Below are 51,551 nucleotides of genomic sequence, written 5' to 3'. Positions count from 1 at the left end.
CGCCGCGCGGCGCGCCCTCCAGCAGGCGGGGCACCAGCGAGAGGGGCAGGTTGTCGATCGCCTCGTAGCCGAGGTCTTCGAGCACCCGCACGGCAGAGCTGCGGCCCGCGCCCGCCGGGCCCGTGACCAGCACCAGCCGTTGCACGGCGGTGGTCAGGGGCAGCGCCTCGACGGCGGGCGGGGTATGCGGTGTGTCAGTCATCTGTCGGGTCATTGGCAGCGTCATGGGCACCGCCCGTCATCATCAGCAGCACCGCTGCCGGAAACTGAGCCTCTGGCGACCGGTGAAGCAAGGGGAGACTGCACCCGAAGAGGAGAATTTCGCGCGGTGGCGGCAGCCTGTCACGCTCTTCGCGGCCAGCGTCGATCACCAAGGCGATTTCAGCCTCCGCCACGGCGGGAACGGTGAGCAGGCCGACGCCCCGGCACTCGATCCGGCCTTCGAATCCCGGGCGGGGCCGGGCCAGAAGCCTGCCGCCCTCGCCCGAGAGCATCAGCCGGTCGTCCCCCACCAACCGGGCGCCGCGCGAAATCAGCTCGACAGCCAAAGATGATTTTCCAGCCCCGGAGGGCCCGAGAATGAGGACGCCGCGCGCGCCGAAGGCGATTGCGGTGGCATGGAAGAAGTCGTCGTGGGTCTTGTCCTGCCCGGCCATCGTCTGGCTCATCCTGCGCTGGCCTCCGCGCGGCCGGTGCGCGGCACGTCGTCAGACCGGCAGGCCGACCACGAAACGGGCGCCGAGTGGCTCGGAGGTGATGTCATCTTCGGTGGGCCGGATGTTTTCGGCCCAGATCACGCCGCCATGGGCCTCGATGATCTGCTTGGAGATCGCGAGGCCGAGGCCGGAGTGGTCTCCGAACTGGCCCTCGGGCCGCTCGGAGTAGAAACGGTTGAAGACCTTGGTCAGCGCCTGCTCGGGGATGCCCGGGCCGGTATCCTCGACCACCACCAGCACGCGGTTTTCGCGACGGCGCACCCAGACGCGCACCGCATCGCCCTCTTCGCAGAACGAAAGCGCGTTGGTGATGAGGTTGACGAACACCTGAGCCAGCCGCGCTTCGAGCCCGGTGATGCGGATCGGCTGGCGGGGCACGTCGGTGATGAACTCCACGCCCTTCCGCTGCGCCTCACCGCCGAGATACTCGGTCAGGTTGCCCAGCATCTTCAGCAAGTCGAAGCTCTCTTCCTCTTCCTTCACCAGCTCGCTGTCGAGCCGGGAGGCGTTGGAAATGTCGGAGACGAGGCGATCGAGGCGGCGCACGTCATGCTCGATCACGTCGAGCAGCTTCTGGCGCTGGTCGTCGCGCTTGGCCACCCGCATCGAGCTGACGGCAGAGCGCAGGCTGGCGAGCGGGTTCTTGATTTCGTGGCTCACGTCGGCGGCAAACTGTTCGTTCGCGTCGATCCTGTCATAGAGCGCGGCCACCATGCCCCTGAGCGCGCCCGAAAGGCGGCCGATCTCGTCGGGGCGGCCGGTGAGATCGGGGATGCGGACCCTGCTGGGGCTCATCTTCTGCTCGCCCTTCTCGCGCCCGATCTCGGCGGCAGAGGCAAGGTCGGCAATCGGGTTGGCAATGGTGGAGGCCAGCAGCAGCGACAGGCCGATGGAAACGAGGATGGCGATGACGAACATCTGCAGCACCTGCTCGCGCTCGGAGCGCACCAGCGTGTCGATCTCGCCCTGGGCCGAGGTGATGGCCACCACGCCAACCACCTGGTTTCCCGCGATCACCGGCGTCGCCACTGAGAAGATCGTGCCGCCGGCAGCGTTGGACCCGGTGCGCACCGTGGTGCGCCCGGTTGCGGCATCGGCCACCATGGCGCGGGCCAGCCCCTCTGGGTCGACATCGGGGATGTCGGTGCGCTGCGAGGAGAAGATGGAAGACATCCCCTCCCAGATCGCGTTGAGGAAGTCAGTGATAACGGTGCGCCGCTCTTTTTGGGCCTGGGTCACGGCGCTGATGGCATCGCTGCCGACGGTGGAGCCCAGGATCGTTTCCTGCGCGCCGAACACGAAGACCTCGACCCCCGAAGAGAGGTCGAGCCCGTCGACCACGGCCTGCACGTCGACACCACTGGCGTCGAGCGCCACCGGCGCGCCATCGAGCTGCACCTCGAACACATCGGCGATGAGCTGGGCCTCGGCCTGAAGCCCGGCCTCCCGTTGCAGCGCGAGGCTGTCACGGAACGGGTTGAGATAGAACACGCCCGCCACCAGAAGCAGCAGGCCGAGCAGGTTGAAGGTAATGATCTTGCGGGCAAGCGGCGAGCGGTTGAGCGTCAGGAAGCCCCGACGCGCACGCTTTTGCTGCATGGCGTAGTCGGCGCTCTGGGGGCTTTCCCAGTCTTCGCCGAGGACGACATCCGCTTCATATGTCCGGCCTGTGTCCCGCACCGGGGCCACCTCCTGCCCGCTGCGCCTCACTCCTCGTTGTAGCGATACCCGATGCCATAGAGGGTTTCGATCGCGGAGAACTCATCGTCCACCGAGCGCATCTTCTTGCGCAGGCGCTTGATGTGGCTGTCGATGGTGCGGTCGTCGACATAGACCTGATCGTCGTAGGCAACGTCCATCAGCTGGTCGCGGCTCTTCACGAAGCCGGGGCGCTGGGCGAGCGCCTGGAGCAGCAGAAACTCGGTGACGGTAAGCGACACGTCGAGGCCTTTCCAGGTCACGGCGTGGCGCAGCGGATCCATCACCAGCTCGCCGCGCACCATCACCTGGGCGGTTTCCGCCTCGGTCGGGCCGTCACCGGCGATCACCTCCTGGCGGCGCAGCAGGGCGCGGATGCGCTCCACCAGCAGACGCTGGGAGAAGGGCTTCTTCACGTAGTCGTCGGCGCCCATGCGCAGACCGAGCACCTCGTCGATCTCGTCATCCTTGGAGGTGAGGAAGATCACCGGCATGGTGGTCTTGGTCCGGAGCCGCTGAAGCAGATCCATCCCGTCCATCCGGGGCATCTTGATGTCCAGCACGGCCATGTCGGGGAGTTTCTTGTTGAACGCGTCCAGCGCGGTCTGACCATCGTTATAGGTTTCGACCTCGAAGCCTTCGGCCTCCAGAGTCATCGAAACAGAAGTGAGGATATTCCGGTCGTCATCGACGAGGGCAATTCTCGACATGCCTGCATTCCTTATTGTTTGTGCTCGTTGCCTTGTTTTGCCTCAACATCCCGAATCGCACCTTTGGAATCAACTACTAAGTGCGAATCACCGGCGCTACTGCCCCACAATGAACCGCAAAAGTGAGAACGAATGGCTAATTTGCATCACCTCACCGCCGCATTTTGCGCCCCTCGGCGGATGTTTGCGTTAAACTGCCGCTGGTTGCGCTAACGCCGCGCCTGCGCCGGTTCCTTTGAAAAAATGTCATGCTATAGGGGCGGAACTTCCCCATGCTCGGGGAGGCGTTCCGGGCCGGGATGGCACGGGACAGGCTACCAGATCAGAGCTTGCCTCAGGAGCACAAGAAAACGATGACCATCGGACGCGTCAACCCCGCCAAACGCCTGGAAGATCAAGGGATTAACGGCCTGGGGAACGTCTATTACAACCTCATCGAGCCGGCCATCATCGAAGAAGCCATCAAGCGTGGCGAGGGTGAGCTGGGCAAGGGCGGCGCGTTTCTGTGCTCCACCGGCAAGTTCACCGGGCGTTCGCCCAAGGACAAACACGTGGTGCGCTCGGCGGCGACCGAAAACACCATCTGGTGGGACAACAACGCGCCGATGTCGGAAGCCGGCTTCGATGCGCTCTACGCCGACATGCTGGAGCACATGAAGGGCCGCGACTACTTCGTGCAGGATCTCTTCGGCGGTGCCGACCCGGCCCAGCGGCTGGATGTGCGCATGGTCACCGAGCTGGCCTGGCACTCGCTCTTCATTCGCCACATGCTGCGCCGCCCGTCGCGCGACGAGCTCGACAGCTTCGAGCCCGAATTCACCGTCATCAACTGCCCCAGCTTCCAGGCCGACCCGGCCAAACATGACTGCCGCAGCGAGACCGTCATCGCGCTGAACCTCGACAAGAAGCTGATCCTGATCGGCGGCACCGAATACGCGGGCGAAAACAAGAAATCCGTATTCACCCTGCTCAACTACCTGCTGCCCGAGCGCGGCATCATGCCGATGCACTGCTCGGCCAACCACGCCGCGGGCAACCCGGTGGATGCGGCCGTGTTCTTCGGCCTTTCCGGCACCGGCAAGACCACCCTTTCGGCCGACCCGAACCGCGTACTGATTGGCGATGACGAGCACGGCTGGTCGGATCGCGGCACCTTCAACTTCGAGGGCGGCTGCTACGCCAAGACGATCAACCTCAGCGCCAAGGCCGAGCCCGAGATCTACGCCACGACCGAGATGTTCGGCACCGTGATCGAAAACATGGTCTACGATCCCGAAACAAAGGATCTGGACTTCGAGGATGACAGCCTCACGGCCAACATGCGCTGCGCTTACCCGCTGCATTACATCTCGAACGCCTCCGAAACGGCGCTGGGCGGGCACCCCAAGAACATCATCATGCTCACCTGCGACGCCTTTGGCGTGCTGCCCCCGATCGCCCGGCTTACGCCCGCGCAGGCGATGTATCACTTCCTTTCGGGCTTCACCTCCAAAGTGGCGGGCACCGAGCGCGGCGTGACCGAGCCCGAGCCCACCTTTTCCACCTGCTTCGGCGCGCCCTTCATGCCGCGCCGCCCCGAGGTTTACGGCAACCTGCTGCGCGAGAAGATCGACACCCACGGCGCCACCTGCTGGCTGGTCAACACCGGCTGGACCGGCGGCGCCTATGGCACCGGCTCGCGGATGCCGATCAAGGCCACCCGCGCCCTGCTCACCGCCGCACTCGACGGCTCGCTGCACGAGGCCACCTTCCGCAAGGACGAGAACTTCGGCTTCCAGGTGCCGGTCACGGTGCACGGCGTCGATGCCGCCCTGCTCGACCCGCGCTCGACCTGGGCCGACAAGGACGCCTATGACGCGCAGGCAAAGAAGCTGGTGGACATGTTCGCCGAGAACTTCGCCCAGTATGACGCCTACATCGACGACGACGTGAAGGCCGTCGCCATCGGGTGAGCTTCGAGCGCACGATATCAGGGGCGGTAGGGGCCGGGCTGGCCCTTGCCGCCCTTTTGCTGTCTGCCGCTGCGGGGGGAGCAGAGCCGCGCGTGCAGGCGGACTCAGCCGTGATCGAACGGCTGGAATTCGGGCTGACCTGCCCTCTGCCCATCGTCTCCTCCGAAGACGCGCCGGGCACCGAGAACGGGCGCGTGGACATCTTTGAAGGCGAGGTGCGGTTCGTTGACAGCCACCAGCAGGTGCCTGCCGTTCTGGGCGTGGGCTTTGGTGTGAAGGCCTGGGCGCGCCCGGATGCCGCGCCCACACGCATCACCATCCGCAGCCTGCATCCGGCCTTCCCCGGCACCGGCACCACCAGCCAGAGCTTTACCTCGCATCTCGGGCCGAACGCCCCGATGACCCATGTCTTCACCTTCGACCTGCCGCATGAGGCCACGCCGGGGCTGTGGCAGCTTCAGGCGCTGGCGGGTGGCAGGATGATCTACTCGGTCTCTTTCAAGGTGGTCCCGCCCGAGGCCTACAGCGGCCCGCCGCTGGACTGTGAGCACCTGGACCTGCTGGGCGAGGCCCCGCGCCCCGCCGGGACGCCCGCCGCCTGAGCCGGGCGGGTGACGAAACCCGTTACACGTGATCCGGGCCCTTGGGTTCTGCCGCTCAAGGCCCCATATTCCCCACAGATATGAAACACATGCGCCTCACCTTCCTGCTCGCACTCTCCATCGCCGCGCCTGCCGCCGAGGCGCAGGAGACCTCTGCCGAGCTCTACATCAACACCGCGCTGGTGGCCGAGGTCAGCTATGGCCTCAATTGCGCCGTCGAGATCACAGGCTCCATGGAGGCCCCGGACACCGACCGGGGGCAGGTGGATGTGTTCGACACGCCCCCCGAACTGTCGCCGCTGGGCCAGGTTGTGCCTGCGCTGTTGGGGCTGGGCTTCGGCGTGCGCGCCCGCGCGGCGGACGGGGTGACGATAACCGGCGCGACCTTCACCGTGCATCACCCGCCCTTCCCGGGCCGGGGCACCACCACCCAGAGCTGGCGGGCCAGCTATAGCGACAGTGCCTTTTCGACCCATCTCTACCGCTTCGACTTTCCCTATGAGGCGGTCACAGGCACATGGGTGATGCATGCGACCTACGAGGGCGAAACGCTCTATCGCATCCCCTTCACAGTGGTCCCGCCAGAGGCCTATCCCGGCGCCGCCACGCTCTGCGACCCGGAGAGCCTGCTGAGCTTCGCCCCCCTGCCCGAGGCCGAGGGTGCGCCCGGGTGAAGGCTTTTTACCTTTTCGCTCTCCTGCTTCCTGCCGCCCCTGCGAGCAGCCAGGTTTTCAAGGATGCGGCTGTTGCGGAGGTGGAGCCCTTCGTGGTCTGCGAGGCGCCGCGCGGTGAGCCCGTCGCCGCGCCCGGTACGGAAGAGGGCAGCATCGAAACCGGGGGCGACATCCCCCGGAACACATGGACGACGACCGAAGTGCCGCTGGTGCGAGAGGTGACCTTTGGCGTGCGCGCTCGCTCGGCTAGCGAAACCTTCGACCCTGTCACCATCACCTGGAGCCACCCGCCCTTCGAGAACGGCACCAGCAACCAGAGCTTTGAGAACCGGCTTTACCCGGATGGCGACGTTTACTCCGCCTATCGCATCGAGCGCGACTCGGAGATGGTGGCCGGGGAATGGGTGCTGACGGCAAGCCACGCAGGACGCGAGCTTTACCGCGTGAGCTTCATTCTCGGAGCGGCGGAGGCCGATCCGGAAATCGCGCGCCAATGCGCCGGGGTGCCGCGCAGCGAGTAGGCCCGATGGCTAGCCCATCAGCCCGCGGCGGATGAGGTTGAGACCGGCGATCAAGAGCACCGCCAGCGTGGCTTTGCGGAATGTGGCTTGGTCAATCCGGTCATGCAGCTTGAAGCCCAGCCACATGCCCACCAGCGCCGGCAACAGCAGGAAGGCAGAAAACCAGACCGTCTCACCGTTCATCACCCCGCTCTTGAGGTGCCCGGCCAGCAGCATGACCGACCCGAGCCCGTAGATGACGCCCTGTACCACGATCTGCCGCGCCTTGGGCGTGTCGATGGCCACGAGGTAGAGCACCGTCGTCGGCCCCCAAGTGCCCGCAAGGCCCCCGAGCAGCCCCGAGAGAAAGCCCGCCACAACCGAGGCCACCGGCCTGCGATCTTCGGGAATCGACAGCTTCAGCCCGGCGAGCTGGATGGCGCAGAGCAGCGTGACGGGCACGCCCAGCACCAGATACATCACATTGTCGGGGATCACGGTGACGAGTTGGGCGGAGAGCAGGATCATCACGCAGACGATGAGGGTATAAACCCAGTAATCCCGCACCGCCGCCTTCGCCTCTTCCCAGCCGCAGCGGGCGACCTGCAAGGCATTGGAGACGACGATGGGCAGGATGATGCCCGCGACCACCAGCTTGGGGTCCAGCAGGATACCCATGCCCGAGATCATGATGAGCGGCATGGCAAAGCCCACCGCGCCCTTCACCACGCCCGCCAGAAGCGTAACGCCGAGGGCGAAGACGATGAGGCCGGGGGTGAGGAGATCGGGCAGAAAGGTCATGTTGCCTCATAACGCGCCGCTCGCGCTGCTGCACCTTCAATCGACCGCGACATTTTTATGCACCAAAGTAGCGTTCAGCGAAATTAAGTTGCGCTGCACCTGCGAAAGGATTATCCCGACCCGAGCACGACAGAGAGGACCGAATCCATGCCCCATGACGGACAGGACATGACCGCCCAAACCATCCTTCTCCCCGATCTCCTCAGCCTGACCGGGGCCGCCGTGGCCCCTGCCGAGGCGGTGCTGGCAAAGGCCACCGCACATCTGAAAGAGACGCTCTCCGAAGGCGGGCGCGTGTCGGGCGCGGCGGTGGAGGCAAACCAGACGGCGGCCCATGGTCTGGCGTGGCTGGCGACCTACGTGCAAGCGCTGAAGCAGATGCAGGCCTGGGCCAAGAAGCTGGATGGCGAGGGCAAGTTCGGCGAGGTGGAGCAACTCATCCACCAGATCGCTTTCGGCGAGTATCTCTGGCAGATCTACGGCGGCATCCCGATGAGCCAGGGTGAGATCATTCGCCTGCAAGACATCGGCCTTGGCCAGGACGAGCAGCGCGCTCTGATGGCGCCCGAGGTCATGACCCTCTGCAACAGCGGAAACAGCCAGGCCGCCCGTCTGCGGCTGGTGGAGCTGATGCAGGAGCGCGCCGCCGAGATCACGGTGGGGGCCTCGGGCCTCGACGACGAGTTGGAGATGATCCGCGAGCAGTTCCGCCGCTTCGCGATGGACAGGGTGGAGCCACACGCCCACGAGTGGCACCTGAAGGACGAGCTGATCCCGATGGAGATCATCGAGGAACTGGCCGAGATGGGCGTCTTCGGCCTGACCATTCCGGAGGAATACGGCGGCTTCGGCCTTTCGAAGGCCTCGATGGTGGTGGTGTCCGAAGAACTTTCGCGCGGCTACATCGGCGTGGGCAGCCTTGGCACCCGCTCCGAGATCGCCGCCGAGCTGATCCTTTGCGGCGGCACCGAAGAGCAGAAGGAAAGCTGGCTGCCGCGCATCTCCAGCGCCGAGATCCTGCCGACGGCCGTTTTCACCGAGCCCAACACAGGCTCCGACCTCGGGAGCTTGCGCACCCGCGCGGTGAAGGAGGGCGACAGCTACAAGGTGACCGGCAACAAGACCTGGATCACCCACGCCGCCCGCGCCCATGTGATGACGTTGCTGGCCCGCACCGACCCCGCGACCAGCGATTACAAGGGCTTGTCGATGTTTCTGGCCGAGAAGACGCCGGGCACCGACGAGACCCCCTTCCCCACTCCCGGCATGACCGGCGGCGAGATCGAGGTGCTGGGCTATCGCGGCATGAAGGAATACGAGCTGGGTTTCGACGGCTTCAAGGTGAAAGCCGAGAACCTGCTCGGCGGTGAAGAGGGCAAGGGCTTCAAACAGCTGATGGAGACCTTCGAGAGCGCCCGCATCCAGACGGCGGCGCGCGCCATTGGCGTGGCGCAATCGGCTCTCGATATCTCGATGCAATACGCGCAGGACCGCAAGCAGTTTGGCAAATCACTCATCGCCTTTCCCCGCGTCGCCTCCAAGCTGGCGATGATGGCGGTGGAAATCATGATCGCCCGCCAGCTCACCTATTTCTCCGCATGGGAAAAGGACAACGGTGTGCGCTGCGATGTCGAGGCGGGCATGGCCAAGTTGCTCGGCGCGCGCGTGGCCTGGGCCGCGGCGGACAACGGGTTGCAGATTCACGGCGGCAACGGCTTTGCGATGGAATACAAGATCAGCCGGGTGCTTTGCGATGCGCGGATCCTGAACATCTTCGAAGGGGCCGCCGAAATTCAGGCGCAGGTGATCGCACGGCGGCTGCTGGGCTGACGGGCGGCTTGATCGGCGACGGCTGGCCTCTCTGACGGGGCCTCAGCGGCCGACCCAGACCAGCTTGCAGGCAAAGCCCGGACGCCCCGGCGCGTGGCCTCGAGTCTGCGCGGCGCGACATTCTGCCATCGCCTTGGCCTCGGCGCCCTTGCGGGCCGCAAAGCCCCAGGCGCTGCCCCAGTAGCCTCGGGCATCGACGGCAAAGGCGCGCTGGCCCGCGCGGCTGCGCTGCAAGTCAATCAGCGCTTCGGCCTGAGGGCCGGATACCGGCGGTGCGGCACGGGAGAGCGGCGTGGCGGGCAGGATCTCGGCAACGATCCGGCAATTCTCGGCCCAGGCCGCGCAATGGGCCAGCGCATCGGCCCTGGTTACCCCACGGTCGGCATAGCCCGACACCGCGCCGAACGCCCCGCCAGCCCCCACCGCGAAGGCCCCGTGCCAGGCCGGGCCGGCGAGAAACTCGCCATAGGCCTTGTGCATGGCCCAGGCCTGCGGATGCGCCGTCGCCAACTCTTCCGGCGTTGGGCCGTGCACCACGGCGAGCGGAACGGCCAGGTCGTCGCGCACAAGGCCGGATACCGCCGTGACGGAGAGGGCCGCAATCGCCGCGACGGCGGCAAACAGGGTGGAGCGCTTCAGCATGTGCAAAGTCTCGCCTGACGGTGTGGCAGCAACGTGGCCCCTTGGCGGCAGCCGCCGGACACCGTAGCTGTGAGGCATGAAACCGATTGCCCTTGCCGCCCTCCTCGCTGTTCCGCCTCTGGCCACGGCCTGCGCGGATGAAACCCTCACCGGCTACGCCTCGGGCGTGTATCGGCTGGAAGAGATTGACGGCACCCGCTTCGAGTGGGGCGCCACACTGGACCTGACGGAGGAGGGGCGCATCGCCGGGCAGGCTCCGTGCAACCGCTACTCGGCGGCTCAGGAAGCGCCCTACCCCTGGTTCCAGCCCGGCCCGATCGCCGCCACCCGGATGGCCTGCCTGCACATGAACGGCGAAGCGGCGTTCTTCGAGGCGCTGGGAGAGATGACGCTGGCCGAAGCCTCGGGGCCGGTGCTGATCCTGTCGAACGAGGCGGGCCGGGAAATGGTGTTCCGGCTGGAGGAGTGACGGCTCAACCCTTCGCCAGCACCCGCAGCAGACGTCCGCGTGCGCCGGGCAGCGGCTTGTCGCCCAGCGAGGCCCGCAGCTGGTGCTCAAGAAAATACCCCGTGGTTTCAAACCCCTGCATCAGTTCTCCGGGGCTTTCTGGCGGCTCGCCCATGAGGCAGGGCGGCAGCGGCAGCAGCTTGGGCGCCCACTCCCCTGCCCCTTCGGCGCTCACCGCGCGGCCCGTCTTGGGCGAAACGTAGACCAGCCCTTCGGTGGCCCCGGTGGCGGCGCAACAGGTGAGATCGAGGCCGAAGCCCATTTCGTCGAGCAGCGCCAGCTCCCAGCGCAGGTAGGCGAGCGGCCAGTGCGGCGAGGCCTCTTCGATGAGGTCGAGCACGGTGAGGCTGCGGGTATAGAGCCCCGGATAAGCGGCCCGCTCGGGCAGAACGAAAGACAGCAGCGCCGTCACCGCACCCAGCCCCGCCAGTGCCCGGCGGTCGCCCAGAACACCGGCAGCCCGCGCCCGGATCGGTTCGACGGTGAAGGCCCCGAGATGGTCCTCCAGCCGGGCGCGCCATGTCAGATCGAGCTGGGCGCCGGGTTGCAGGATGGGAGACATCCGGCGGCCGGTGCCACCCCGAACCACGCCCGCGTGACGACCGTGACCGGCTGTGAAGACCTCTATGATCGCGGCGTTCTCACCATGAGGCCGGACGGTCAGCAACACGCCTTCCTCCCGCCACTCCATCAGTCGAGCCCTTCCTCGTCGAGCAGGTGCCGCCCCGCGCGGTCTTCCACCTCGATCAGCCAGAGGTCGGGATCGAAGCGGCGCTGGTCGCGCAGGGCGGCATCGACCTCGGCCTCGGGGCCTTCGGCCAGCACATCCCAGGGGCGGGAGCCGTCCATCGCCATGATGCGCTGGAAGGCGCGTGCGGTGCCGTCGAGCGGGCTTTGCTTGATGAGGATGTTCCCCGCCGTTTCATCGCCCCTGGCCACCACGAAAGCGGGGATGTCGGCCAGCCGCAGGCGGGTGAGGTAGGCCTGCACCCAGAAGCCGCTTGTGAGCCGCGTCAAGCGTTGCCGTCCTTGAAATCAAGGCCCATCTCGTCATACCGCTCGCTCTCCTCCAGCCAGTTGGGCCGGACCTTCACCTGCAGGAAGAGGTGGACCTTGTGGCCGAGGAACTCCTCCAGCTCCTCGCGGGCGGCCTTGCCCACGGCCTTGATCGTCTCGCCCCGGTTGCCCAGCACAATGCCCTTGTGGCCATCGCGCATGACATAGACGATCTGGTCGATCTTCGCCGAACCGTCCTTGCGGTTTTCCCAGGCTTCCGTCTCGACGGTGAGCTGGTAGGGCAGCTCCTGATGCAACCGCAGGGTCAGCTTTTCGCGGGTCATCTCGGCGGCGATCATGCGCAGGGGCAGGTCGGCGATCTGGTCTTCGGGGTAGAGCCACGGGCCCTCGGGCAGCTCGGCGGCGAGCCATTTGCGCAGGTCGTCCACGCCATGGCCCTTTTCGGCGGAGATCATGAAAACCTCTGCAAATTCATAGGCTTCTGTCAGCTTCGCGGTCAGCGCCAGCAGCACTTCCGATTTCACCCGGTCGATCTTGTTGATCGCGAGCGCCACCGTCTGGCCCTCGGGGCTGCGCTCCTTCAGCGCATCGAGGATGGCCTGCACACCCTCGGTCAGCCCCCGGTGCGCCTCGACCAGCAGCACCACGATATCGGCATCCGCCGCTCCGCCCCAGGCCGCGGCCACCATCGCCCGGTCCAGCCGGCGGCGCGGGCGAAAGAGGCCCGGCGTGTCGACGAAGGTAAGCTGGCTTTCGCCTTCGATGGCGACGCCCCTGATACGGGCGCGGGTGGTTTGCACCTTGTGGGTGACGATGCTCACCTTGGCGCCGACCATGCGGTTGGTCAACGTCGACTTGCCCGCGTTGGGCTCTCCGATCAGGGCGACGAAACCGGCGCGTGTGGTCATGGGGCGTGGCCTTTCATTGGGGCGAGTCTAGCCTGCGGGCGAAGGCGCTTCCATAGGGTCAGGCGAGGGTCAGCACAAGCGGGCAATGGTCGGAGACCTCGGGCTCGTGCACCACGTCGAAGTGCGACACGCTCAGGCCCGCGCTCACCATCATGTAATCCGCGTGGCGCTCGGGCTTGGTGTAGAGGCTGTTGCGGGTGCCGGGATGGTCGCCCTCGGTGACCAGCTCGCGGGAGGCGAGGCGGGACAGGGTGCGCAGAGTTTCGCTGCCGGGCAACACATTGAAATCGCCGCAGATAACCACCTCATCGCCGGGTTGACGGATGGTCTCGACAAGTGCGGCGAGGCGGGCGGCCTGGGCGGCGCGGGCGGGGGTATCGGCCTTGCCCTGCTCGGGGTCGCGCAGCCCGTGCATGTGGGCAATAACGACCGCCCCCTCGGGCCGCCACAGGCGAATTGCGTGGCCGGTGCGGGAGCGTGGATGGGCGCCGAAGCCTTGCGCACCGAACTCACCGTGGACGAAGCCCTGCGCCTGATGGGTCACGGGCAGGCCCCTGCGGGTGAGCGTTGCGAGGCCCCATTGGGACCACACCTGCGCCTCTCCGTGCCAGAGCCGGCCGCGGGCGGCGGGGCAGAAGGTGATGTCATGGGTGGGGAGGGCTGTGGCAAGGTCAGCCAGCATGTCGGCCCGTTGGGGCAGGTTGCGGCCATCGTCGCGGTAATCGAGCCACGGCGCAGGGCTGCCCGGAACGTGGACAACCTCTTGAATACAAAGGATATCCGGATCGTTTTGCGCAAGCCAGCCGGAGAGCTCGGCGTGCATCCGCCCGCCCCAGGCGTTGAGGCAGGTCAGGCGCATCAGGCTTCGAGCCGGGTCAGAAGCGCGCGGGCGGCCTCATGCTCGGCCAGCTTCTTTCGGCGGGCCTTGCCCGTGGCCTCTTCGCCATTGGCCAGCACGGCGGCCATGTGGAAGATGAACTCGTGGCCATCGCCTTCCTGCTTGCGCAGCTCGTAGCTGGGCGGCGGCAACCCACGCGCCTGCGCCCATTCCTGAAGCGCGGTCTTGGCGTCTTTCGCATCGGCCTCCACGGCCTTCACCCGACCCAGCCAGTGCCTGCGCACCACCGTACGGGCGGCGTCAAAGCCCGCATCGCGGTAGACGGCGGCAATGACCGCCTCCATCGCATCGCCCAACAGCGCCTCCTTGCGGCGCCCGCCCGATTGCATCTCGGAGCGGCCAAGCTTGAGTACATCGCCCAGCGCGATCTCGCGGGCGACCTCGGCGCAGGTCTCCTTGTTGACCAGCACGTGAAACCGGGGCGAAAGCTGGCCTTCGGGCGCGTGGGGGTCTGCCTCCATCAGCGCCTCTGCGATCACGAGGCCGAGCACGCGGTCGCCCAGAAACTCGAGGCGCTGGTTGTTCTCCTGCCCCGTGGTGGTGAAGGAGGGGTGGGTGAGCGCCCGGATCAGCAGCGCCGGATCGGTGAACCCGTGGCCGAGCCGGGCGGCGAAGGCCTGAACATCTGCCGAGAGCTTCATTCGATCACTTTCCCGTATCTATCCGACCGCCAGTTACGAAAATCATAAAGCCACGACCCGGCGGCTGAAAAGATCACCCTGTCGGCATGGCCGCGGACGCTTTCGAGCGGGACAAAACCGAGGCCGCCTTGCGGCTGGGGCACGCGGCTGTCGAGGCTGTTGTCGCGATTGTCGCCCATCACGAACATATGGCCGGGCGGCACGGTAACCTCGGACGTGGTATCCATCGGTCCGCCATCGGAGAGGTTGAGCACGTGGTGGCTGCGCCCGGAGGGGAAGGTCTCTCGCAGCAGGGACTTGAGGCAGATCGCCCCCTCCCCCACCGGTTCATTGGCGCAGCGCGGGCGGTTGCGGCGCGGCCCCTGCCCTTCCATGACCTCCTCGAAATCACCCACAGGCTCCTGCGCCAGCGGCGCGCCGTTGAGCACCGGCACGCCGCCCTGCACGGCGATGGTGTCGCCCTCCAGCGCGATGACCCGTTTGACGAAATCGGCCCCTGTGACGGGGTGGTCGAACACCACCACATCGCCGCGCTCGACGGGGCGCGGCAGGCGCTCGTTCACGAAGAAATAGTCGCCCACCAACAGGGTGGGCTTCATCGAGCCTGCGGGGATGTAGAACGGTGCCCAGATCAGGCGGAGTACGAGGGCGGCGGCGGGCAGGCCGAAGACGAGGGCCGCGCCGAAGCCGATGAAAAGCCAGTAGAAAACCCGGCGCACCGGATTACTCGACCTTGTGGAAGAAGCGGTCGCCCCGCCATGTCCAGAAGTAGAAGAGCGAGCGGCCTGCGGAGGAGAACATCACCCGATCCACGCGACCGATGAGGTTTTCGAAGGGGACGAAGCCCACCCCGCCAAGCTGCTGCGAGACCCGGCTGTCCTGGCTGTTGTCGCGGTTGTCGCCCATGAAGAAGTACTGGCCCTCGGGCACCACGTAGACGCTGGTTTCATCCTGGTGGCGGTTGGGCAGGTAGCGGACATCGAGGGTGTCGTAGCTCTTGCCGTTCAGATCGGTTTCGATGAGGCGCTGTTTCTCACAGGTGCCGCCCTGGCCGACCGGGGCGTTGGAGCAGGCGGGCTCGGTGCCCTGGCTGCCCTGCGGCTCCTTGATCTCGGTGAAGAGGCCACCGTCTTCCTGTTTGTAGGGCACGTCATTCACGATGAGCTGGCCATTGGTCACCTGAACGCGGTCCCCCGGCAAACCGATGAGGCGCTTGACAAAATCGGCGCCGCTCACCGGGTGGCGGAACACCACGACATCGCCGCGCTCCGGCTCGCCGGCCCAGATCCGGCCCGAGATGGGGCAGGCCGAGAAGGGGCAGGAATGGCGGGAGTAGCCGTAGGCCATCTTGTTGACGAAGAGGAAATCGCCGATCAGCAGCGTGTCTTTCATCGAGCCTGTCGGGATCCAGAAAGGCTGGAAGAACAGGGTGCGGAAGACACCGGCGATGATGAGCGCCCAGAAGACGGTTTTGATCGTCTCCATGATGCCGTCGCCGGCTTTGGTTTTCTCGGCCATTCGGCTCCCTCGCCTGTCGCTGCGCCCGCGACGCTACATGGCCGGGGGGCGCGGTGGTGTCAAGCAGGGCTCACAGTGACGTTCCGGCTGGTTAACGCCGCCGGGGGACGGGGGAAGATGGGGCACACAAGTGATGCAGAACCGATGCACATCCCATGCACATGTCATCCGACATGATTGCGGGCGCGCCATTTCCTGCCCCTAGGTGCGTTGCGGCAGGGCTTCGATCACCACGAAGGCCTGCGCCCAGGGGTGATCGTCGGTAAGCGTGACGTGGATCACCGCCTCATGCCCCGCCGGCGTCATCGAGGCTAACCGCTCGGCGGCCCAGCCCGTGACCTCCATCACCGGCTGGCCAGTATGCAGGTTGCGCACCGACATATCCTTCCAGGCGATGCCCATCCGCAGCCCGGTGCCAAGCGCCTTGGAGCAGGCCTCTTTCGCCGCCCAGCGCTTTGCGTAGGTGCCGGGCGTGTCTGCCCGCCGCTCGGCCTTGCGCTGTTCGATCTCGGTGAAGACGCGATTGCGAAAACGGTCGCCGAAGCGCTCCAGCGTCGCGGCGATACGTTCGATGTTCGCCAGGTCGGTGCCGATGCCCAGAATCATCGGCGGATCATTCGTTGCCGAGCTGTTGGGTGACGGTGATCTCGCCCGTGGACTGGTTGAGGGTGATCGACAGCACTGTGGAGTTGACGAAGTTTTTCTCGGGCAGCCAGATCATCGCCGGGAGAGTGAAGGTGAGGCCCTTGGCCGGGTCATAGCCCGCTTCGAGGATTTCGAACTGCATCCCCGCCCAGCCTGACTGGTTCTCCCGGGACAGCACCTTGCACTGGCGCCCGCCCACCTCGTCATAGGGGGGCGAGAGGATCATCAGGTGATAGGGGGCGGCGGCGGGTTCGATGGTGTCGAGCAGAACGAGGCGCACGTCGCCGTTGGCGAAGGTACGGGTGCTGGCCTCCCAGGGCTCGGGGATGTTGCGGGCCTGGGTGCGCCAGTCGCCGCAGTCAGACACCTCCTGCGCGGCGGCGGGAAGCGTGAAGGCCAGCAGAGCGAGCGCAGCGCGCATCATTTGCCCGCCTCCAGCGCCTTCAACTGGCTCTTCACGCCCATGGCGTAGAAGACGCGGTTGACCAGGAGGACCAGCACGAGCAGCACGACGAAGACGCCTCCGATGATGCCCAGTGCCTGCGGGTTGTTGAGCTCGGGCGAGAAGAGCAAGGCACCGATCAGGACAACAAGGTTGATTGCGGCCACCACGGCCGTCATCCGCAGCGCGGTGCCCCATGCTTCGCTTCCGACCAGAGGCGCACGCGTGGCCCGGGCAACGCATTGCCCCTCAACCAGGGCCGCCAGGATCGGCGGCAAGACGGTGGAGAGGCCGGTGGGCAAGCTGAAGCCGGCGAAGGCCGCGAGAAGCCATGTGACGAGGGAGAGGGTCAGCGCAACCGCGATGTAGACGCCCGCGTATCGGAAAAGGTTGGCCCGCATGTCAGCTGTCTCCGCCCGTTGACCTGTTTGCGCAGAGACTAGCGAGTGGGGCGCGGCAGGGGAAGGTCGGCCAGCTCGCGGGCGGACATGGTGCGCACTGCGGGGTGGGTGAAGGGGTCTTCCGGGTCGGGTTTGGGTTGCGTGGGGAAGAGGCGACGGAGGAAGTGGATCATCGTATGTCCTTTCAGTTAGACTGAATATAATCCGCCCTTGTGCGCTGAAATATTGTTCCGGATCTGGATGTGAATATAGGATATCTATATGGTGGCCCTGAATCACATTCCCCTCAATGCCCTGCGCGCCGCCGAGGCTGTGGCCCGGCTGGGCTCGCTCTCGAAGGCGGGCGCCGCGCTTGAGGTTTCGCCCGGCGCGGTGAGCCAGCAGGTGGCGCGGGCCGAAGCGGCGCTGGGGCGAGCCCTGTTCGAGCGGCGGCCCGGCGGGATGGTGCCGCTCGAGGGCACCGAGGAGGTTTTCGCCGGGCTCGCGGAGGGTTTCGCGGCCTTGACCCGCGCCGCAGAGGCGGCGCGGCGGGACAAGGCCCACGTGCTCACGGTGTCGGTCGCGCCGATCTTCGCGGCGCGCTTCCTGATCTGGCGGCTGGCCGATTTCACCCGCGCCCATCCCGACATTCAGGTGCGCATCGACAGCGCGGTGGGGCTGATCGACTTTGGAACCTCCGACATCGACCTCGCGGTTCGGATCGGCCCTGGCGGCTACAAGGGCGTGGCTTGCGAGAAGCTTTTCGACCAGCGGATCGTGCCTGTCTGTTCCGCCGAGATGGCCGCGGGAATCGCAGGGCCGGAAGACTTCGCCGGGCGTCCGATCATCCGCGACAGCAGCGCGATGTTCGGCTGGGAGGCCTGGCTCGGGCCAGAGGGTGCCGAGCTGAAGCTGGGTGGCGGGCCGGAGTTTTCGGAAGCGTCGCTGTGCTTCGATGCGGCGATGGCCGGGCAAGGGCTGTTTCTCGCCTTCGAGGTGCTGGCGCGTGATCCGCTGGCGCGCGGCCAGGTGGTGGCCCCCCTGCCCCGCTGGCGGACCACAGAGCACAGCTATTGGCTGCTGCACGCTGAAGGGCGAAGCCTCTCCAACCCGGCGCGGCTGTTTCGGCGGTGGCTGAAGGGTGCGATTGCGGCGGAGGGGTTGGGCGGGTCCGCCCCCTGAAAATCCTTCCTGAAGAAATTTGGGCCGAGAAAGATCTTCGGGAAAATTCTATTAGCTGCGGGCCTCGTCCATCAGGCGGCGCATTTCTTGGATGGCGGGGGTGAGGCCGCGGAAGATTGCTTCGCCGATGATGAAGTGGCCGATGTTCAGCTCGCGCACTTCGGGGAAGGCGGCGATGGGCTGCACCGTGTCATAGGTCAGGCCGTGGCCCGCGTGGACTTCGAGCCCGAGGGAATGGGCGAAGGTGGACATCTCGCACAGGCGCTCGAGCTCCGCGTCGCGCTCGTCGAACCGGCCCTCGGCGTGGGCGTCGCAATAGGCGCCGGTGTGCAGCTCGACGACGGCCGCGCCGATCCGGTGGGCCGCCTCGATCTGGCGGGCGTCGGCGGCGATGAAGATCGACACGCGGCAGCCCGCCTCGGCCAGCGGGGCGATGAAATGGGCCAGCTTGTTCTCTTCCCGCGCGACCTCAAGCCCGCCCTCGGTGGTGCGCTCTTCGCGCTTTTCGGGGACGATGCAGACGGCGTGGGGCTTGTGGCGCAGGGCGATGGCCTGCATCTCGGTGGTGGCGGCCATCTCGAAGTTGAGCGGCACGGTGAGCGCCTCCATCAGCGCCTCGATGTCGCCGTCCGAGATATGGCGACGGTCTTCGCGCAGGTGGGCGGTGATGCCGTCGGCCCCCGCCTCCTCGGCCAGTTTGGCGGCGCGGAGCGGGTCGGGATAGGCCGAGCCGCGGGCGTTGCGGACGGTGGCGACGTGGTCGATGTTGACGCCGAGGCGGAGTGTATCTGTCATTCTGAGGGCCCTTTCCGGGGCGGACCTTATGGCGGCTTGGGGCCGGTTGGAAGGGGGAGGATGTGCGCCTCCGTCTGATCGCGTGGGGCGGGATTGTTTCATGATTGTCGAAATGTCTTGCAGGCGGGCAATCCCTTCGATATTTCTAGAACTATGAAAATGAATCAGCCGGACGATCTTTCCCTCGCCACCGCCGCCTCGACCTTCGCGGCGCTTGGCTCTGAACAACGCCTCGCGGTGCTGCGCGTTCTGGTGCGGGCCGGGCCCGGCGGACTGCGGATCGGGGAGTTGGGCGCGCGCACCGGCGTGACCGGCTCCACCCTCACCCACCACATGAAGATCCTGGCGGCGGCAGGCCTCGTCCGGCAGGAAAAGCAGGGCCGCAGCATCATCTGCGCCGCCGTGGCCTATGCCGAGATCCGCGCCCTCACCGATTTCCTCCTTGCCGAATGCTGCGCCGACGCGCCCGATGGAGAGCAAGACCATGGCTGACCTCACTCAGACCCCTCGCCCCTCCGCCCGTGATCTCTGGGACCGGGCGCCCAAGGCCTGGATCGCCTCGGCGCTGATCCTCGCCGCCCTCGCCCTCTTCGATCCCGCGCAGCTCTGGCCCACCGCCAGCTTTGCCCTGCAAGCCCTGCTACAGACCGCGCCCTACATCGCCTTTGCCGTGCTCGCCGTGGCCTGGCTCAAGGCCACGGGCGCCGAGGCGCTGCTGGCCAAGGCCTTCACCGGGCAGCAGACACACATGATCGTCATGGCGGCGCTGCTTGGCGGACTTTCGCCCTTCTGCTCCTGCCAGGTGATCCCGTTCATTGCCGCGCTGCTCGCGCTCGGGGTGCCGCTGGCCCCTGTGATGGCCTTCTGGCTCGCCTCGCCGCTGATGGACCCGGCGATGTTCTCGATCACCGCCGGCACGCTGGGCTTTGAGTTCGCCATTGCCAAGACCGCCGCCGCCGTCGGCCTCGGCCTCATGGGCGGGCTTGTGACCATGGCGCTGGCCCGCTCGCCGGTCTTTGCCGACCCGCTCCGCCCGAAGAAGACCTGCGGCTCCTGCTGCTCGGCCAAATCGCCCTTCGAGGACAAGCCTGTCTGGCGCTTCTGGGGCGAGTCCGCGCGCCGCGAAACCTTCCGTGAGAACGCCGTTGAAAACGGGCTTTTCCTCATCAAATGGCTGCTGCTGGCCTACCTGCTGGAAAGCCTCATGCTCAGCTATGTCCCTGCCGAGGCGATTGCCTCCGTCGTGGGCGGCGAAGGGGTGGCCCCGGTGCTCATCGCCGCGCTGGTGGGGGCACCTGCCTACCTCAACGGCTATGCCGCGGTGCCGCTGGTCGATGCGCTGATCGCGCAGGGCATGACCCAGGGCGCGGCCATGGCCTTCGTCATCGCGGGCGGCGTCTCCTGCATCCCGGCGGCGGTGGCCGTCTGGGCGCTGGTCAAGCCCCGGGTCTTTGCCGCCTATCTCGGCTTCGCCTTTGTCGGGGCCGTTCTCGCAGGCTTCGCCTGGGAGGCCTTTGCCTGACGCCGACGCGCCCGTGGGGCCCGACGCACCGCATCGTCACCCCCGGTTGCCCCCGCCCCGCGATTTGCGTATCTGGGGAGAACGCGCTGACAGAGGGGTGAGGCATGTATCGGGTCTGGAATTTCGTCACCAACTACTCGCTGCTGCTGATCGCCGGCGCGATCATCGCACTGATCTGGGCCAATATTGACGCCGACAGCTACCACCACTTCGTGGAATTCGTGATCTGGGATCACGCGCCCATCGGCAATCTGCATGATGGCCATCGCACCCTGACACTGCACTACCTCGTCAACGACGTGCTCATGGCCTTCTTCTTCGCGATCGCGGCCAAGGAAGTCTGGGAAGCCGTGATTCTGGAAAACGGCAGCCTGCGCGGCAAGAAAGCTGCCACGCCGCTGATCGCCACCGTGGGCGGCATGGTCGGGCCGATCTCGGTTTACCTCGGTATCGCCTATTTCCTTGGTTCAGAGACCTATAGCGCCGTTGCCAACGGCTGGGCCATCCCGACCGCCACCGACATCGCCTTCTCCTATCTGGTGGGCCGCATGGTCTTTGGTGCGGGCCACCCGGCGGTGCGCTTCCTGCTGCTGCTGGCGATTGCCGACGATGCGGCGGGCCTCATCATTCTGGCCATTTTCTACCCCTCCGGCGAGCTTGCGCCCGAGTGGCTGCTGCTTTCGGTGGGCGCGGCACTGGCCGTCTTCATCCTGTGCAACTGGCTGCCCCGCAAGCGCGACGCGGGCAACCAGGACCGGCCCCATTCCACCTGGATGGCCTCCACCCTCGGCGTCTGGCCCTACCTGCTGGCGGGCTGCGTGAGCTGGTATGGCTTCCAGGAAGCGGGCATCCACCCGGCGCTGGGCTTGTTGCCCATCGTGCCGACACTGCCCCACGCCGACCGTGCTTTCGGCATCTTCTCGGAGGCCGAACAGTATCTCAGCGACCTGCTCAACAAGGCCGAGCACATGCTGAAGCACCCGGTCGAGGTGATCCTGTTCTTCTTCGGCCTGCTGAACGCGGGTGTGGAGTTCAACGCCATCGGCGACGCGACATGGCTGGTGCTGGCGGGGCTGATCATCGGCAAGCCGGTCGGGATCTTCCTGATGGGCTGGATCGCCGCCTATCCGCTGAAGCTGGGCCTGCCCGCCGGCATGCGCTCAATCGACCTTGTGGTGATCGGCTTCGTTGCCGCCATCGGCTTTACCGTCTCGCTCTTCGTGGCCTCGGTGGCCTTCGAACCCGGAATGGTGCAGGACGCGGCCAAGATGGGGGCTCTCTTCAGCTTTGGCGCTGCGGTGCTCTCGATCATGGCGGGCAAGATGACCCGGGTAGAGAAGCAGGACGGCTGACACGGGGCAGCGGCCTGGGCGCGGCGCTACAAAGCCTGCTGCCCGCGCCGACCACCGAAACCGGGATGCAGCAGCGCCTTCGCCCCGCGTGACAGGCCTGCTGGTGACGGCAGCGGCACAATTTGCCTGGGACACCAAGGTTTGGCGCGGAAACGGCCACAATCAGGCCCAAGTTGCCCCTGAAACCGTTGTAAACCTGGGGTAAAGGGCGACATATTGCTGCCCAACTGCCAAACTATACCAATGTATTAACCAAACACCGTCTAAGGTGTAGAAACGAGCAGTGGCAAAGGCGACGGATGCTGGAATTTTCCAACGTCAGCAAGTCCTTCTGGACCGGGAAGCAGCGCAAGGTGATCCTTGATCGCGTGACTTTCAGCGTGGAGCTTGGCAACTCGCTTGGCATCCTTGCGCCCAACGGCACCGGCAAGACGACCCTCATCAACATGATGGCCGGGCTGGAAAAGCCCGACGAGGGCGAAATTCGCCGCGGTTGCCGCATCTCCTTTCCGCTCGGCTTCATGGGCGGCGTGGTCAACAAGCACACGGGAACCGAGAACGCCCGTTACATCGCCCGGCTCTACGGGCTGGACCCGGATTACGTGGAGGCCTTCTGCCGCTGGCTCTGCGGGATCGAGGAATACTTCGACATGCCGGTGGGCACCTACAGCCAGGGCATGCGGTCGCGGTTCTGTTTTTCGCTGATGCTGGCACTCGATTTCGATATCTACCTGATCGACGAGGGCATGCCCTCGACAACGGATGTGGAGTTCAACCGCAAGGCGGGGTCCATCCTGCGGGAGCGGCTGAAGGATACCACCGTCATCATCGTGTCCCACCAGCCGGGGACGCTGGAAAAGTTCTGCCGCTCGGCGGCGGTGCTGCGGGACGGGCAGTTCCACATGTTTGAAACGCTGGAAGAGGCGAAGAGGCTCTATGACTACCAAGCCCAAGGCTAGAAAGTTCCGCATCCGGCGGGACGGGCCTCTGACGCCCGGCCAGGCCATGGCGGCCACCGAGGGGGCGACGGCCCGCAAGGTGGCCCCGCCGCCGGTGGAACAGCAGCCCGCGCCCGAAGCAAAGGCGGAGGACGTGACGCTGCGCGAGCCCAGCACGGCGAAGGACGAAAACGTGGCCATGATGGAGGCCGCCTCGCCCGATATGCACGATGACGGCTTTGGCCCCGACATGATGCCCACGGCGGCAGCCGCGGCGCGGGGCAAGGGTGCCGTGCAGAGCGGTGATGTTGCCTCGGCCGAGAGTGCGCGCAGCGAGCAGACAATTGCCGACATCCGCAAGGAAGGCCTGACCGGCCGCCAGCTGCGGATGGCGCGGCGGGTGGCCCAGAAGCACGGGCTCACCCCGACCTCCGATTTCGACGCGGTCAAGCAGCTGCGGGATCGGGGGATCGACCCGTTCCAGCGCTCTGCGATGCTGGAACTGGTGCAGAACAACGCCAAGGCGCAGGGCAAGGGCGGGGGCGCCTCGCCCAACCTGCCGCAGGTTGCCCGCCAGGCGGGGCCCGGCACCAGCGTGGCTGTGCCGCAGGAAGCGCCCGTGCCCGGACCGGCGCTGAACTCCGCCGAGCAGCGCGCCACCGAGATCGGCCGCATCCAGCAGGACATCGCCCGCCGGCGCCGCCGCAAGTCGCTGCTGCTGTTCACCCGGCTGGCCTTCTTCGTGCTTCTGCCCGCCTTCATCGCGGGCTGGTACTACTACGTGCTGGCGACGCCGCTCTATGCCACCAAGTCCGAATTCCTGATCCAGCAGGCGGAGCCCACCGCAGCCGCCGGCCTTGGCGGACTGTTCCAGGGCACCAGCCTTGCAACCCAGCAAGACAGCACAACGGTGCAGAGCTACCTGTCGAGCCGGGCCGCGATGAAGCGGCTGGATGCGGAACATGGCTTCAAGGCGCATTTCGAACAGGACTTCATCGACCCGATCCAGCGGCTCGAGGTGGGCGCCACCGACGAGGCGGCCTACCGGCTGTATCAGCGCAACGTGAAGATCGGCTATGACCCGTCGGAAGGCATCCTGAAGATGGAGGTCATCGCCGCGACTCCCGAGAAGAGCCAGGAGTTCTCGGAAGCGCTTCTGAGCTACGCCGAAGAGCAGGTGGACCAGCTGACCCAACGCCTGCGGGAAGACCAGATGAAGGGCGCACGAGGCAGTTTCGAGGAAGCCGAAGCCAAGGTGCTTGCCGCGCAGAAGCGCGTTCTGGAGCTGCAGGAAAAGCTCGGCGTGCTCGATCCGGTGAGCGAATCCGGCTCGCTGATGAGCCAGATCACCCAGTTCGAGGTGGAACTGCGCCAGAAGGAACTGGACCTTCAGCAGCAGCTTTCCAACGCCCGCCCGAACCAGGCCCGGGTGCGGGCGTTGGAGGGCGAGATATCGCGGCTGAAGGCCCTGGTAGCCGAGCTGCGCAACTCGATGACCCAGTCAACCGATAACGGCGCCTCCCTGGCCAGGATCTCGGGCGAGTTGCGCATCGCAGAGGCCGATCTGGCGACCCGGCAGTTGCTGCTCCAGCAGGCCGCGGCCCAGCTTGAGACCGCGCGGATCGAGGCCAACCGGCAGGTGCGCTACCTCTCGCTCGGCGTGGCGCCCATCGCCCCCGACGAGGCCACCTATCCGCGCGCCTTCGAGAACACCGCGCTGGCGCTGCTGATCTTTGCCGGCATCTACCTGATGATCTCGCTCACCGCCTCGGTGCTGCGCGAACAGGTCGCCGCCTGACGCAACCCGGGCCGGGCGGTGCCCCGGGCGCCGCCCTGCTTCTCATTGCTCTGCGAAAATCCCACGGGGGTCCGGGGGTGTGAAACCCCCGGCCGCTGGCCACCCGCGCCTACTTGAAGGGTTTCATCCCGGCCCGCGCCAGCTCGTCGGCGCGCTCGTTCTCGGGGTGCCCGGCATGGCCCTTGACCCATTGCCACGTTACCCGGTGCCGCCGGTTCGCCTCGTCGAGCCGTTGCCACAGCTCCACGTTCTTCACCGGCTTCTTCGAGGCGGTCTTCCAGCCATTGCGCTTCCAGCCGTGGATCCAGCCGGTGACGCCGTTCTTCACATAGGCCGAGTCGGTCACGACGGTGATCTCTGTATCGCGGTTCAGCGATTCCAGCGCCGAAATCGCCGCAATCAGCTCCATCCGGTTGTTGGTGGTCTGCGCCTCGCCGCCGGAAAGCTCACGTTCCTTCACCACCGCATCGCCCTCCTTGGCTTGCAGCAGCACGCCCCAGCCGCCGGGGCCGGGATTTCCGGAGCAGGCTCCGTCGGTATAGGCAAAGAGGTCTGGCATGGCCGCTGTCTGCCGCTTCAGGCGCGCAGAGACAAGGCCCGAATGAGCCGAACCGACCGGCGCAGCGCGGTGGCGGCGGTGCCCAGAGCAACTAGGCACAGGGTGGCGAGGAGCGCCCATTGGGTGCCGGTGGCCAGCGCCTCCACCGCACCCGCCACGCAGCCCGCCGTCACCGCCGCCATCCGGTGCGGCTTGGCCATTGGCCCGCAAAAGTCGGCCGCCAGCCCCTCGGCCCGGCCCAACTCGCGCACATAGGCCGTGCCCACGGCCAGCGCACCCGCAAGACACCCCAGCCAGAACAGCCCGCAGGCCAGCCCCAGACCGGCGAGGATGAGCACATCGGCCACCCGGTCGGGCGCCTCGTTCCAGAACGGCCCGGTCGGCCCGCCCTTGCCGCCCTCCAGCGCCACCATGCCATCAAGCAGGTTGGCGATGAGGCGGAGTTGGCAGAACAGCGCGGCTGCGACGAGAAGCAGCGCTTCGAGGAGCGGCCCGGCGGGGCGGGTGAGCCAGAAGCAGGCGAAGGCGAGTGCGGCGAAGCCCATGGAGCTCGCGGAAATCTGGTTGGGCGTCACCGAGGAGGCCGCGAGGCGCCGCGCTGCCGCCTGTGCCCAGCCCGAGCCCCGGGCGGCAATGGGGCGGCGCTCAGCCACGGGACCAGAGCCTGTATGTGTAGGCGCAGGCATAGAGCGTCGCCACGGTGGTTGGCACGGCCAGAGTTGCCAGCACCTCCGGCGTGCCCGCAAGCGAATGGATGGTGAAGAGCAGCAGGAAGGACATCGCGCCGCAGACCAGCGGCGGCCCGACCAGCCCGGCCGCCCCCGGCAGGCGCGGCACCAGTGCCTCCTGCACCTGCTTCAGCCCGTAGGTGATGGCGGCCGTCATCGCGCCCTGCACCAGCGCCGCCCAGAGCGGCGTGGGCATCGGGTGGCCGGAATTGGCGTAAAACGCCCAGCCGCCCATCAGCGCGGCCCCCGCCGCCGTGTGGGCCAGCGACGAGTCGAGCACGCCCATCAGACCACCGACCAGAAGTAGCGCACCAGATGAAAGAAGATCGGCGCGGCAAAGACGACCGAATCCATCCGGTCGATGAAGCCGCCGTGGCCGGCAATCAGGTGGCCCCAGTCCTTCACCCCCCGGTCGCGCTTGATAGCCGACAGCACCAGCCCGCCGAAGAAGCCCATGAGCGTGACGGCCAGCGCCATGCCGAGCGCCTGCCACGGCGAAAACGGGGTGATCCAGTAGAGCGCGGTGCCGAGCAGCGAGGCCGAGACCACGCCCCCCACCAGCCCTTCCCATGTCTTGGAGGGCGAGACGGTGGGCGCCACCTTGGTGCGCCCGACCAGCTTGCCCCAGGTGTATTGCAGCACATCCGAGATCTGCACCACGATCACCAGCCAGGCGATCAGCAGCACCTCGCGCCCTTCGTAGCCCTCAATCCTGAGCGTCAGCAGGGCGGGCACGTGGCTGACGCAATAGACGCAGATCATCAGCGCCCATTGGGTCTCTGCGATGCGGATGAACACGTCGCGCGTGTCGCCATGCAGCACCGCGACGACCGGCAGCAGAAGGAAGGCATAGACCGGCACGAAGATTGAATAGAAGCCATACCACTCGTCCCTTACCAGCCAGAACTGCACCGGCAGCACCACGAAGAAGGCTCCGAACAGCGCCCAGTGATCGGCGGCCCGCTTGGTGGTGAGGGTGAGCACCTCGCGCAGCGCGGCAAAGGCGATGAGGGCGAAGAGCACGATCACCCCGGTCTTGCCCGCGAGGAAGGCGAGGCCGAGAAGTGCCGCCATGCCCCACCAGGCGTCGATCCGCGCGTTGAGGTTTTCGATGCCGGGGTTGGAGCGGTCGGGCGCCACGTAGGCCCGCAACACCCGGCCGATGAAGGTGGCCAGCACCAGCACGCAGAGGGTGCCGAAGAGCAGCTTCAGGAGGTCGGCACTCGCGGCACTCATGCGCTGCCCTCCGGGGCTTCGCCCGATGTTGCCTGCGGCCCGGTGGCGGGCTTCAGCGCCAGCAGCGCCGAGCTGGCCCGCTCGAGGAACGCTTCCCGGCTCTCGTCCGGGCGCACCCGCATCGGGGTGCCGAAGCTGACCGTGCAGAGCAGCGGCACCGGCACCAGTTTGCCCTTGGGGAGCACCCGGTTGAGGTTTTCGATCCAGACCGGCACCATCTCGACCTCGTCGCGCTGCGACGAGATGTTGTAGATCCCCGATTTCAGCGGCAGCAGCGGCACGTCCGGATCCATGTTGCGCTTGCCCTCGGGGAAGATGATGAGGCTGTCGCCCGCATCCACCGCCTCCAGGATCTTCTCCATCGGGTTCACATCGCGCCCCTCTTCGCCGCGATAGATCAGCACGGTGTTGAACACGTCGCGCCCGATGAAGCTGCGCCAGCCGTTGGTGAGCCAGTAGTCGGCGGCGGCCACCGCACGGGTGCGGCGGCGCAGGCGCGAGGGCAGGGCCGTCCAGATCAGCACGAAATCCCCGTTGGAGGTGTGATTGGCGAAGTAGACGCGCTGCACCGGCACCGGCTCGCAGCCCTCCCAGATGCCCCGCACGGCGGTGACCAGCCAGGCGAAGAACACGATGGCGTGGCCCATGGTCTTGGCGGCGAAGGCGCGGGCGGCGGTGGTGAGCTTGTCCATGCCGCGGAGGTTAACCCTTTGTTGCCCCGCCGGGAATGGCCTGCGCGAGGATGCAGATGAAGTCATCCACCTGCCCCGAAAGCCCCTTGCCGCGCGAGACCCGCCGCGCCCGCGGAACAAAGCCTGCCGCAGCCAGCAGCCCGTCCAGCTCGGCCTCGCCGTAGTAGCAATAGAACCGCCCGATGCTGTCTGGCCCTTCGCCCTCGCCCAGCTTCATGCCGAGGTGCAGCCAGCCATCCGGCTTAAGTGCCGTGTGCAGGCGAGCCAGGTGGCCGGGGAATTCGGCACGCGGGGCGTGGAGCAGGGAAAAATTGGCCCAGATGCCATCGTAGACGGCGCGGCCATCAACGTCTTCGAAGCGGGCCTGCCGCGCGGTGACGCCCGGAATTGCCTCGGCCCGCGCGACCATCTCCGAAGAGCCGTCCAATGCTTCGACCTCGAAGCCCTGTTCGGCCATGACCGCGGCGGAGGCACCGGGGCCGCAGCCCAGATCGAGCACACGGGCACCGGGCGGCAGGTGCGACAGGAAGGCCTCCAGATCCTTGCGCTCCTTCACCGCCGCGCTCATCGCCACGTAGTCCTCCACCCGCGCGTCGTAGACAGCGAGCGTGTCTTCGGGGTTCATGCCCGCTCGAAGGCCAGCTTGAGGCCCAGCGCCGCGAAGGAGGCCGCAAAGGCGCGGCGCAGCCAGGCCATTGCCCGCTCGGAGGCGAGCACCCGGGCGCGCATGGTGCCCGCCAGCACCGCGTAGAGCGCGAAGACGGCGAAGGTCATCACCACGAAGGCGAGGCCAAGCTGCACCAGTTGCGCGGTGGCATTGGCGCCGGGGGTGATGAACTGCGGGAGGAAGGCCACGAAGAAGATCGGGATCTTGGGATTGAGGATGTTGAGCGTGATGCCGCGCCGCACGATGCGCAGCGCCGCGCCGGGCGTTTCGGCCTTCACGTCGAGCGTGCCCTTGCCGTTCAGCGTGCCCCAGGCCATCCACAGCAGGTAGGCCACGCCGGCCCATTTGATCGCCTGGAAGAGCAGCGCGGAGGTGTGCAGCACGGCGGCCAGCCCGGCCATGGCGGCGGCAAGGTGCACCACGGTGGCCAGCGTGCAGCCGATCACCGCGAAGGCCCCCGCACGCCAGCCGCCGCCCAGCGTCATCGACATGGTGTAGACCACCCCGATGCCCGGTGCGAGGCAGACGAGGAAGGCGGTGACGAGGAAGGCAAGGGTCATGAAGGCTACTTTCGTTTCAACAGCTTGTCGGCATCGCGGTTCACGCGACGAAAATCACGGATCGGCACGGCGGCGCGGATCGCGTCGTAGATTGGCTTCATCCGGGCGGCATCGGCAGGGCTGACGAAGGGCGGCAGCTTCAGCCCGTCGTTGCCCACGCCCCAAACCCAACCGGCCCGCGCCTCGCCATAGCGTTTGGGGGCGGGCAACGCACGCGGGGGCCGCGCCGCAAAATCGCTGCGCTCAACCGCGGCGTCAATGGCATACACCTTCTCATGGTCGGCCTTGGCATAGCGCGTCACGCAATCGTCCTCATCCGGGCCCCGGCAAGCCATGAGCATCACGCTCGAATCCGAGTAGACCTCGAAGTAGAAACCCTTGAAGCCGGGTTCGGTCGGTCTGGTATTTTCATGCAGGTATCTGGCGACCAAGGCGGGGGCCTCGGCGAGGGCCGCGACGGGTGCGAGAAGGAGGAGGCAAAGGAACAAACGAAAACAGGCCATGGCCAACCCTGCCCCAGCCCGCGCGATGTGAAAAGAAAAATCCCTACTTCCCGGCTTTCTTGTCCGCTTCGGCGTTCACTGCCTTGCGGGCCGCCTCGGGCACTTCCGCGTCAAGCGCCGCGAGCAGGGCGTCCACTCGCGCAGCATCCGCCCGGACAGGCAGGGCGATGGCCGCATAGGTCGCGCCCCCCAGCACCACCTCGCCCCATTTCAGCCCGCCACCGATGGGCGGCTCCGGGTCTTTCTCGGCGGGCGTCTGCGCCAGCCCCGAGGCCCGCGCTGCTGCCGCGATCCGTTCTGCCGCGCCGGGCTTCGTTGCGGCGTCAAGGCTCACGCAGCCCTCTTCGCCATAGCCCCGGCAGGCCGTCAGCCGCACCTGCCCCTCACGGCTGAACGCAGCCCGAAATTCCTCGCGGTAAGGCGGGGGCAGGCTGCCGTTGTCATAGCCGTATGTGGCAAAAACCTCGCCTTGCGGCCCGTCCGGCTCGGCCTGAACACAGGCGGCGGTGGCGAGAAGCAGGGCGGTCGGAAGCAGGCAGCGTGTCATGCAGGCACCCTGCTTGAGCAAAGGTGTGTTGTCACCTGACAAATCGCATGGCGGCGGGCGTTCAGGCGGGTTCGCGCAGCACGCGGGGCACTTTGAACTCCACCCTTTCCTGCGCCGTTTCCACCATCTCCACGCTCACGTCATAGCGGCTGCGAAAGGCGTCGATCACCTCTTCGATCAGCACCTCGGGGGCGGAGGCCCCGGCGGTGACGCCAACGCTGGAAATGCCCTCGAGCGCGCGCCAGTCGATCTCGCCCGCGCGCTGCACAAGCTGGGCATAGGAGCAGCCCGCACGGCGCGCCACCTCGACCAGGCGGCGCGAGTTGGACGAGTTCGGCGCGCCCACCACCAGCAGCGCATCGGCGCGCGGCGCGATGGCCTTCACCGCCTCTTGCCGGTTGGTGGTGGCATAGCAGATGTCTTCCTTGTGCGGCCCGACGATGGCGGGAAAGCGAGCCTTGAGCGCGGCGACGATCTCGGCGGTGTCATCCACCGAAAGCGTGGTCTGGGTAACGAAGGCCAGCTTCTCGGGGTCGCGCACTTCAAGGCCGGCCACATCCTCGGGCACTTCCACCAGCAGCACCTCGCCCTCGGGCAGCTGGCCCATGGTGCCCACGGTCTCGGGATGGCCGGCATGGCCGATCATCACCATTTGCAAGCCGTTTGCCGCGTGGCGCTCGGCCTCGATATGCACCTTGCTGACGAGCGGGCAGGTGGCATCGACATAGACCATTTCGCGCTTGGCGGCCTCGGCGGGCACCGCCTTGGGCACCCCGTGGGCCGAAAAGATCACCGGCCGGTCGTCCGGGCATTCCTCCAGCTCCTCCACGAACACCGCGCCCTTTTCGCGCAGCCCGTCCACCACGTATTTGTTGTGGACGATCTCGTGGCGCACGTAGACGGGGGCGCCCCATTTCTCAAGCGCCATTTCGACGATCTTGATCGCCCGGTCGACACCGGCGCAAAAACCGCGCGGGGCGGCGAGAAGGAGGGTGAGGGGCGGCTTTTCCATGGGGAGAGAGGTAGTGCCTCGCGGCGGCCTCGTAAAGCGCGGGGCGTTGACGCAGGCGTGAGATGCGGGGGCTTGCCTTCCCCCTACTGGAAGGTGCGAGGTTCGCCGCCGATGCGATGAGGAGACGAGCGGATGAAGAAGGCGATCATGGGGATGAGCGGGCTGGCGCTGGTGGCCGGGCTGGGCTGGCTGGCACTGCCGGGGCAGGCCGAGACATCGGCCGGGATGCTGCCATATTCGGATGCGGAGGCCGTGGCCCTTGGCGAAACGCTCTATGCCGAGAATTGCGCCGCCTGCCATGGTGCCGCGCTTGAGGGGCAGGTGGCAAACTGGCGCGAGAGGGATGCAGACGGCATGATGCCTGCCCCGCCGCATGACGAGAGCGGCCACACCTGGCACCACCCCGATGCAATGCTCTTTGCCATCACCAAATACGGCACCGAGGCGGTCGTGGGGCAGGGCTACCAGAGCAACATGATGGGCTTCGAGGGTGTGCTGAGCGACGAGGAAATCCTCGCGACGCTCGCCTATATCAAAAGCACATGGCCCGCCGAGATCATCGAGGCCCACAACGGGATGAACGCGCAGTTCGAGGCGACCCGTAACTGAAGAGGCCCGCCGTAACGGCAGGCCTCTCAAGGCAGGGTGGGCAATCTGCGCCCACCGCTGCGATCCGCGATCAGTCGCGCGTCAATTCTTCGGCACCCGCAGGCTCGGGGCGCGGCTCACGCGGGGGGCGGCCGATGACCTCTTTCAGCTCATCCAGCTCAATGAAGTTGTCGGCCTGGCGGCGCAGCTCGTCGGCGATCATCGGGGGCTGGCTGCGGATGGTGCTGACCACCGACACGCGCACGCCCTGCCGTTGCAGAGACTCGACCAGCGGGCGGAAATCACCGTCGCCGGAGAAGAGCACGATGTGGTCGACGTGCGGGGCCAGCTCCATAGCATCGACCGTCAGTTCGATGTCCATGTTGCCCTTCACCTTCCGGCGGCCCTGGCTGTCGACGTATTCCTTGGCCGGCTTGGTCACCATCGAGAAGCCGTTGTAGTGCAGCCAGTCCACCAGCGGGCGGATCGGCGAATACTCATCGTTCTCCAGCAGCGCGGTGTAGTAGAACGCCCGCAGCAGCTTGCCGCGGCGCATGAATTCCTGACGGAGCAGCTTGTAGTCGATATCGAAGCCAAGAGCCTTGGCCGCAGCGTACAAATTTGACCCGTCAATAAACAGAGCGAGGCGCTCATCACGGTAGAACATCAAATACCCTTTCTATATATGGCCCCGGAGCTCCCCCGATATGTGGTGGTGGCGGGAGGGAAAGAGTGGACTTGCCCCGAGAGCGTGGGGGAAAATAGTGTGAAAAAAGTCGGTCGCAACCCTCCAAATGTCATATGACGGTCACAAAAGCACTTATTGCCGCGGGGTCAAACGCAGCGTCACCGTTTGGTTCCCCAAATGTAACGGTGGTTTCTGCATTTTCCGCCCTTGAAGGCGAATCATTTTCCATAGTGGCAAAAAGTCGCCTCTTTGAGACCCCCGCCTTTCCGCCCGGCAACGGCCCTGACTTCGTGAACGCGGCGGCGCTGGTGGAAACCACACTGACGCCAGAGGCGGTGCTGGAACGGCTGCACGAGGTGGAGGCGGCCCACGGGCGGGTGCGGGAGCGACGCTGGGGGCCGCGCACGCTGGACCTGGACCTGATCGCCTGGGGCGATGCGGTGTGCCCCGACAGGCCCACGTGGCGGCGCTGGGCCGGGCTCTCGGCGCAGAGCGCCGCGCAGGAGACGCCGCGCGAGCTGATCCTGCCCCATCCGCGCCTTGCCGAACGGGCCTTCGTACTGGTGCCGCTGGCCGAGGTGGCGCCGGACTGGGCGCACCCGGTCACGGGCCTCACGGTGGCGGAAATGGCGGCGGCCCTGCCCGAGGCTGCCCGCGCAGAGGTCAGACCCCTGTCATAGTGCCGCAATCCCCTGCAAAACCGGCCCCCGCCCCCTTGCCATCCGCCCCGGCCCCCGCTACATAGCGGCCTTCACTGCCCAACCCTCCCTGCAGGAGACCTCCATGGCCCGCGTCACCGTTGAAGATTGCGTCGATAAAGTCCCCAACCGCTTCGAGCTTGTCATGCTTGCTGCGCACCGGGCCCGCGAGATTGCCTCGGGCGGCGACATCACCGTGGACCGCGACAACGACAAGAACCCCGTCGTGAGCCTGCGCGAGATCGCCGAGGAGACCCAGCAGGCCGAGGATCTGCGCGAGCGGATGATCGAGAGCTACCAGACCCAGATCGAGGTGGACGAGCCCGAGGATGACGCGATGGCGCTGCTGATGGGTGCCGAGCAGGACAAGCCCGCCGACGACGACATGTCGGAAGAGAAGCTCCTTCGCGCCCTGATGGAAGCGCAGGAACAGAAGTAACCCCGAACCAAGGGCGACAGGCATGGACGCTGACGGTCTCGTCGCCCTCGTTTCCTCCTACAACCCGAACTGCAACGCCGAGCGGATCGCCGGGGCCTTTGCCTTTGGCGAGAAGATGCACGAGGGCCAGAAGCGGCAATCGGGCGAGCCCTACTTCACCCATCCCGTCGCCGTGGCCGAGCTGCTGGCCCGGCAGATGCTGGATGATGACACGATCATCACTGCGCTGCTGCATGACACCATCGAAGACACGATGGCCAGCTACTCCGACGTGTCGCGCCTGTTCGGGGCCGAGGTGGCCGAGCTGGTGGATGGCGTCACCAAGCTGACGAACCTTCAGCTCAACTCCTCCGAGACAAAGCAGGCCGAGAACTTCCGCAAGCTTATCATGGCCGTCAGCCGTGATCCGCGGGTGCTGCTCGTCAAGCTGGCCGACCGGCTGCACAACATGCGCACCATCAAGTTTCAGCGCCCGGAGAAGCAGGCCCAGAAGGCGCGCGAGACGATGGATATCTTTGCCCCGCTCGCCGGCCGAATGGGCATGCAGTGGATGCGCGAGGAGCTGGAAGACCTGGCCTTCAAGGTGCTGAACCCGGAGGCCCGCAACTCGATCATCCGCCGTTTCATCATGCTTCAGCGCGAAAGCGGCGATGTGATCGACAGCATCACCCGCGACATTCAGAAGGTGCTGAAGAAGTCGGCCATCAAGGGCGAGGTGCTGGGCCGCGCCAAGAAGCCCTTCTCGGTCTGGCGCAAGATGCAGGAAAAGCAGAAAAGCTTTTCGCGGCTGGCCGACATCTATGGCTTTCGGGTGATTGTTGGCACTGAAGAGGATTGCTATCGCGTACTGGGAGCCATCCATGCGCGCTGGACTGCGGTGCCGGGCCGCTTCAAGGATTACATCTCCGCGCCCAAGAACAACGGCTACCGCTCGATCCACACCACCGTGGCGGGCCGGGATGGCAAGCAGGTGGAGGTGCAGATCCGCACCCGCGAGATGCACGATGTTGCCGAGGCCGGGGTGGCCGCGCATTGGAGCTACCGCGACGGGGTGCGCGCCGAAAACCGCTTTGCCGTGGACCCGGCGCAATGGATCCGCTCGCTGACCGACAGGCTCGACGTGGAAGACCACGACGAGTTTCTCGAACACGTGAAGCTGGAGATGTACCAGGACCAGGTGTTCTGCTTCACCCCAAAGGGCGAGGTGATCAAGCTGCCGCGCGGGGCTACGCCGATCGACTATGCCTATGGCATTCACACCCGCATCGGCGACAGCTGCGTGGGCGCCAAGATCGACGGGCTGCGGGTGCCGCTCTGGACCCGGCTGAAGAATGGCCAGCAGGTGGAGATCATCACCGCCGAGGGCCAGCGCCCGCAGCCGACCTGGCTGGATATTGTGGTGACGGGCCGGGCCAAGAGCGCGATCCGCCGCAGCTTGCGGGAGGAAGACCGCGAGCGCTTCATCAAGCTGGGCCGCGAGCTGGCCCGCGTGGCCTTTGAGCACATCGGCAAGCGGGCCACCGAGAAGGCGCTGACGACGGCGGCGCGCACGCTGGGGCTGCCCGGCCATGAAGAGCTTCTGGCGCGGCTCGGCTCTGCCGAGCTCACCGCCCGCGACGTGGTGAGCGCGCTTTACCCTGACCTCGCCGATGCCCACCACGGCGAGGTGGTGGACGAGGCCCGCTCGGTTGTGGGCCTGCCCGAGGGGCAGATCTCGACCCGGGCGCAATGCTGCCAGCCGGTGCCGGGCGAACGGATCGTGGGAATCACCTATCGCGGCAAGGGCGTGATCGTGCATGCCATCGACTGCCCCGTGCTGGTGGAGTTCGACGACGAGCCGGAGCGCTGGGTGGACCTTCAGTGGCACTCCGGCCAGCACGGCGCGGTGAACACCGTGACCATCGAGCTTACCATCTCGAACGACGCGGGCATCCTGGGGCGCATCTGCACGCTGATTGGCGAGCAGAAGGCAAACATCTCGGATCTGCATTTTATCGACAGGAAACAGGATTTTTATCGTCTGCTGATAGATGTTGACTTGCGTGACGTGGAGCACCTGCACATGGTGCAGACCGCACTCGAGGCCGACAGCGACGTGGCCGAGATTGCCCGGGTCAAGAACACGGACCGCAAACCATGAACCACCGGCCCTGAAGAGGGGGCCGGGCAGCAGGGGAAGAGGCTTGGTATTCAGGCGCAGGGACAGGCGAAGCTGGGCGCGTATCGTGCTCGAGTTCTTCTATCCGCGCGGCGGCTGGTACCGGGCAGCGCAATACGTCCGCCACAGGCTGCGCCGCCTGCCCGACGCCCCCAACCGGATTGCGCGGGGCATCTGGGCCGGGGTCTTCGTGAGTTTCACGCCGTTCTACGGGCTGCACTTCCTGTCGGCTTTCATCGTGGCAAAGGTGATGCGCGGCAATATCCTTGCCGCGATTCTGGGCACCTTCTTCGGCAACCCGATCACTTTCCCGATCATCGCGGCCCTCTCGCTCAGACTGGGCCACGCAATGCTGGGCACCCGCCCGGTCTTTGGCCGCAATCCCAACCCCGATGACAGCCACGGGCTGGCGAAAGCGTTTTCGGGGGCGGTTTCAGACCTGTGGCACAATGTGCGCGCCATCTTCACCCCGGAAACGGCCCATTGGGGCAAGCTCGCGGGGTTCTATGAAGATGTGTTCCTGCCCTACCTCGTGGGCGGGATCATCCCCGGCGTGATCTGCGCCACCGTCTGTTATTACATCTCGGTTCCGTTGATCACCGCCTACCAGCAACGCCGCAAGGGCCAGCTCAAGGCCAAGCTGCAGGAGATCGCCGCCAAGCGGAAGAAGCAGGAGAGCGAGGTGGCAGGCGAATAGGCCTGAGCCCCCTGCCCCGCCGGTGGCGTGGCAAGCCGCGCGCTGCGGGCTACACTCCGGCCATGCCGCTGCCTAACGACATCCGCGCCTGCCGCCTCTGCGCCGCCCGCTTTGCCGCTACCGCCACCCGCCATGCGCCGCGCCCGGTGCCATGGTTCGCGGCGGGGGCGCGGCTGCTGATCGTGGGGCAGGCGCCGGGAATGCGCGTGCATGAAACCGGCCTGCCCTTCAACGACCGCTCCGGCGACCGGCTGCGCGACTGGTTGAGCATCGACCGCGACACCTTCTACGACACCGCCCGCGTGGCGATCCTGCCGATGGCCTTCTGCTTTCCGGGCTATGACGCCAAGGGCGGTGATCTGCCGCCGCCCGCGATCTGCGCCGAGACATGGCGCGAGGCGGCGCTGGCGCACATCGGACCCGCCCCGCTCACCCTGTTGGTGGGCGGCTACGCGCAGGGATGGCACCTCGGCCCGGAGGCGAAGCGCGCAGGCGTCACCCGCATGGTGGCAGGCTGGCGCGACCATGCGCCCGGGGTCTTCCCCTTGCCCCACCCCTCCTGGCGCAATACGGGGTGGCTGAAGAAAAACCCCTGGTTCGAGGCCGAGTTGCTCCCGGCCCTGCGCGCCCGGGTGAAGGAGGTTCTATGACCACGCTCGATGAAGCCCATGCGGCGATGGAGGCTGGCGGAGAGGCCGAGCGGCTCGCCTTTTATGCCCGGCTGGCCGACAGCCAGCTGTTCCTGCTGCTGGAAGGCGAGCCGGAGGGCGAGGTGATTTCGCCCCGCTCGGTGGAGACCGGCGAGGGCGAATTGCTGCTGGCCTTCGACAGCGAAGAGCGGCTGGTGGGCTTCACCCAGGGCGAGGCGGCCTTTGCCGCGCTGTCGGGCCGGGGGCTGGTGGCGATGATGGCGGGCCAGGGCCTTGGGCTGGGGCTGAACCTTGAGGCCCCCTCGGCCATGGTGCTGCCTGCCGCCGCAATCGACTGGCTGGCGGAGACGCTGGGCCACGGGCCGGAGGCCGCCGAGGAGATCCCGGTGGAGGTAGCGGCCCCTGCCCTGCCGCAGGCGCTGCTGGTGGCGCTGGACGCAAAGCTCGCCACGGCGGCGGGGCTGGCGAAGGCGGCCCTGCTGGTGAAGGCCAGCTACCGTTCCGGCGCGGAGGGCCACCTCCTGGCCTTCGTCGACGCGCGGGAGGGTGCCGAGCACGCGCTGGCGGGCGCGGCAAACGAGGCGCTGAAGTTTTCCGGGCTGGAGAGCGGCGCGCTGGATGTGGCCTTCCTCGACGACGGCACGCCGCTGGCCCAGGCGATGGCGCGGCAGGGTATGCGATTTGACCTGCCCGAGCCGGAGGTCCGGGAAGCGTGGAAACCGGAGGCACCGGGCTCGAACCCGGACAAGCCGCCGAAGCTGCGCTGAGGCCGGGGCCGCTCTTCGAGGCCTGTCGGCCACTCATCGCATTGACGGGGCGGCTGCGAAGAGGACCGCGAGGGCCGATGAGCTGCTGTGATCAGAGCCGCGTCAGCGTGCAGTCCGGGAGAACGCGGTCGTAATCTTCAAGACGGCACAGCTCGGTGCCTGCCGTCATCACCGCTGCGGAGGCCGCCGCCATGCCGGATTGCAGCGCCTGCTCGGGCGGCGCGCCTCGGGCCAGCGCGAGGGCGAAGCCGCCCACGAAGCTGTCGCCCGCGCCGACCTTGCTGACCACCGGCACATCGGCCCCGGCGGCGTGCCACGCGCTGCCGTCGGCGCTGGCCATCACCGAGCCTGCCGCGCCCATGGCGACGATCACGCGGGGGGTGGCGCGGGTGAGCGTGGCAGCAAAGGCACGAACCTCGGCCACGTCGGCGAGCTGGGTGCCGGAGAGGAAGCGGGCTTCGGCGTGATCCATGCGGAGGGTGTGGGCGCCGCCTTCGGCGGCGAGCAGCTTCAGACTTGCGCCCGAGGTATCAGCCACCAGTTCGGCCCCGGCCTGCGCCACGATGGCGCCGAGCGGGGCCAGCCACTCCGGCGCCATCCCGGGCGGCAGGGAGCCGGAGAGGACGATGAGGGCGCCGGGCGCCACCGCCGCTTTCACCGCATCGATGAAACGGGCGCAATCCGCCTCCGCCCAGTCAGCCGCAGCCAGCGAAAAGCGAAACTGGTCGCCGCTGTCCTCGCTGGTGACTGCGAGGCTCTGGCGGGTGTCGCCCGGGGCCTCGACGCGCAGCACATCGAGCCCGCGCGCCGTCAGCCCGGTCTCCAGCGCCGCCCCCGTCGCCCCGCCCAGCGCAACGAGGCAGCACGAGGTGCCGCCCAACTGGTGCACCGCGCGGCTTACGTTCACTCCGCCGCCCCCCGGCTCCACCGTGGCAGGGCTACAGCGCAGCTTCACGTTGGGGCGCACCGAGGGCGCCGACGCCGAGAGATCCAGCGCCGGGTTGGGGGTAAGGGTGAGGATGGGGCGCATGGCGCTACGAGGGGTCGCGCCAGCGGTTGACGACAGGGTACCGCCTGTCGAGCCAGAAGGCGGCCTTGGTGAGGCGCGTGCCCGGTGCGGACTGGAAGCGCTTGTATTCGCTGAGGAAGATCAGGCGTTCGACCTTTTTTACCACCTCGCGTTCAAACCCCTCGGCCACCACCTCGGCCACAGCGGCCTCTTCATCGACCAGCATTTCGAGGATGCGGTCGAGATCCTCGTAGGGGGGGAGGCTGTCTTCGTCCTTCTGGTCTTCGCGCAGCTCCGCTGAAGGGGGCTTGTCGATCACGCGGGGGGGGATGACCTCGCCGCCCGGCGCCAGCATCCAGGGCCGGTGATTGGCGTTGCGCCAGCGGCAGGTTTCGAAGACGCGGGTTTTATAAAGGTCTTTCAGCGGGTTATAGCCGCCTGCCATGTCGCCGTAGATGGTGGCGTAGCCCACCGCCACCTCGCTCTTGTTGCCGGTGGTCAGGAGCATTTCGCCGAACTTGTTGGAGAGCGCCATCAGCAGCAACCCGCGCAGGCGACTCTGGATGTTTTCTTCCGTCAGGCCCGGCTCGGTGCCCTCGAAGAGCGGGGCAAGCGCCTCCGTCACCGCCGCCCTCGTGCCAGAGATCGGCACGAAGTCGTACCGGCAGCCGAGGCGCTCGGCCACGGCCTTGGCATCCTCCAGCGAGTGCTCGGAGGTGTATTCCGAGGGCAGCATGACGCAGCGCACGTTCTCCGGGCCCAGCGCATCGGCGGCAATGGCGGCGACCAGAGCGGAATCGACCCCGCCGGAGAGGCCGAGCAGGGCCTGTTTGAAGCCGGTCTTGGCAAAGTAGTCGCGCACCGATTGGACCATGCAGCGATAGTCCTGCTCCCAGTCGTCGGGCAGCGCGGCCTTCTCGCCCTCCACGGCGCGCCAGCCCTCCGGGGTGCGCTCAAGGTCGAGGTGCGCCACCGCCTCGTCGAAGACCGGCATCTGCAAGGCCAGCGCCCCGCCGGGGTTCAGCACGAAGGAGCCACCGTCAAACACCTGGTCATCCTGACCGCCCACCATGTTGAGATAGATCAGCGGTAGGCCGGTTTCGACGACGCGCTGCACCATCAGGTTGAGCCGGGTCTCCATCTTGCCGCGATAGTAGGGCGAGCCGTTGGGCACGAGCAGGAACTCGGCGCCGGTTTCGGCCAGCGTTTCGGCCACGTCTTCATGCCAGGCGTCTTCGCAGATCGGCGAGCCGATGCGCACGTTGCCCACCGCATAGGGGCCGCCGAGCGGGCCGGCATCGTAGATGCGCACCTCGTCAAACACCGTCTCGTTGGGCAGGTGGTGCTTAAGCAACCGGGTCATCACCTTGCCGTCCTTGAGGATGAAATAGGCGTTGAAGAGCTTGCCATCCTCCGGCCAGGGGCAGCCGATGGCGATGGCGGGGCCGTCGGCGCAGTCCTTCGCCAGCGCCTCGACATGGGCCACCGCATCGGCGGCGAAGGCTGGGCGATCTACCAGATCCTGCGCGTTGTAGCCGCAGATGAACATCTCGGTGAAGGCCACCAGGTTGGCGCCCGCCGCCTTGCCCTCGGCCCAGGCCGCGCGGGCCTTGGCGGCATTGCCGTCCATGTCGCCCAGCGTGGGGTTCAGCTGTGCCAGGGTGATGCGAAACCTGTCGGCCATGCGCGTGCCTCTCCTTGATGCGATCCGACTTAGCAGATTGACGCTGAAGTGAAAGGTGGGCCGCCCAAAAAGCGTTGCGACCCGGCGCAGCGAGCCTTACCCTCGGGGCCGCGCGGGCAGAGCCCCCGCGACAAGAGGGCAAGGGGCAGCCAAAAGGACAATCCCAATGATCCGGGCAGGACATATCGCACTGGCAGCCACTCTGGCGCTGGCCACACCGCTGGCGGCGCAGGACAAGCAGATCAAGCAATACGAGAACGGCGGTGTCTACGAGGGCACCTTCAAGAACGGGCTTCAGCACGGCAAGGGCAGCTACACCCTGCCCAACGGCTACGAGTACGTGGGCGACTGGGTGGAGGGCGAGATTCTCGGCCAGGGCGTGGCACGCTACCCCAACGGCTCAGTCTACCAGGGCGCCTTTGCCAAGGGCAAACCCGAGGGCCAGGGCAAGATCACCTTTGCCGATGGCGGCACCTACGAGGGCGACTGGAAGAACGGCCAGATGACCGGCGAGGGCGTGGCCGTTTATGCTGACGGGCGGCGCTACGAGGGGTCTTTCGCGAACGGCCGCCACGAAGGCCAGGGCACGATGACCTCGCCGGGCGGCTCGGTTTACGAGGGCGCCTGGGTGGCCGGGGTGAAGGAAGGCAAGGGCAAGATGTCTTACGCCGACGGCTCGGTTTACGACGGCCACTTCAGCCGCAACCAGCGCGCCGGCCAGGGCGTGCTGACGATGCCCGACGGGCTGACCTACAACGGGGCGTGGAAGGCGGGCCAGATCAACGGGCTCGGCACGCTGACCCAGCCCAACGGCGACGTTTACACCGGCCTGCTCGTCAACGGGCAGCGCCATGGCAGCGGCAAGGTGACCTATGCCAACGGCGATGTTTACGACGGCGAGTTCAAGGCCGATCAGCGCGATGGGCAAGGCAGCTTCACCGGCTCGGACGGCTACAAGTACACCGGCGACTGGAAAGAGGGCCGCATTCACGGCAAGGGCAAGGTAACCTACCCTGACGGCTCGGTTTACGAGGGCGATTTCGTCGATGATCTGGCCCATGGGCAGGGCACGATCACCTACCCGGACGGCTCGGTTTACACCGGCGGCTGGGTGGAAGGCGTGATCGAGGGCGAGGGCGTGGCGCGCTATGCGGGTGGCATGGTATACGAGGGCGGCTTCAAGGACGCCAAGAACCACGGCCAGGGCACCATGACCTCCCCCGATGGCTACAAATACGTTGGCGCGTGGAAGGACGGGCTGCGCGATGGGCAGGGCGTAGCGACCTATGCCGATGGCACCACCTACGAGGGCGGCTTCAAGGCCGGGATGCGCGACGGGCAGGGCAAGATCACGATGGCGGACGGCTTCACCTACGAGGGCGGCTGGGCCGCGGGCGAGATCGACGGCAAGGGCGTGGCCACCTATGCCAACGGCGACGTCTACGAGGGCCTCTTTGCCGAGGGCAAGCGGCAGGGCATGGGCACCATGACCTACGCCACCGGCGAGGTGGAGAGCGGCGAGTGGGAGAAGGGCATTCTGACCCGCGCCAGCGCCCCCGCCGAAGAAGAGGCCACCACCGAAGAGAACGCCGACACGCCCTCGGGCGGCTGACAGCAGCGCCGGGCGGTCAGGCCTGCCGTTCGCGCCAGAGCGTGAACAGCCCTGCCCCGACAACGATGGCCGCGCCGAGGATGGTGGCCGGCGGCAGGATGTCGCCCCAGAAGATCACGCCCACCGCAGAGGCGAAGACCAGCTGGAAATAGGCGAATGGCTGCACCGCGCTGGCCTCGGCAAATTCGTAGCACTTGATCAGCGTCCAGTGCCCCAGCGCGCCGGTGAGGCAGAGCATGGCCATCCAGCCCCAGTCGGGCGCTGTCATCGGCACCCACTGCCAGAGCGCCGCCGCCGTCATCACCACCGCGCCTGCGGTGCCGGTATAGAAGAAGGAGGTGGCCGAGCTGTCATGCCGGGAGACCGCGCGGGTCAGCAGCCCGTAAAGCGCGAACATGCCCGCAGCCACCAGCGGCACAACGGCGGCGGGCGCAAAGACGCCGAAGCCGGGCCGCAGGATCACGAGGATGCCGCAGAACCCCACGCCGATGGCGGCCCAGCGCCGCCAGCCGACCTTCTCGCCCAGCACCGGCCCGGAAAGAGCGGCGATGATCAGCGGGTAGCAGGCAAAGATCGCATGGGCCTCGACCAGCCCGAGCAGCACGAAGGCCTGCACCGCCACGCAAATCTCGGCGGCCAGCAGCACGCCCCGGAAGATCTGGAGCAGCGGCTTCTTCGAGCGGGTCGCCGCCCTGAGCCCGCCGGGCGCGCGCGCGGCGATGGTGAGCACGAAGGCGGCAAAGAACCAGTAGCGGATCATCACCACCATCATCACCGGATAGGCCTCGGCCAAGTGCCGCGAGAGGCCATCCTGCACCGCGAAGATGAAAGTAGTGGCGATCATCAGCAGGATGCCGTTGGCCTGCGCGCTGCGGGGCTTCATGCGAGGGTTCCCGTGCTCATGTGGCGCTTGCGCCCGTAACCCGGCTGGCGGGCCACGGCAAAGCCCGCCTCCGCCAGCGCCCGGCGCACGTGGCCCGCTGCCGTGTAGGTGGCAAAGCTGCCGCCCGGCGCCGTGTGGCGGGCCACCTCGGCCATCAGCGAGGCTTCCCAGAGTTCGGGGTTCTTGGCGGGCGAAAAGCCGTCGAGAAACCACGCATCCGCCCGGCCCTGCCACGCGGGCAGCGTCGCCCGCGCGTCGCCCACGATCACCTCCGCCGAAAGGCCCGGCGCGGTGATCGTGCCGCCGCCCTCGGGCCATTGCGCGGCCAGCGCCGCCACCAGATCGGGAAAGGCCGGGGCGAAGGGCTCCAGCGCCCGCGCGGCGTCTTCTGCCGCCATCGGAAAGGCCTCGAACCCGGTGTAACGCACCGCCACGCCCGCCGCGCGCGCCATGTGCCAGAGCGCGAGCAGGTTGAGCCCGGTGCCAAAGCCCAGCTCGGCCACGTGAAAGCCCTCGCGCAGCCGCTCGGGCAGGCCGTTGCCTGCGAGGAAGGTATGGCGCGTTTCGGCCAGCCCGTTCTCGAGCGAGAAGTACGGGTCGTCAAAACGGGTCGAGACGGGGGTGCCGTTGTCGCGCCATGCGAGGCGGGCGGGATGGTGGTGCATCGGGGGATAGCCTATGAGTCGCGGCGGAGAATGGCGGCGGCGCGGAGGGATGTCCATGGCAGAGGTGACGGTGCGCGGAGCCGGGGTGTTTGGTCTGTCCATCGCGTGGGAATGCGCGCGGCGCGGGGCGAAGGTGCGGGTGATCGAGCGCGAGGGCGTGGGCGCAGGCTCGTCGGGCGGCGTGGTCGGCGCGCTCGCACCGCATGTGCCGGAAAACTGGAACCCGAAGAAGGCGTTTCAATTGGAGAGCCTGCTGGCGGCAGAGCAGTTCTGGGCCGGGGTAAAGGCTGCCGGCGGGGTTGATCCGGGCTATGCCCGCACGGGCCGGGTGCAGCCGGTGGCGCCCGGCGGCGAGGCACTGGCGCGGGCGCGGGCCGAGGGCGCCAAGGCACTCTGGCAGGGCCGCGCGGAGTGGCGCGTGATCGGGGTGGAGGAGGCCCCGGCCTTCCGGCCCGTCTCGGCGACCGGGCTATATGTCCACGACACGGTCACCGCCCGGCTGCACCCGGCCCGCGCCTGCACCGCCCTTGTGGCCGCGCTCGAGGCGGCAGGCGCCGAAGTGGTGATTGGCGAGGCGGAGGCGCGGGGGCCGGTTGTCTGGGCCACGGGCGCGGCGGGGCTGGCGGCGTTGTCGGAAGACGTGGGCCGGACGGTGGGCGTGCCGATCAAGGGGCAGGCCGCGCTGCTGCATTTCGAGGCCCCGGAGGCGGCGCAGCTCTTTGCCGATGGTCTCCATGTCGTGCCCCATGCCGATGGCACGGTGGCCATCGGCTCTACATCGGAGCGCGACTTCGACGGGCTGGGCACCGATGGGCAGCTCGATGTGCTGCTGGAGAAGGCCTGCGCGCTGGTGCCGCTGCTCCACGGAGCACAGGTGCTTAAACGCTGGGCCGGGCTGCGCCCGCGCGCCCGCTCCCGCGCGCCGATGCTGGGGCCGTGGCCCGGGCGGGAGGGGCATTTCGTGGCCAACGGCGGCTTCAAGATCGGCTTCGGGATGGCGCCGGGGGTGGCGCGGGTGATGGCCGATCTGGTGCTGGACGGCAGCGACGCGATCCCCGATGGCTTCCGGGTGGAAGACAGCCTTTAGGGCGCGGCCCGCTAAGCCGGGCTTTCCAAAAAGTGTTAACAAAAGGTTAACGCCTCTCTAATCTGTCGCCGGATGTCCGAGCTTGCCCTTGCCCTGATCTATTGCAGCTTCTTCGCTCATGGCGAGGCGGAGGTGCGCCACCCCTACAACGTGGGCTACGACATGCACTTCATCCGGGTGGACTGCGAGACGGAGGGCCAGGTGATCGAGCTTGGGCTCGACAAGCGAAGCTCGATCGACAGCGTGCACCAAGCAATTTTCGCGGCCTCGGTCACCGGCAAGGCGCCGAAGGTGGTGATGATCGACACCGATGGCAAGGAAGACCAGTTCGAGCTTCAGGTGCGCCGCGTCGCGGAGGCGACGGGGTGGCCTACGAGGTGCATGATGCCAACGCGCTGATACGTCGGCAAATGACGAACTACCTGCGCAACTACCCGAGGCCAGGAGCGGCGGGCGACAGCTGAGCACCGAACCGCGCGGCCTGCCTACGCTAGGTCAACGTCCTCGCCCGCGCGCGCAATTCGTGGTAGAATGGCGGGCATTTCCAACAACCGGAATTACTCGGAGGATTTGCACCATGACCACGATTGCCAAGCTGAATTACCGCCGCAAACAGGCCGGCCTGCCTCTCATGCGGTTCGATCTCGTCAAGCTGAACCCGGAGGACGTGCAGGATCTTCGCGATGCCTATGCGGCGATGTATGAAATTTCCGAGATCGCCATCGGCGACCGCCGTGGCTACATGGCGCTGGCCCGTGGCCACGGCTACGATCAGGACCTCTGCCACGACGATGACCGGGTGTTCCTGACCTGGCATCGCTCCTACGTTTATTCCTTCGAAAAGGCGCTCAACACAGCTTTGCAGTGGAAGCGCGACGACGACGAGCTGGAGCTTACCCTGCCCTTTTGGGACTGGACCCAGGCGCGCAACGACACCCATGCACCCAACGGCCTGCCGAAGATCCTCGACGAGGCGGACTATGTGAACGCTGCGGGCGAGACCGTGCCGAACCCGCTCTTCGCCGCGCCAAGCCTTTACCGGGCGCTCTCGCAGGGGCTGACCGGGCCTGATGTGTTCACCCAGCGGTTCCCCGACCGGCTGCGCAATGACATTCCCATGCTGAAGGACGAGGTGGACCGCTACATGGACAACCCGAACTTCATGGTCTTCCAGCAGGATTTCAACTTCGGCGCCCATGGTGCGATCCATGTGGATGTGGGCGGGCGTGGCGCCGCCTCGCCGCTGCCGGGCCAGGCGGGAGATATGTCACGGGTGCTGTCGGCGGCCTACGATCCGCTCTTCTGGCTGCATCACAGCATGGTCGACAAGGTCTGGGCCGATTGGCAGGAGTTGCACCCCAATGCCAATGTACCCGACCATGTGCTGGATACCGTGGTTTTTGACGGGCGGATCGGGGGCGATCTCATCAACCATGAGGCCGAGTTGCGCTACATCTACACCAACGACTCGGTGGAAGCCGCCGATGCGGCCACCGGAACCGTGGACGGCGGTGTGACCGGCCCGCTCTCGGCTGCAGCGACGCCCTGCAAGGAGATCCGGCTGGGGCTGGTGGAGGCGGGCTTCGCGCGGGCGCAGATCGAGTTCCTCCAGCTGCGCCCGCCGAAAGACAGCTATGAGATCAGGGCCTATATCGAGAACCCTCATTGCACCGAGGAGACCGGCTACGAGGATGACAGCTTCGCCGGGCGGCTCTTCCTTTTTGGCCATGGCCAGTGCCATGGCGCGCCGGGCCACTGCAACCCGGCGCTGGCGGCGCGCGATGCCTATGACCGGCGCGCCAAGCACCCGCTGCGCTACCGGCACACGCGCTATACGATTGACTGCACCCGGGGCCTGCGCCGTTATATCGGGCGCAAGCACACTGTGCCGGAACTCAACCTCTATCTGCTGGTTCTGGATGAGAGCGGGCAGGTGATGCCGCCTGAAACCGTGAGATACGCCGGCTGCGCGTTGCGCACCTACGCCAAGACCTGACCCGGAAACGGAGACCGCATGGACATCACCCTCACGCCCAAGGCCGCCGAAGAGGGCATCCTGCGCGTCTGGCTGCGGCGCATCCCGGAGGAGAGCTACATCGTTCATGCGTTCCGGCAGGACGACGGGCCGGAGGCCGAGCCGATCGGAACCGCGACCATATTCGGACGCGGTGAAGGGTCGGCGGCCCGGGAGAAGGCGATGCTGATGATACGGCTCACGCGCGCTCGGGGCAGCCGCCCTCTGAAGCCGGGCGAGGCGCTCACCCTGTGCAGCGAGGCCGCCGACGGCAGCTATGAGGCGCTCGATCTCGACGTGATCGAGACCGAGTAGCCGCCCCGGGCCCTCAGGCCGCCTTCAGCCGCTCGCGCCCATGCGGGGCCGTCCAGTCCAGCACCGGGTTCAGCGGGATGATGCGATGCGGGTTCACCGTGTCGTGGCTGTAATGGTAGTGGCGGATGTAATGCGCGGGCACGCAGGTGCTGGCGACGCCGGGCACCTGGAAAAGCTCGCGCGCATAGGCCCAGAGGTTGGGCATTTCGCGCAGGAAGTTGCGGTTGCACTTGAAATGGGTGTGATAAACCTCGTCAAAGCGCACCAGCGTGGTGAACAGCCGCCAGTCGGCCTCGGTCAGGCGGTCGCCCATAAGGTAGCGATTGCGCGACAGGCGATCCTCCAGCCAGTCGAGGCTGTCGAACAGCGGATGCACCGCCTCGTCATAGGCCTCCTGCGAGGTGGCGAAGCCGGATTTGTAGACGCCGTTGTTCACCGTGTCATAGACACGCGCGTTCACCTCTTCGATGTCGTCGCGCAGCTCTTCGGGCCAGTAATCATCGGTGTTGCCGGTGATCCCGTCGAAGGCAGAGTTGAACATGCGGATGATTTCGGAGCTTTCGTTGCTCACGATGGTATCGCGCTTGGTGTCGTAGAGCACCGGCACGGTGACACGGCCTGACATCTCGGGATCGACGTGGGTGTAGACCTGCCAGAGGTAGTCCTTGCCGAAGAGCGCATCGCCCGTGGCGCCGGGGAAATCGGTGCGAAACTCCCAGCCGTTTTCGAGCATGTCGGGATGCACAACGGAGACGGAGATATGCTCTTCGAGGCCCTTGAGCGCGCGAAACACCAGCGCCCGGTGCGCCCAAGGGCAGGCGAGCGACACGTAGAGGTGATAGCGCCCGCTCTCGGCCTCGAAGCCGCCTTCACCGGAGGGGCCGGCGCTGCCGTCGGCGGTGATCCAGTTGCGGAAAGCAGAGGTGGAGCGCACGAACTTGCCGCCGCTCTTTTCGGTGTCATACCACTCGTCTTTCCACTCGCCATTCACCAGGCGTCCCATGGGGCTCTCCTTCTGCTGTCTGGCACCAATATAGCCCCTGTGCATATGGCGCGATACCGGCACGAATGTAGTTGTTTTTGTGCATTTTCGCACGCAACCAAACAGGGCCTTCGCGTGTTGCCACAGTGTCGCGTGGGCGTCGCGCGACAACGTTAACCTTGACGTCACCCGATTCGGTCACAATGCTCTCGGCCAAGGAGTGGAGCTGCCAAATGTCTGATTTCCTGCCGCAATCGGTCCGCGAAGGACTTGAAGCCGCACGCCGCGACGCGGAACGTCGCAAGAGCCGCCTAAAGGTCCGCGACGGGGAGCAGAGCTACCCGGTGCTGCGCTTCTGGTCGAAGGGCTTTGCCTTGGCCGCCGACCCGGCACCAAACCTGCGCGGGCTTGTCGACCTTTTCGACGGTGAGCGCCATCTCTACCAGTGCCTCATCGTGACGAGCCGCGAAGAGGCCGGTGAGCGGATTTACGAGTTCAAGCGCAACACGGCGGCGAGTGACACGGCGCCGCTCGATTTCGAGCGGGCCAGCGATGCGCCGGTGGGCTACATCACCAGCCTCTGACGCCGAAACCCGTCAGGAATTCGAGAACACCCGCTCCATCCGCAGGATCGCCTCTTCGAGCTTCGCCTTGGGGAGGGCAAGGTTGAACCGCATGCAGTGCTCACCGCCTTGCCCGAAGGCGGGACCGGGGCTCGCTGCAATGCCAGCACGGTCACGCAGACGGGCCTCTATCTCTTCCGGTGAAAGGCCGGTGTCTGTGAAATCGACCCAGGCAAGATAGGTGCTTTGCATCTCCATTACCTCGATGCCCGGCAACCGGCGAATGCGATCGGTGAAGAGCGCGTAATTGGCGGCGATGTAGTCACGCACGGCATCAAGCCAATCCGCCCCCTGCGTCAGCGCCGCCTCCATGGCGATCATGCCAAGACGGTTGGGCGAGCCTCCACGGTTCTTCGCCACCTTGTCGAACCGCTGGCGCAGGTCGTCGTCGGGCACGACCCAGTAGCCGGTTTCGAGCCCGGCGAGGTTGAAACTCTTCGAAGCCGCGGTGATGACCACAAGGCGCGGCAGGGCTTCCGGCGCGGCAACGGCGGTGGGCAGGTGCCGCACGCCGGGAAAGGTGAGGTCCATGTGAATCTCATCCGAGAGAAGGATCAGGTCGTGCGCCTCGCAGAAGGCGGCCACCGCCTTGATCTCCTCGGCACTCCACAGCCGACCGCCCGGGTTGTGCGGCGAGCAGAGCACCAGGACCTTCTCCTTCCCGGTCAACTGGCTCGCCAGCGTTTCGAGATCCATCTCGTAACGCCCATTGCGCAGCACCATTGGCGATTGCAGCACCCCCCGCTCCATCGCCTTCGCCTTGCCGAAGAAGGCATGATAGACGGGCGTGAAAAGGATGATGTTATCTCCAGGCTCGGAAAACGCGTCGAGTGCCATTCCGAAACCGGCGATGACGCCATGGGTGAAGCCGATCCACTCCGGCTGCGCCTCCCAGCCGTGGCGCTCACGCAGCCAGCGGCAGATTGCGGCCGTATTGGTGGACGTATCAGCGTAATAGCCCAGGTAGCCCCGGTCGATGTCGGCCCGGAGGGCATCACGCACGCAGTCGGGGGCGTCAAAGTCCATATCGGCCACCCACATCGGGATTCCGTCTGCGGAAGTGACTCCGGTGCGCTCCGGCATTCCGTCGAACTTTTGCGTGTGGCCGCCGAAGCGGGGACCGATCTTGTCGAATGTCATGGGGCACTCCTTGCTTCGGCGCGAAGCTAACGCAGGGGGCGGCGGGTGCAACCCTTGTTGCACCGCGCCCGCGCCTGTCCTAAATCCATCGTCATGTCCCTGCGCGATATCCTCATCCACCCCGACCCGCGGCTCAAAAAGCCTGCCGACCCGGTCACGGAATTCGACCGTGAGCTTCAGCGGCTGGCCGATGACATGCTGGAAACCATGTATGACGCCCCCGGCATCGGGCTGGCGGCGCCGCAGATCGGCGAGATGCGGCGCCTGCTGGTGATGGATTGCATCAAGGACGATGCCGAGGAGCCGCGACCGATGGTGCTGATCAACCCCGAGGTGGTGTGGACCTCGGAGGAGAAGAACACCTATGAAGAGGGCTGCCTTTCGATCCCCGAGCAATATGCCGATGTCACCCGCCCGGCGGAGGTGAAGGTGCGCTGGCAGGGACTCGACGGGGCGGAGACGGAAGAGCAGTTCAGCGGCCTCTGGGCGACCTGCGTGCAGCATGAGATCGACCATCTGAACGGCAAGCTCTTCATTGATTATCTCGGCCCGATGAAGCGGCAGATGATCACCCGCAAGATGCAGAAGCTGAAGCGCGAGAAGGCCCGCGCTTGAGCGTGCTGCCGATCGTCCTCTGGCCGGATGAGCGGCTGAAGGCCACCTGCGCGCCTGTGGGCTGCCTCGACATGGGGGCGCTCGCCACCGACATGCTGGAGACCATGTATGCCGCGCCGGGCCGGGGCCTTGCCGGGCCGCAGGTGGGCGTGCTGCGGCGGATTTTCGTGATGGATGCGGGCTGGAAGGAAGGCGAGGCAACCCCTCGGGTGTGCCTCGATCCGGTGATCACGCCACTGGGCGAAGAGATGGCCACGATGGAAGAGGGCTGCCTCTCGATCCCCGGGCGCCCGGTGGAGATGACACGCCCTGCGCGCATCCGGCTCGATTACTTCGATCTTGGCGGCGCGGCGCAGAGCGTGGAGCTGGAGGGCGCCGAGGCGGCGATTGCCCAGCACGAGGCCGACCATCTCGACGGCAAGCTCATCATCGACGGGCTCGAAGAGGTGGGCGCATGAGCCCCCGCCCCTTCATCCCCTGGCCCGACAAGCGCCTGCAAACCCCCGCCGCCCCGGTGGGCGAGATCACCAACGAGATCCGCGCGATCTGGGATGACATGGTGGACACCATGGAGGCCATGCCCGGCTACGGCCTCGCCGCGCCGCAGATCGGCGTGATGCTGCGGCTCGCGGTGGTGGATTGCTCGAAAGAGCGCGGGCAGGCGGTGCGGCTGGCCGACCCCGAGATCACCATGGTCGGCGAAGAGCTGTTCGACTGGGAAGAGGCGAGCCCCAATGTGCCGGGCATTTCGGCAAAGCTCTCGCGCCCGTCGCGGGTGGCGGTGGCCTATACCGACGAGAGCGGCGCGCGGGTGGAGAAGAAGTTTGAAGGCCTCTGGGCGACGAGTGTGCAGCACCAGATCGACCACCTGGAGGGCCGGATGTTCTTTGACCGGCTGAGCCGGACCAAGCGGCAGATGCTGTTGAAGAAGGCGGCCAAGCGGGGCTGAGGCCCGCACGAGGGAGGCAGCGATGCGGATCATCTTCATGGGAACGCCCGATTTTTCGGTGCCCGCGCTGGATGCGCTCCATGCCGCCGGGCACGAGATTGTCTGCGTCTACACC

General features: G+C 66.6%; 63 protein-coding genes and 1 pseudogene (1 of these 64 running past the window's edge). 29 read left to right on the top strand and 35 right to left on the bottom strand.

Annotated features, from left to right (window positions below; all coding sequences use genetic code 11):
• The 4 genes from rapZ to DYI42_RS08495 all read right to left on the bottom strand — a co-directional run.
• A protein-coding gene (gene rapZ, locus DYI42_RS08510) for an RNase adapter RapZ (RefSeq protein WP_440870634.1) crosses the window boundary here: on the bottom strand, nucleotides 1-202 show its start. 758 nt of this gene lie to the left of the window's left edge; only the first 202 of its 960 coding nucleotides appear in the window; its start codon is at nucleotides 200-202; its stop codon lies off the left edge, out of view.
• On the bottom strand, nucleotides 195-668 hold the full coding sequence (locus DYI42_RS08505; RefSeq protein WP_244867733.1) for an HPr kinase/phosphorylase: 474 nt from the start codon (nucleotides 666-668) through the stop codon (nucleotides 195-197). Before DYI42_RS08505 ends, rapZ begins: the two co-directional genes overlap by 8 nt.
• A 39-nt stretch (nucleotides 669-707) precedes the next feature.
• Nucleotides 708-2,315, bottom strand: coding sequence for a sensor histidine kinase (locus DYI42_RS08500; protein WP_213545525.1), 1,608 nt, complete (start codon nucleotides 2,313-2,315; stop codon nucleotides 708-710).
• A 107-nt stretch (nucleotides 2,316-2,422) separates the two neighbouring features.
• Nucleotides 2,423-3,124 carry a response regulator transcription factor gene (locus tag DYI42_RS08495; RefSeq protein WP_213545509.1) on the bottom strand — a complete coding sequence of 234 codons (702 nt, stop codon included), beginning with the start codon at nucleotides 3,122-3,124 and terminating at the stop codon, nucleotides 2,423-2,425.
• Between the two features lie 353 nt (nucleotides 3,125-3,477).
• Here DYI42_RS08495 and DYI42_RS08490 point away from each other — a divergent pair, with 353 nt between their 5' ends.
• From DYI42_RS08490 to DYI42_RS08475, 4 genes are all read left to right on the top strand, one after another.
• Complete coding sequence (locus DYI42_RS08490; RefSeq protein ID WP_213545508.1) at nucleotides 3,478-5,076, top strand: phosphoenolpyruvate carboxykinase; 1,599 nt, start codon at nucleotides 3,478-3,480, stop codon at nucleotides 5,074-5,076.
• Nucleotides 5,077-5,168: 92 nt separating this feature from the next.
• Nucleotides 5,169-5,678 (top strand): DUF3859 domain-containing protein, encoded by a 510-nt coding sequence (locus DYI42_RS08485; RefSeq protein WP_213545507.1) that lies wholly within the window; start codon nucleotides 5,169-5,171, stop codon nucleotides 5,676-5,678.
• An 80-nt stretch (nucleotides 5,679-5,758) separates the two neighbouring features.
• Nucleotides 5,759-6,352 (top strand): DUF3859 domain-containing protein, encoded by a 594-nt coding sequence (locus tag DYI42_RS08480; protein WP_213545506.1) that lies wholly within the window; start codon nucleotides 5,759-5,761, stop codon nucleotides 6,350-6,352.
• On the top strand, nucleotides 6,349-6,873 hold the full coding sequence (locus DYI42_RS08475; protein WP_213545505.1) for a DUF3859 domain-containing protein: 525 nt from the start codon (nucleotides 6,349-6,351) through the stop codon (nucleotides 6,871-6,873). Before DYI42_RS08480 ends, DYI42_RS08475 begins: the two co-directional genes overlap by 4 nt.
• A 9-nt stretch (nucleotides 6,874-6,882) precedes the next feature.
• Here the strand turns inward: DYI42_RS08475 and DYI42_RS08470 are convergent, their stop codons facing one another.
• Complete coding sequence (locus DYI42_RS08470) at nucleotides 6,883-7,653, bottom strand: sulfite exporter TauE/SafE family protein (RefSeq protein WP_213545504.1); 771 nt, start codon at nucleotides 7,651-7,653, stop codon at nucleotides 6,883-6,885.
• A gap of 147 nt (nucleotides 7,654-7,800) precedes the next feature.
• On the opposite strand from DYI42_RS08470, the gene DYI42_RS08465 reads away from it, so the two are divergent.
• Complete coding sequence (locus DYI42_RS08465) at nucleotides 7,801-9,483, top strand: acyl-CoA dehydrogenase family protein (protein ID WP_213545503.1); 1,683 nt, start codon at nucleotides 7,801-7,803, stop codon at nucleotides 9,481-9,483.
• A gap of 42 nt (nucleotides 9,484-9,525) precedes the next feature.
• Here DYI42_RS08465 and DYI42_RS08460 read toward each other — a convergent pair whose 3' ends face one another.
• Nucleotides 9,526-10,125 (bottom strand): hypothetical protein, encoded by a 600-nt coding sequence (locus DYI42_RS08460; protein ID WP_213545502.1) that lies wholly within the window; start codon nucleotides 10,123-10,125, stop codon nucleotides 9,526-9,528.
• A gap of 76 nt (nucleotides 10,126-10,201) precedes the next feature.
• Between DYI42_RS08460 and DYI42_RS08455 the strand changes: the two genes are divergently transcribed.
• The gene (locus tag DYI42_RS08455; protein ID WP_213545501.1) at nucleotides 10,202-10,594 is read left to right on the top strand and encodes an META domain-containing protein; all 393 of its coding nucleotides are present in this window, start codon (nucleotides 10,202-10,204) and stop codon (nucleotides 10,592-10,594) included.
• A gap of 4 nt (nucleotides 10,595-10,598) precedes the next feature.
• Here DYI42_RS08455 and recO read toward each other — a convergent pair whose 3' ends face one another.
• The 11 genes from recO to DYI42_RS24465 form a co-directional block, all read right to left on the bottom strand.
• Nucleotides 10,599-11,324 (bottom strand): DNA repair protein RecO, encoded by a 726-nt coding sequence (gene recO, locus DYI42_RS08450; protein WP_213545500.1) that lies wholly within the window; start codon nucleotides 11,322-11,324, stop codon nucleotides 10,599-10,601.
• Entirely contained in the window at nucleotides 11,324-11,650 is a 327-nt protein-coding gene (locus tag DYI42_RS08445; protein ID WP_213545499.1) for a DUF1491 family protein, read from the bottom strand. Before DYI42_RS08445 ends, recO begins: the two co-directional genes overlap by 1 nt.
• Entirely contained in the window at nucleotides 11,647-12,558 is a 912-nt protein-coding gene (era, locus tag DYI42_RS08440; protein WP_213545498.1) for a GTPase Era, read from the bottom strand. The genes DYI42_RS08445 and era overlap by 4 nt, the downstream gene beginning before the upstream one ends.
• A gap of 58 nt (nucleotides 12,559-12,616) precedes the next feature.
• Nucleotides 12,617-13,417 (bottom strand): endonuclease/exonuclease/phosphatase family protein, encoded by an 801-nt coding sequence (locus DYI42_RS08435; RefSeq protein WP_213545497.1) that lies wholly within the window; start codon nucleotides 13,415-13,417, stop codon nucleotides 12,617-12,619.
• Entirely contained in the window at nucleotides 13,417-14,097 is a 681-nt protein-coding gene (gene rnc / locus DYI42_RS08430) for a ribonuclease III (RefSeq protein ID WP_213545496.1), read from the bottom strand. The genes DYI42_RS08435 and rnc overlap by 1 nt, the downstream gene beginning before the upstream one ends.
• Nucleotides 14,094-14,816 (bottom strand): signal peptidase I, encoded by a 723-nt coding sequence (gene lepB, locus DYI42_RS08425; RefSeq protein WP_213545495.1) that lies wholly within the window; start codon nucleotides 14,814-14,816, stop codon nucleotides 14,094-14,096. Before lepB (DYI42_RS08425) ends, rnc begins: the two co-directional genes overlap by 4 nt.
• 4 nt (nucleotides 14,817-14,820) lie before the next feature.
• Entirely contained in the window at nucleotides 14,821-15,615 is a 795-nt protein-coding gene (lepB, locus tag DYI42_RS08420; protein ID WP_213545494.1) for a signal peptidase I, read from the bottom strand.
• A 201-nt stretch (nucleotides 15,616-15,816) separates the two neighbouring features.
• A complete protein-coding gene (gene acpS, locus DYI42_RS08415; RefSeq protein WP_213545493.1) occupies nucleotides 15,817-16,221 on the bottom strand; it encodes a holo-ACP synthase in 405 nt (134 codons plus the stop codon).
• 7 nt (nucleotides 16,222-16,228) lie between these two features.
• Complete coding sequence (locus DYI42_RS08410; protein WP_213545492.1) at nucleotides 16,229-16,684, bottom strand: hypothetical protein; 456 nt, start codon at nucleotides 16,682-16,684, stop codon at nucleotides 16,229-16,231.
• A complete protein-coding gene (locus DYI42_RS08405) occupies nucleotides 16,681-17,103 on the bottom strand; it encodes an ABZJ_00895 family protein (RefSeq protein WP_213545491.1) in 423 nt (140 codons plus the stop codon). Before DYI42_RS08405 ends, DYI42_RS08410 begins: the two co-directional genes overlap by 4 nt.
• Nucleotides 17,104-17,141: 38 nt before the next feature.
• Complete coding sequence (locus DYI42_RS24465; protein ID WP_274608804.1) at nucleotides 17,142-17,276, bottom strand: hypothetical protein; 135 nt, start codon at nucleotides 17,274-17,276, stop codon at nucleotides 17,142-17,144.
• 88 nt (nucleotides 17,277-17,364) lie between these two features.
• Here DYI42_RS24465 and DYI42_RS08400 point away from each other — a divergent pair, with 88 nt between their 5' ends.
• Nucleotides 17,365-18,264, top strand: coding sequence for a LysR substrate-binding domain-containing protein (locus DYI42_RS08400; RefSeq protein WP_213545490.1), 900 nt, complete (start codon nucleotides 17,365-17,367; stop codon nucleotides 18,262-18,264).
• Between the two features lie 51 nt (nucleotides 18,265-18,315).
• Here the strand turns inward: DYI42_RS08400 and DYI42_RS08395 are convergent, their stop codons facing one another.
• Nucleotides 18,316-19,059 carry a pyridoxine 5'-phosphate synthase gene (locus DYI42_RS08395; RefSeq protein ID WP_213545489.1) on the bottom strand — a complete coding sequence of 248 codons (744 nt, stop codon included), beginning with the start codon at nucleotides 19,057-19,059 and terminating at the stop codon, nucleotides 18,316-18,318.
• Nucleotides 19,060-19,212: 153 nt separating this feature from the next.
• On the opposite strand from DYI42_RS08395, the gene DYI42_RS08390 reads away from it, so the two are divergent.
• From DYI42_RS08390 to DYI42_RS08370, 5 genes are all read left to right on the top strand, one after another.
• Nucleotides 19,213-19,551 (top strand): ArsR/SmtB family transcription factor, encoded by a 339-nt coding sequence (locus DYI42_RS08390; RefSeq protein WP_213545488.1) that lies wholly within the window; start codon nucleotides 19,213-19,215, stop codon nucleotides 19,549-19,551.
• A complete protein-coding gene (locus tag DYI42_RS08385) occupies nucleotides 19,544-20,581 on the top strand; it encodes a permease (RefSeq protein WP_213545487.1) in 1,038 nt (345 codons plus the stop codon). The genes DYI42_RS08390 and DYI42_RS08385 overlap by 8 nt, the downstream gene beginning before the upstream one ends.
• 104 nt (nucleotides 20,582-20,685) lie before the next feature.
• On the top strand, nucleotides 20,686-21,933 hold the full coding sequence (locus tag DYI42_RS08380; protein WP_213545486.1) for a Na+/H+ antiporter NhaA: 1,248 nt from the start codon (nucleotides 20,686-20,688) through the stop codon (nucleotides 21,931-21,933).
• A 299-nt stretch (nucleotides 21,934-22,232) separates the two neighbouring features.
• Entirely contained in the window at nucleotides 22,233-22,892 is a 660-nt protein-coding gene (locus tag DYI42_RS08375; protein ID WP_213545485.1) for an ABC transporter ATP-binding protein, read from the top strand.
• Entirely contained in the window at nucleotides 22,870-24,669 is a 1,800-nt protein-coding gene (locus DYI42_RS08370) for a capsule biosynthesis protein (RefSeq protein ID WP_213545484.1), read from the top strand. Before DYI42_RS08375 ends, DYI42_RS08370 begins: the two co-directional genes overlap by 23 nt.
• 109 nt (nucleotides 24,670-24,778) lie before the next feature.
• Here the strand turns inward: DYI42_RS08370 and rnhA are convergent, their stop codons facing one another.
• The 10 genes from rnhA to ispH all read right to left on the bottom strand — a co-directional run bounded on the left by rnhA (nucleotide 24,779) and on the right by ispH (nucleotide 31,173).
• On the bottom strand, nucleotides 24,779-25,228 hold the full coding sequence (rnhA, locus tag DYI42_RS08365) for a ribonuclease HI (protein ID WP_213545483.1): 450 nt from the start codon (nucleotides 25,226-25,228) through the stop codon (nucleotides 24,779-24,781).
• 17 nt (nucleotides 25,229-25,245) lie between these two features.
• Nucleotides 25,246-25,881 carry a CDP-alcohol phosphatidyltransferase family protein gene (locus DYI42_RS08360; protein ID WP_244867731.1) on the bottom strand — a complete coding sequence of 212 codons (636 nt, stop codon included), beginning with the start codon at nucleotides 25,879-25,881 and terminating at the stop codon, nucleotides 25,246-25,248.
• Nucleotides 25,874-26,242, bottom strand: coding sequence for a hypothetical protein (locus DYI42_RS08355; protein ID WP_213545481.1), 369 nt, complete (start codon nucleotides 26,240-26,242; stop codon nucleotides 25,874-25,876). The genes DYI42_RS08360 and DYI42_RS08355 overlap by 8 nt, the downstream gene beginning before the upstream one ends.
• Nucleotides 26,242-27,192 carry a phosphatidate cytidylyltransferase gene (locus tag DYI42_RS08350; protein ID WP_213545480.1) on the bottom strand — a complete coding sequence of 317 codons (951 nt, stop codon included), beginning with the start codon at nucleotides 27,190-27,192 and terminating at the stop codon, nucleotides 26,242-26,244. The genes DYI42_RS08355 and DYI42_RS08350 overlap by 1 nt, the downstream gene beginning before the upstream one ends.
• Nucleotides 27,189-27,884, bottom strand: a complete 696-nt coding sequence (locus DYI42_RS08345) for a lysophospholipid acyltransferase family protein (protein ID WP_213545479.1) — start codon at nucleotides 27,882-27,884, stop codon at nucleotides 27,189-27,191. The genes DYI42_RS08350 and DYI42_RS08345 overlap by 4 nt, the downstream gene beginning before the upstream one ends.
• Nucleotides 27,885-27,894: 10 nt before the next feature.
• Nucleotides 27,895-28,509: a class I SAM-dependent methyltransferase gene (locus tag DYI42_RS08340; RefSeq protein ID WP_213545478.1), complete on the bottom strand. Its 615-nt coding sequence runs from the start codon at nucleotides 28,507-28,509 to the stop codon at nucleotides 27,895-27,897.
• Nucleotides 28,506-29,111 (bottom strand): LysE family translocator, encoded by a 606-nt coding sequence (locus DYI42_RS08335; RefSeq protein ID WP_213545477.1) that lies wholly within the window; start codon nucleotides 29,109-29,111, stop codon nucleotides 28,506-28,508. Before DYI42_RS08335 ends, DYI42_RS08340 begins: the two co-directional genes overlap by 4 nt.
• Nucleotides 29,112-29,116: 5 nt before the next feature.
• The gene (locus tag DYI42_RS08330; protein ID WP_213545476.1) at nucleotides 29,117-29,542 is read right to left on the bottom strand and encodes a hypothetical protein; all 426 of its coding nucleotides are present in this window, start codon (nucleotides 29,540-29,542) and stop codon (nucleotides 29,117-29,119) included.
• Between the two features lie 115 nt (nucleotides 29,543-29,657).
• Nucleotides 29,658-30,161 carry a hypothetical protein gene (locus DYI42_RS08325; protein WP_213545475.1) on the bottom strand — a complete coding sequence of 168 codons (504 nt, stop codon included), beginning with the start codon at nucleotides 30,159-30,161 and terminating at the stop codon, nucleotides 29,658-29,660.
• Between the two features lie 61 nt (nucleotides 30,162-30,222).
• On the bottom strand, nucleotides 30,223-31,173 hold the full coding sequence (gene ispH / locus DYI42_RS08320) for a 4-hydroxy-3-methylbut-2-enyl diphosphate reductase (RefSeq protein ID WP_213545474.1): 951 nt from the start codon (nucleotides 31,171-31,173) through the stop codon (nucleotides 30,223-30,225).
• Between the two features lie 132 nt (nucleotides 31,174-31,305).
• On the opposite strand from ispH, the gene DYI42_RS08315 reads away from it, so the two are divergent.
• Nucleotides 31,306-31,782, top strand: a complete 477-nt coding sequence (locus DYI42_RS08315; RefSeq protein WP_213545473.1) for a c-type cytochrome — start codon at nucleotides 31,306-31,308, stop codon at nucleotides 31,780-31,782.
• Between the two features lie 70 nt (nucleotides 31,783-31,852).
• Here the strand turns inward: DYI42_RS08315 and DYI42_RS08310 are convergent, their stop codons facing one another.
• Nucleotides 31,853-32,428, bottom strand: coding sequence for a LabA-like NYN domain-containing protein (locus DYI42_RS08310; protein WP_074258203.1), 576 nt, complete (start codon nucleotides 32,426-32,428; stop codon nucleotides 31,853-31,855).
• Nucleotides 32,429-32,562: 134 nt separating this feature from the next.
• On the opposite strand from DYI42_RS08310, the gene folK reads away from it, so the two are divergent.
• The 6 genes from folK to DYI42_RS08280 all read left to right on the top strand — a co-directional run bounded on the left by folK (nucleotide 32,563) and on the right by DYI42_RS08280 (nucleotide 37,858).
• Nucleotides 32,563-33,129 carry a 2-amino-4-hydroxy-6-hydroxymethyldihydropteridine diphosphokinase gene (gene folK / locus DYI42_RS08305; RefSeq protein ID WP_213545472.1) on the top strand — a complete coding sequence of 189 codons (567 nt, stop codon included), beginning with the start codon at nucleotides 32,563-32,565 and terminating at the stop codon, nucleotides 33,127-33,129.
• Between the two features lie 103 nt (nucleotides 33,130-33,232).
• Nucleotides 33,233-33,586 (top strand): DNA-directed RNA polymerase subunit omega, encoded by a 354-nt coding sequence (gene rpoZ, locus DYI42_RS08300; RefSeq protein WP_213545471.1) that lies wholly within the window; start codon nucleotides 33,233-33,235, stop codon nucleotides 33,584-33,586.
• Nucleotides 33,587-33,608: 22 nt separating this feature from the next.
• Nucleotides 33,609-35,726, top strand: a complete 2,118-nt coding sequence (locus tag DYI42_RS08295; RefSeq protein WP_213545470.1) for a RelA/SpoT family protein — start codon at nucleotides 33,609-33,611, stop codon at nucleotides 35,724-35,726.
• An 85-nt stretch (nucleotides 35,727-35,811) separates the two neighbouring features.
• Nucleotides 35,812-36,441, top strand: coding sequence for a DUF2062 domain-containing protein (locus tag DYI42_RS08290; protein WP_342344629.1), 630 nt, complete (start codon nucleotides 35,812-35,814; stop codon nucleotides 36,439-36,441).
• Nucleotides 36,442-36,503: 62 nt separating this feature from the next.
• A complete protein-coding gene (locus tag DYI42_RS08285; protein WP_213545468.1) occupies nucleotides 36,504-37,091 on the top strand; it encodes a uracil-DNA glycosylase family protein in 588 nt (195 codons plus the stop codon).
• A complete protein-coding gene (locus DYI42_RS08280) occupies nucleotides 37,088-37,858 on the top strand; it encodes an SseB family protein (RefSeq protein ID WP_213545467.1) in 771 nt (256 codons plus the stop codon). The genes DYI42_RS08285 and DYI42_RS08280 overlap by 4 nt, the downstream gene beginning before the upstream one ends.
• A 91-nt stretch (nucleotides 37,859-37,949) precedes the next feature.
• On the opposite strand, the gene DYI42_RS08275 is transcribed toward DYI42_RS08280, so the two are convergent.
• Both DYI42_RS08275 and DYI42_RS08270 read right to left on the bottom strand, forming a co-directional pair.
• Entirely contained in the window at nucleotides 37,950-38,888 is a 939-nt protein-coding gene (locus DYI42_RS08275) for a 1-phosphofructokinase family hexose kinase (RefSeq protein ID WP_213545466.1), read from the bottom strand.
• A 4-nt stretch (nucleotides 38,889-38,892) separates the two neighbouring features.
• Complete coding sequence (locus tag DYI42_RS08270; RefSeq protein ID WP_213545465.1) at nucleotides 38,893-40,551, bottom strand: NAD+ synthase; 1,659 nt, start codon at nucleotides 40,549-40,551, stop codon at nucleotides 38,893-38,895.
• Between the two features lie 166 nt (nucleotides 40,552-40,717).
• On the opposite strand from DYI42_RS08270, the gene DYI42_RS08265 reads away from it, so the two are divergent.
• Nucleotides 40,718-42,163 carry an MORN repeat-containing protein gene (locus DYI42_RS08265; protein WP_213545464.1) on the top strand — a complete coding sequence of 482 codons (1,446 nt, stop codon included), beginning with the start codon at nucleotides 40,718-40,720 and terminating at the stop codon, nucleotides 42,161-42,163.
• Between the two features lie 16 nt (nucleotides 42,164-42,179).
• Here DYI42_RS08265 and DYI42_RS08260 read toward each other — a convergent pair whose 3' ends face one another.
• Nucleotides 42,180-43,046 carry a DMT family transporter gene (locus tag DYI42_RS08260; RefSeq protein WP_213545463.1) on the bottom strand — a complete coding sequence of 289 codons (867 nt, stop codon included), beginning with the start codon at nucleotides 43,044-43,046 and terminating at the stop codon, nucleotides 42,180-42,182.
• Nucleotides 43,043-43,711, bottom strand: coding sequence for a tRNA (5-methylaminomethyl-2-thiouridine)(34)-methyltransferase MnmD (gene mnmD, locus DYI42_RS08255; RefSeq protein WP_213545462.1), 669 nt, complete (start codon nucleotides 43,709-43,711; stop codon nucleotides 43,043-43,045). The genes DYI42_RS08260 and mnmD overlap by 4 nt, the downstream gene beginning before the upstream one ends.
• Nucleotides 43,712-43,760: 49 nt before the next feature.
• On the opposite strand from mnmD, the gene DYI42_RS08250 reads away from it, so the two are divergent.
• From DYI42_RS08250 to DYI42_RS08235, 4 genes are all read left to right on the top strand, one after another.
• Entirely contained in the window at nucleotides 43,761-44,798 is a 1,038-nt protein-coding gene (locus tag DYI42_RS08250; RefSeq protein ID WP_213545461.1) for an NAD(P)/FAD-dependent oxidoreductase, read from the top strand.
• Nucleotides 44,799-44,870: 72 nt separating this feature from the next.
• Nucleotides 44,871-45,197 carry a hypothetical protein gene (locus DYI42_RS08245; RefSeq protein WP_244867729.1) on the top strand — a complete coding sequence of 109 codons (327 nt, stop codon included), beginning with the start codon at nucleotides 44,871-44,873 and terminating at the stop codon, nucleotides 45,195-45,197.
• A 178-nt stretch (nucleotides 45,198-45,375) separates the two neighbouring features.
• On the top strand, nucleotides 45,376-46,794 hold the full coding sequence (locus tag DYI42_RS08240) for a tyrosinase family protein (RefSeq protein ID WP_213545460.1): 1,419 nt from the start codon (nucleotides 45,376-45,378) through the stop codon (nucleotides 46,792-46,794).
• An 18-nt stretch (nucleotides 46,795-46,812) separates the two neighbouring features.
• A complete protein-coding gene (locus tag DYI42_RS08235; RefSeq protein ID WP_213545459.1) occupies nucleotides 46,813-47,127 on the top strand; it encodes a hypothetical protein in 315 nt (104 codons plus the stop codon).
• 13 nt (nucleotides 47,128-47,140) lie between these two features.
• Here DYI42_RS08235 and DYI42_RS08230 read toward each other — a convergent pair whose 3' ends face one another.
• Complete coding sequence (locus DYI42_RS08230) at nucleotides 47,141-48,130, bottom strand: glutathione S-transferase family protein (protein WP_213545458.1); 990 nt, start codon at nucleotides 48,128-48,130, stop codon at nucleotides 47,141-47,143.
• 212 nt (nucleotides 48,131-48,342) lie between these two features.
• On the opposite strand from DYI42_RS08230, the gene DYI42_RS08225 reads away from it, so the two are divergent.
• The gene (locus DYI42_RS08225) at nucleotides 48,343-48,693 is read left to right on the top strand and encodes a hypothetical protein (protein WP_213545457.1); all 351 of its coding nucleotides are present in this window, start codon (nucleotides 48,343-48,345) and stop codon (nucleotides 48,691-48,693) included.
• 12 nt (nucleotides 48,694-48,705) lie between these two features.
• Here DYI42_RS08225 and DYI42_RS08220 read toward each other — a convergent pair whose 3' ends face one another.
• On the bottom strand, nucleotides 48,706-49,872 hold the full coding sequence (locus DYI42_RS08220; protein ID WP_213545456.1) for a MalY/PatB family protein: 1,167 nt from the start codon (nucleotides 49,870-49,872) through the stop codon (nucleotides 48,706-48,708).
• Between the two features lie 93 nt (nucleotides 49,873-49,965).
• Between DYI42_RS08220 and def (DYI42_RS08215) the strand changes: the two genes are divergently transcribed.
• From def (DYI42_RS08215) to DYI42_RS24230, 4 genes and pseudogenes are all read left to right on the top strand, one after another.
• The gene (gene def, locus DYI42_RS08215; protein ID WP_213545455.1) at nucleotides 49,966-50,487 is read left to right on the top strand and encodes a peptide deformylase; all 522 of its coding nucleotides are present in this window, start codon (nucleotides 49,966-49,968) and stop codon (nucleotides 50,485-50,487) included.
• Between the two features lie 2 nt (nucleotides 50,488-50,489).
• A complete protein-coding gene (gene def / locus DYI42_RS08210) occupies nucleotides 50,490-50,945 on the top strand; it encodes a peptide deformylase (protein WP_342344630.1) in 456 nt (151 codons plus the stop codon).
• A complete protein-coding gene (gene def / locus DYI42_RS08205) occupies nucleotides 50,942-51,436 on the top strand; it encodes a peptide deformylase (protein WP_213545453.1) in 495 nt (164 codons plus the stop codon). The genes def (DYI42_RS08210) and def (DYI42_RS08205) overlap by 4 nt, the downstream gene beginning before the upstream one ends.
• Nucleotides 51,437-51,458: 22 nt before the next feature.
• Nucleotides 51,459-51,551: pseudogene (locus DYI42_RS24230) on the top strand (methionyl-tRNA formyltransferase); the annotation flags it as partial.

It is taken from the genome of Vannielia litorea, assembly GCF_018424695.1.
In the GTDB taxonomy this organism is placed as follows: Bacteria; Pseudomonadota; Alphaproteobacteria; order Rhodobacterales; family Rhodobacteraceae; genus Vannielia; species Vannielia litorea_A.
Note: the sequence above shows the minus strand (reverse complement) of the source record. Positions and strands in the feature narration are given on the sequence as shown.

What these genes read in the sequence shown, in the direction of transcription:
- DYI42_RS08505 (WP_244867733.1), bottom strand. Translation starts at nt 668, where the DNA reads ATGAGCCAGACGATGGCCGGGCAGGACAAGACCCACGACGACTTCTTC.
- DYI42_RS08500 (WP_213545525.1), bottom strand. Translation starts at nt 2,315, where the DNA reads ATGCAGCAAAAGCGTGCGCGTCGGGGCTTCCTGACGCTCAACCGCTCG.
- DYI42_RS08495 (WP_213545509.1), bottom strand. Translation starts at nt 3,124, where the DNA reads ATGTCGAGAATTGCCCTCGTCGATGACGACCGGAATATCCTCACTTCT.
- DYI42_RS08490 (WP_213545508.1), top strand. Translation starts at nt 3,478, where the DNA reads ATGACCATCGGACGCGTCAACCCCGCCAAACGCCTGGAAGATCAAGGG.
- DYI42_RS08480 (WP_213545506.1), top strand. Translation starts at nt 5,759, where the DNA reads ATGAAACACATGCGCCTCACCTTCCTGCTCGCACTCTCCATCGCCGCG.
- DYI42_RS08470 (WP_213545504.1), bottom strand. Translation starts at nt 7,653, where the DNA reads ATGACCTTTCTGCCCGATCTCCTCACCCCCGGCCTCATCGTCTTCGCC.
- DYI42_RS08465 (WP_213545503.1), top strand. Translation starts at nt 7,801, where the DNA reads ATGCCCCATGACGGACAGGACATGACCGCCCAAACCATCCTTCTCCCC.
- DYI42_RS08460 (WP_213545502.1), bottom strand. Translation starts at nt 10,125, where the DNA reads ATGCTGAAGCGCTCCACCCTGTTTGCCGCCGTCGCGGCGATTGCGGCC.
- DYI42_RS08455 (WP_213545501.1), top strand. Translation starts at nt 10,202, where the DNA reads ATGAAACCGATTGCCCTTGCCGCCCTCCTCGCTGTTCCGCCTCTGGCC.
- recO (WP_213545500.1), bottom strand. Translation starts at nt 11,324, where the DNA reads ATGGAGTGGCGGGAGGAAGGCGTGTTGCTGACCGTCCGGCCTCATGGT.
- era (WP_213545498.1), bottom strand. Translation starts at nt 12,558, where the DNA reads ATGACCACACGCGCCGGTTTCGTCGCCCTGATCGGAGAGCCCAACGCG.
- DYI42_RS08435 (WP_213545497.1), bottom strand. Translation starts at nt 13,417, where the DNA reads ATGCGCCTGACCTGCCTCAACGCCTGGGGCGGGCGGATGCACGCCGAG.
- rnc (WP_213545496.1), bottom strand. Translation starts at nt 14,097, where the DNA reads ATGAAGCTCTCGGCAGATGTTCAGGCCTTCGCCGCCCGGCTCGGCCAC.
- lepB (WP_213545494.1), bottom strand. Translation starts at nt 15,615, where the DNA reads ATGGCCGAGAAAACCAAAGCCGGCGACGGCATCATGGAGACGATCAAA.
- acpS (WP_213545493.1), bottom strand. Translation starts at nt 16,221, where the DNA reads ATGATTCTGGGCATCGGCACCGACCTGGCGAACATCGAACGTATCGCC.
- DYI42_RS08410 (WP_213545492.1), bottom strand. Translation starts at nt 16,684, where the DNA reads ATGATGCGCGCTGCGCTCGCTCTGCTGGCCTTCACGCTTCCCGCCGCC.
- DYI42_RS08405 (WP_213545491.1), bottom strand. Translation starts at nt 17,103, where the DNA reads ATGCGGGCCAACCTTTTCCGATACGCGGGCGTCTACATCGCGGTTGCG.
- DYI42_RS24465 (WP_274608804.1), bottom strand. Translation starts at nt 17,276, where the DNA reads ATGATCCACTTCCTCCGTCGCCTCTTCCCCACGCAACCCAAACCCGAC.
- DYI42_RS08400 (WP_213545490.1), top strand. Translation starts at nt 17,365, where the DNA reads ATGGTGGCCCTGAATCACATTCCCCTCAATGCCCTGCGCGCCGCCGAG.
- DYI42_RS08395 (WP_213545489.1), bottom strand. Translation starts at nt 19,059, where the DNA reads ATGACAGATACACTCCGCCTCGGCGTCAACATCGACCACGTCGCCACC.
- DYI42_RS08390 (WP_213545488.1), top strand. Translation starts at nt 19,213, where the DNA reads ATGAAAATGAATCAGCCGGACGATCTTTCCCTCGCCACCGCCGCCTCG.
- DYI42_RS08385 (WP_213545487.1), top strand. Translation starts at nt 19,544, where the DNA reads ATGGCTGACCTCACTCAGACCCCTCGCCCCTCCGCCCGTGATCTCTGG.
- DYI42_RS08380 (WP_213545486.1), top strand. Translation starts at nt 20,686, where the DNA reads ATGTATCGGGTCTGGAATTTCGTCACCAACTACTCGCTGCTGCTGATC.
- DYI42_RS08375 (WP_213545485.1), top strand. Translation starts at nt 22,233, where the DNA reads ATGCTGGAATTTTCCAACGTCAGCAAGTCCTTCTGGACCGGGAAGCAG.
- DYI42_RS08370 (WP_213545484.1), top strand. Translation starts at nt 22,870, where the DNA reads ATGACTACCAAGCCCAAGGCTAGAAAGTTCCGCATCCGGCGGGACGGG.
- rnhA (WP_213545483.1), bottom strand. Translation starts at nt 25,228, where the DNA reads ATGCCAGACCTCTTTGCCTATACCGACGGAGCCTGCTCCGGAAATCCC.
- DYI42_RS08355 (WP_213545481.1), bottom strand. Translation starts at nt 26,242, where the DNA reads ATGGGCGTGCTCGACTCGTCGCTGGCCCACACGGCGGCGGGGGCCGCG.
- DYI42_RS08350 (WP_213545480.1), bottom strand. Translation starts at nt 27,192, where the DNA reads ATGAGTGCCGCGAGTGCCGACCTCCTGAAGCTGCTCTTCGGCACCCTC.
- DYI42_RS08345 (WP_213545479.1), bottom strand. Translation starts at nt 27,884, where the DNA reads ATGGACAAGCTCACCACCGCCGCCCGCGCCTTCGCCGCCAAGACCATG.
- DYI42_RS08340 (WP_213545478.1), bottom strand. Translation starts at nt 28,509, where the DNA reads ATGAACCCCGAAGACACGCTCGCTGTCTACGACGCGCGGGTGGAGGAC.
- DYI42_RS08335 (WP_213545477.1), bottom strand. Translation starts at nt 29,111, where the DNA reads ATGACCCTTGCCTTCCTCGTCACCGCCTTCCTCGTCTGCCTCGCACCG.
- DYI42_RS08325 (WP_213545475.1), bottom strand. Translation starts at nt 30,161, where the DNA reads ATGACACGCTGCCTGCTTCCGACCGCCCTGCTTCTCGCCACCGCCGCC.
- ispH (WP_213545474.1), bottom strand. Translation starts at nt 31,173, where the DNA reads ATGGAAAAGCCGCCCCTCACCCTCCTTCTCGCCGCCCCGCGCGGTTTT.
- DYI42_RS08315 (WP_213545473.1), top strand. Translation starts at nt 31,306, where the DNA reads ATGAAGAAGGCGATCATGGGGATGAGCGGGCTGGCGCTGGTGGCCGGG.
- DYI42_RS08310 (WP_074258203.1), bottom strand. Translation starts at nt 32,428, where the DNA reads ATGTTCTACCGTGATGAGCGCCTCGCTCTGTTTATTGACGGGTCAAAT.
- folK (WP_213545472.1), top strand. Translation starts at nt 32,563, where the DNA reads ATGACGGTCACAAAAGCACTTATTGCCGCGGGGTCAAACGCAGCGTCA.
- rpoZ (WP_213545471.1), top strand. Translation starts at nt 33,233, where the DNA reads ATGGCCCGCGTCACCGTTGAAGATTGCGTCGATAAAGTCCCCAACCGC.
- DYI42_RS08295 (WP_213545470.1), top strand. Translation starts at nt 33,609, where the DNA reads ATGGACGCTGACGGTCTCGTCGCCCTCGTTTCCTCCTACAACCCGAAC.
- DYI42_RS08285 (WP_213545468.1), top strand. Translation starts at nt 36,504, where the DNA reads ATGCCGCTGCCTAACGACATCCGCGCCTGCCGCCTCTGCGCCGCCCGC.
- DYI42_RS08280 (WP_213545467.1), top strand. Translation starts at nt 37,088, where the DNA reads ATGACCACGCTCGATGAAGCCCATGCGGCGATGGAGGCTGGCGGAGAG.
- DYI42_RS08275 (WP_213545466.1), bottom strand. Translation starts at nt 38,888, where the DNA reads ATGCGCCCCATCCTCACCCTTACCCCCAACCCGGCGCTGGATCTCTCG.
- DYI42_RS08270 (WP_213545465.1), bottom strand. Translation starts at nt 40,551, where the DNA reads ATGGCCGACAGGTTTCGCATCACCCTGGCACAGCTGAACCCCACGCTG.
- DYI42_RS08265 (WP_213545464.1), top strand. Translation starts at nt 40,718, where the DNA reads ATGATCCGGGCAGGACATATCGCACTGGCAGCCACTCTGGCGCTGGCC.
- DYI42_RS08260 (WP_213545463.1), bottom strand. Translation starts at nt 43,046, where the DNA reads ATGAAGCCCCGCAGCGCGCAGGCCAACGGCATCCTGCTGATGATCGCC.
- mnmD (WP_213545462.1), bottom strand. Translation starts at nt 43,711, where the DNA reads ATGCACCACCATCCCGCCCGCCTCGCATGGCGCGACAACGGCACCCCC.
- DYI42_RS08250 (WP_213545461.1), top strand. Translation starts at nt 43,761, where the DNA reads ATGTCCATGGCAGAGGTGACGGTGCGCGGAGCCGGGGTGTTTGGTCTG.
- DYI42_RS08245 (WP_244867729.1), top strand. Translation starts at nt 44,871, where the DNA reads ATGTCCGAGCTTGCCCTTGCCCTGATCTATTGCAGCTTCTTCGCTCAT.
- DYI42_RS08240 (WP_213545460.1), top strand. Translation starts at nt 45,376, where the DNA reads ATGACCACGATTGCCAAGCTGAATTACCGCCGCAAACAGGCCGGCCTG.
- DYI42_RS08235 (WP_213545459.1), top strand. Translation starts at nt 46,813, where the DNA reads ATGGACATCACCCTCACGCCCAAGGCCGCCGAAGAGGGCATCCTGCGC.
- DYI42_RS08230 (WP_213545458.1), bottom strand. Translation starts at nt 48,130, where the DNA reads ATGGGACGCCTGGTGAATGGCGAGTGGAAAGACGAGTGGTATGACACC.
- DYI42_RS08225 (WP_213545457.1), top strand. Translation starts at nt 48,343, where the DNA reads ATGTCTGATTTCCTGCCGCAATCGGTCCGCGAAGGACTTGAAGCCGCA.
- DYI42_RS08220 (WP_213545456.1), bottom strand. Translation starts at nt 49,872, where the DNA reads ATGACATTCGACAAGATCGGTCCCCGCTTCGGCGGCCACACGCAAAAG.
- def (WP_213545455.1), top strand. Translation starts at nt 49,966, where the DNA reads ATGTCCCTGCGCGATATCCTCATCCACCCCGACCCGCGGCTCAAAAAG.
- def (WP_213545453.1), top strand. Translation starts at nt 50,942, where the DNA reads ATGAGCCCCCGCCCCTTCATCCCCTGGCCCGACAAGCGCCTGCAAACC.